Origin of the sequence: Streptomyces sp. NPDC012825, from assembly GCF_042900925.1 — a bacterium.
GTDB lineage: Bacteria > Actinomycetota > Actinomycetes > Streptomycetales > Streptomycetaceae > Streptomyces.
Genome location: NZ_JBIBBZ010000011.1, coordinates 113484 through 169584, shown reverse-complemented (window position 1 = coordinate 169584; position 56101 = coordinate 113484). Strand labels below are relative to the sequence as shown.

Sequence of the window (56101 nt, the reverse complement as noted above, 5' to 3'; positions counted from 1 at the left end):
TGGTCGGGATCAAGGAGGGGTACACCTACAAGGTCTCGGACCTGTGGAACGGCGTCTTCCTCAGCTCCGGGAACGACGCGGTGCACGTGCTCGCCGCGATGAACGGCGGGTGGGACGCGATGGCCGGGAAGATGCAGGAGAAGGCCCGCTCCCTGGGCGCGAACGACACCCACGTGGTCTCCCCGGACGGCTACGACGCCCCGGGGCAGGTGTCCTCCGCGTACGACCTGGCGGTCTTCGGCCGGGCCGGGCTCCAGGACCCCGCGTTCACCCGCTACTGCTCGACGCGGTACGCGGACTTCCCGGCGGGCTCGTGGTCGTACGGCATCGCGAACACCAACCGGCTCCTGACCGGGCAGAACGGGGTGGACCGCTACCCCGGGCTCATCGGCATCAAGAACGGCTACACGAGCAACGCGGGCAACACGCTGGTCTCCGCGGCCGAGCGGGACGGCCGGACCCTCGTCGTCTCGGTGATGAACCCGCAGCAGGGCGGCGGGTTCGCCGTGTACGAGGAGGCGCGGTCGCTGCTCGACTGGGGCTTCGAGGCGGCGGGGCACGTCCGGCCGGTGGGCTCGCTGCTGCCGGAGCGCGCGAAGACCGAGGCGGACGCGCGTGCCGTGGCGGCGGCCCGTGACGGACGGGACGGGGCCGGGGCGGAGAAGGCTACCCGGGCGGGGGCCGGGGCGGAAACCGGGACCGGGCCCGGCGAGAAGGTCCGGGCGGAGGACGCCCCGGCGTCGGGCGCCCCCGCGAAGAACGCCCCGGCGTCGGGCGCGCCGGGGAAGGGCGCCCCGGCCGGGGACGTTCCCGGCACGGCCGCCCTCGGGGAGGACGCGTCCGCCGTGGCGGCACCCTCGGGCGCGTCGGCCGGCCTTCCGCTGGGTCTGATCGGCGCGGCCTGCGCGGCGGCGCTGACGCTGTGGGGATGGCGGCGCCGGGCGGGCGCCGGGACCGACCGCTCCCCGCAGGAGTGAGAACCGCCGGGTGAGGGCCTCGCCCCCGGGGCCGCGTGGCGAGGGCCCCGGGGCCGCGCGGTAAGGACCTGGACGGTGGGAGCGGCGCCGCCCTGCCCCTCCCCGCCCTCGATCAGGCGCCGACGTACTCCGCGAGGTGTTCCCCGGTGAGGGTGGAGCGGGCGGCGACCAGGGCGGCGGGGGTGCCCTCGAAGACGATCCGGCCGCCGTCGTGACCGGCGCCGGGACCGAGGTCGATGATCCAGTCGGCGTGTGCCATGACCGCCTGGTGGTGCTCCACGACGATGACGGACTTGCCGGAGTCCACGAGCCGGTCGAGCAGGCCGAGGAGCTGCTCGACGTCGGCGAGGTGGAGCCCGGTGGTCGGCTCGTCGAGGACGTAGATCCCGCCCTTCTCGCCCATGTGGGTGGCCAGCTTGAGCCGTTGCCGCTCGCCGCCGGAGAGCGTGGTGAGCGGCTGGCCGAGGGTCAGGTAGCCGAGGCCGACGTCGGCGAGCCGACCGAGGATCCGCCGCGCGGCCGGGGTGGCGGCCTCGCCGGAGCCGAAGAACTCCTCGGCCTCGGTCACGGACATCGCGAGGACCTCGCTGATGTCCCGGCCGCCGAGGAGGTGTTCGAGCACCGAGGCCTGGAACCGCTTGCCCTCGCAGTCCTCGCAGGTGGAGGCGGTGCCGGCCATCATCCCGAGGTCGGTGTAGAGGACGCCGGCGCCGTTGCAGGTGGGGCAGGCGCCCTCGGAGTTGGCGCTGAAGAGGGCGGGCTTGACGCCGTTGGCCTTGGCGAAGGCCTTGCGGATCGGGTCGAGCAGGCCGGTGTACGTGGCGGGGTTGCTGCGCCGGGAGCCGCGGATCGGGCTCTGGTCGACGGAGATCACGTCCGCGCCTGCGGGGAGCGAGCCGTGCACGAGGGAGCTCTTGCCGGAGCCCGCGACGCCGGTGACGACGGTGAGGACCCCGAGGGGGACGTCGACGTCGACGTCGCGCAGGTTGTGCGCGGACGCGCCGCGGATCTCCAGGACTCCGGCGGGCTCGCGCACCGCGTCCTTGAGGGAGGCGCGGTCGTCGAGGTGGCGGCCGGTGACGGTGCCGGAGGCCCGCAGGTCCTCGACGGTCCCCTCGAAGCAGATGGTGCCGCCGGCCGTGCCGGCGCCGGGGCCGAGGTCCACGACGTGGTCGGCGATGGCGATCGCCTCCGGCTTGTGCTCGACCACGAGGACCGTGTTGCCCTTGTCGCGCAGCTGGAGCAGGAGGTCGTTCATCCGCCGGATGTCGTGGGGGTGCAGGCCGACGGTGGGCTCGTCGAAGACGTAGGTGACGTCGGTGAGCGAGGAGCCGAGGTGGCGGATCATCTTGACGCGCTGGGCCTCGCCGCCCGAGAGGGTGCCCGCCGGGCGGTCGAGGGAGAGGTAGCCGAGGCCGATCTCCACGAACGAGTCGAGGGTCAGCTGGAGCGCGGTGAGCAGCGGGGCCACGGAGGGTTCGTCGAGGCCGCGGACCCAGGCGGCCAGGTCGCTGATCTGCATCGCGCAGGCGTCGGCGATGCTGGTCCTCCCGATCTTCGAGGCGCGGGCGCCCTCGGCGAGCCGGGTGCCGTCGCACTCGGGGCAGGTGGTGAAGGTGACGGCGCGCTCCACGAAGGCGCGGATGTGGGGCTGCATGCCCTCCTTGTCCTTGGCCAGGAAGGACTTCTGGATGCGGGGGATCAGACCCTCGTAGGTCATGTTGATGCCCGCGATCTTCATCCGGGTCGGCTCGTGGTGGAGGAAGGCGTCCAGCTCCTTCTTCGTGTACGAGCGGATGGGCTTGGCCGGGTCGACGAGGCCGGACTCGGTGTAGAGGCGGTGGTTCCAGCCGCCGGTGGTGTAGCCGGGGACGGTGAGCGCGCCCTCGTCCAGGGACTTGGAGTCGTCGTAGAGCTGGGTGAGGTCGATGTCGGAGACCGTGCCCCGGCCCTCGCAGCGCGTGCACATGCCGCCGGTGCGCTCGAAGGTCGCCTTGACGGCCTTCTTGGCGCCCTTCTCGACGGTGATCGCGCCGCTCGCCCGCACGGAGGGGACGTTGAAGGAGTACGCGCTCGGCGGGCCGATGCGGGGCTCGCCGAGCCGGCTGAAGAGGATGCGCAGCATCGCGTTGGCGTCGGTGGCGGTGCCGACCGTGGAGCGGGGATCGGCACCGAGACGCTGCTGGTCGACGATGATCGCGGTGGTGAGGCCTTCGAGGACGTCGACCTCGGGCCGGGCGAGGGTCGGCATGAAGCCCTGGACGAAGGAGCTGTAGGTCTCGTTGATCAGCCGCTTCGACTCGGCGGCGACCGTGTCGAAGACGAGCGAGCTCTTGCCCGAGCCCGAGACGCCGGTGAACACCGTGAGGCGGCGCTTCGGGATCTCGACGCTGACGTCCTTGAGGTTGTTCTCGCGCGCGCCGTGCACACGGATCAGGTCGTGGCGGTCGGCGGCGTGCGGCACGGACGTCTGCTCGTCCGACCCGGGGGCCTTGCTCATCGTGTCTCCAGCTGTCGCGCGGGGCCGAAAGGGTGGTCCATCGCGTCCGGTCCTCGGATCCGGTTCTCGGGTCCGGTCCTCGGAGGGGGGCGCGATGCCCATGGCTGTCACGCTAATGGCGGCACGGTGACGGCGCTTCTCGATTCCTGATCTCTTCCGGGGAACACGGCGGCGCGTGCGGAGAGGACCGGGCCCGGCGGGTCAGGCTCCCGGCAGTCCCTCCAGGGCCGGCCGGGCCGGGGCGCGGTTCCCGGTCACGTACCGTTCGGCGGCGCGGACCGCCGCGCGGGCGCTGCGCTCCCCCATCAGGACGCAGAGGGTGTACGCCGTGTCCTCGAAGCGCCGTCGTGCCGACAGGTCGCACGGCCCGGCGAGCACGGTCCGCTCCTGGGCGCGGTAGTGCCGGAGCAACCGGTCGACCGTGTTCCTGTCGGGAAGCAGCATGGCGTCCTCCTGTTCCTGCGTCGCTCCATACTGGCGGCCGTCGGCCGCACCCGCGACCCGCGCGGACACGGTGGGTGACGGGAGGGGAGGACGCGCGGTCGCCGGGGTCCGGGGAGGGTGGTCCCCGGACCCCTCTCCCGGGCCGTCAGCGCGGGGCGGCCGACCAGTCGACGATGCGGATCCCCGCGCCCGCCGCCTCGCGTCCCCGGCAGTGGGCGCGGTGGCGGCGCAGGACGGCGTCGATGTCGAGGTGTCGGGCGAACTCGGCGCGTGCGGCAAGGCGTTGGGCGTACGCCCAGAGGGCCGGGTGGTCGGCGACCCGGTCCATGGCGGCGGCGTCCAGGTGCCAGCGGTGGACGGTGTCGAGCTGGACGAGGGTGCCCCAGACGTGGACGTCGGCGAGGGTCGGTCCGTCGCCGAGGACGTACGGCCGGTGGGCGAGGCGGTCCTCCAGGGAGCCGAGCGCGGCGAAGAGGACGCCGAGGGGTTCGCGGTGGGCGGCCCCGTCGTCGAGTCCGAGTTCGCCGGCCCGCTGGGCGGCCCGGTTGACGCTCCGCTCGCACAGGTCGGCCACGGCGTCGATCTCGGCGCGGTGCTCCTCCGGCAGCAGGTCGGGGCCGTCGCCGCGGAAGCGCAGGGCGAGGTCCCGGAGGATGTCGGGGACGTGGGTGGTGACGATGCGGCCGGTCCAGCCGTCGCTGAGGACGGGCGCGGAGGCGGGGCCGTCGTAGAGGTGGGCGCTGGCCTCGTAGAGCGGGCGGAGCGCCGCGTACCCGCCGCCGGGCGCGTCGGGGGTGTCGGGCAGGACCGTGAGCGGGAGGGTGTCGTCGAGTCCGAGCAGGCCGTGGGTGAGGGCGATGCCCAGACAGCCGGGACTGGACGGTGCGACGTGGAGGCGGTAGCGGTGCGGTACGGCGTAGTGGCCGCTGTGCACGTCGCGGCCGATGCGTCCGCGGAAGGCGGGCACGGCGGAGGCGGGCAGCAGCGAGGACGGGACGACGGACATGCTTCTCCCTCGAATGGTGCTCGTGCCGGGCCGGGGCGGCGCACGGCGGCGCCGGTCGCGGCGGCTCGGCGACGGCGCGGGCCGAACGGGGCCCGGGGACGGCGGAGATACGTGCAGGAGGAGGCGGGCGGACCGCGAACGGGGAGGGCCCGGCGGGCGGGGTGCGGCACGGGCCGCCCGGGAGGCGACGGCGCCTACGCGGCGCTGCAGACCCGCAGCAGATCGATGTGGCGGCGGGACGTCAGGGGGAGGGAGCGCGGGAGGAGCGCGGCGGATGCGGTGTCCCTCCGGCCGGTGCGCCCCATGGTTTCCTACCCGTTCGCTCGGTTTTCCCGTCCACGAGTGTCCGGCCGGTCACGGACGGCGTCAAGGGTGCGGTACGACCCGTCTCACAGCGCGGTACGGCGAGGCGGTACGGCGAGCGGCGCGACGTGCCCCGAAGGAGCGGGGCGGCGCGTCCCACGGGCGCGTGGATCCGTCCCGACCGTACGGAATAATGCGCCCATGCGCATTTCAGCCAGGGCCGACTACGCGGTGCGTGCCGCCCTCCAGCTCGCCGCCGCCCGGGACGCGGGCCCGCTGAAGGCCGAGGCCATCGCGGAGGACCAGGGCATCTCGCACAAGTTCCTGGAGGGCATCCTCGGGGACATGCGCAAGGGCGGTCTGGTGCAGAGCCAGCGCGGCGGCAACGGCGGGTACTGGCTGGCCAGACCCGCCGAGACGATCTCGGTCGCGGAGGTCATCCGCTGCGTGGACGGCCCGCTGGTCTCGGTGCGCGGGGAGCGGCCGCCGGAGCTTTCGTACACGGGCCCCGCCGAGTCGCTCCTGACGCTGTGGATCGCGCTGCGGGCCGGGGTCCGCGAGGTGCTCGGCGTCTCGCTCGCGGAGGTGGCGGCGGCGAAGCTGCCGGCCGGGATCGTCGCGCTCGCCGACGACCCGGAGGCCTGGACCAACCCCTGATCACCCCCTGACCGACCCCTGCCCCCACCCCCGTCCGCCCTCCGCCCCGCCCCCACCGACCCCCGGCCGGCCGGGCCAACCCCGCGCAACCTGCGCCGACTTGACCCTGTCTCACCGCTCAAGACGCCCTTGTCCAGCCTGCGGACGCCCCTTGGGGAGCGGCAGCCACCTCTGCCACTATCCCTACTATTCCAGTGGGGATACTAGGGATCATGTGAGGTGACGTGAGTACGCCGAGGAAATCGCCGAAGAGACCAGCTGTACGCACCGCCTCCGCACCGGCCGGCCGGGCCGCCGACCGGTCGGCCGACGACGAGATCTGGCCCCGCGTCACCCGGGAACTCGCCGACGACCTGGCCGTGGACGCCCTGACCAGGGACCGGGCGGGCAAAGCCCCCTTCGACGAGGTCGCCCGGCTCCAGGAGGCGGGCCTGCCCGCCCTCCTCACCGCGCCGGGACCGTCCCGGCGGGGCGCCGACTGGCGGGCCGCGTGCGCGGTCGTACGGGAGATCTCCGCCGCCGACAGCTCCGTCGGCGAACTCCTCGCCCACCACTACGCGCTCTCCTGGAGCAGCCGCTTCTTCGGCCCCGCCCACGAGGCGCACGCCGCCCGCGCCGCGTCCGCGACGGAGCACCGGGACCCCGCGGCGGAGACGGACGGCGCACGCGGACCGGGCGCCGCCCACCGGCGCCCGCTCGCCCTCGACGTGTGTACGGCGGAGGAGCGCTGGCTGCTCGCCGGAGACGTCGAGCCGCCGCGCGCCACGACCGACCCCGGCCTCGTGCTCACCCCCGCCGAGGGCAACGGCGGCGGCTGGATCCTCGACGGACGGCGCGCCTTCGCCTCCGGCGTCACGGTGGCCGACCGGCTCGTCGTCGGCGCGCGCCCCGGCGGCACCGGCGACCTCCTGGTCGTCCTGGTCGACCCGGCCCACCCGGGGGTGTTCACCGACGCGGGCACGGACCGGGTCGGGCAGCGCCTGGCCGGCGCGGGCACCGTCACCTTCGACCACGTCCCCGTACCGCCCGAGCACGTCCTCGGCGTCCTGCCGCACGACGAGCACGCCGTCGCCCCGTTCACCACCCTCGCCCCGCTCGCCCTGCGGCTGCTCCTCACCCAGGTGGCCCTCGGCATCGCCGAGGGGGCGCTGGCCGAGGCCCGGGACATCAGCCGCGCCGACCAGGCCGGGCCCTCCCCGGCCGGCGGCGCGGGCGGTCCGGCGGCCGGGGACGGCACCGGCCCCGCCGGGTCGGGGGACGACCCGTACCTCCTCCTCGCCTACGGGGAGCTGGCGACCGCCGCGCACGCCGCCGCCGCGGTGGTGGAGCGGGCGACGGACGCCCTCGCCCGCGGACTGCACGCCGAGTGGTCGCTGACCCCGGAGGAGCGCGCCGACCTCTCCGTCCTCGTCGCGGCGGCCGAGACCGTCACCGGCCGGGCGGCCGTCCACATCACCACCCGCATCCTCGAACTCGTGGACGGCACGGCGGGCGCCGACTCCCGGGGCGGCGGGCCGGGGTTCGACCGCTTCTGGCGCAACGCCCGCGCGCTCACCGCCCCGACACGGGCGGACCACCGGCTCCGGGACATCGGGGACCACTACCTCAACGGCACCCACGCCCGGCTCACCCTGCTGGCCTGAGCCCCCCGCCGTGCCTCCGCGACGGAGGAGAACGGCATGTCGGGACGTACGGCCCTGCCGTCGGGCGGCCGTTGGGCCCAAGCTGGAGGGGAGAGAGTCCGCCGCCGGCGGACCCGCACCGCACCGACGGAGGCAGCCTGATGAGTCGTGAGATCGTCGCAGGAGTGGACGGTTCCCCGGAGAGTCTCGCCGCGGCGGGCTGGGCCGCCCGCGAGGCGCTCCACCGGGGCCTCCCGCTACGGCTCGCGCACGCCTGGCGCTGGGAGCCCCTGGACCTCCCCCTGGCCCAGGACCCCGAGGCCCAGGGGCGGGCCGCGTGGGCGGTCCTGCGCGAGGCCGAGACGGAGATCGCCCGCCGGCACCCGGACCTGGAGCTGTCGGCCGAGGTGCTGCCCGACACCCCGGTCGCCGCGCTGCTCGGCATCGGGGAGCGGGCCGAGATGCTCGTCATCGGCTCGCGCGGACACGGCCCCGTGGCCGGGTTCCTGCTCGGCTCGTACGGACAGCAGATCATCGCCGGCGCCACCCGTCCCGTGGTGGCCGTCCGGTCCCGCGACGGCGAGCGCGCCGAACCGCCCGCGGGGCACGTGCTCGTCGGCCAGCTCGGCAGCCCGGAGGACAGCGCCGCCGCGCTCGGCTTCGCCTTCGAGACCGCCGCCGCGCGCGGGGCGTCCGTGCGGGCCGTGCGCGCGTGGAGCCTGCCGGCCCTCTACGCGTACAGCCCGGCCTCGATGCGGCTCGCCGACGAGGCCGGCGGGCTCGTCCCGTACGAGGAGAAGGCGCTGCGCGAGGCGCTGGCCCCCTGGCGGGAGAAGTACCCGGACGTCCGGGTCGAGGAGCACGTCGAGCTGGGCAGCGCGGGCCAGGTGCTGCTCTCCGGGTCGGGGGCCGCGCAGCTCCTCGTGGTCGGCCGGCGGGCCAAGCGGGGTGCCGTCGGTCCGCGGATCGGCTCCGTGGCGCACGCGGCACTCCATCTGGCTCCCTGTCCGGTGGCGGTCGTTCCGCAGGGCTGAAAGGCTTCGGCGTGAGCTGACGCGCCGAGTTGACGAGGGGTGTCGGGACGGCCGGGGCCGGAAAGTGTTGCCACCGTCGTCCCGGCGGCTCCCCGGCGCCGGTCGTGCGGCGACCCCGGCGAGAGAGCGGAGCCCCATGCGGTACCACACCCGTCCCCGACCCTCCGACCGGCCCGCACGGGTGAGCGGCCGACACCGCGGAAAGGGCGGAACACGGCGCCGCCCGGGCTTCCGCACGGTCGTCGCCGTCGCGGGAACGGCGGCCGTCGCGCTCACGGTGGCGGCGGGGACCCACCTGGTCTCGACGGCGGGCGACCCGGCGGCCGGTGGCACGACGGCCGCCGTCTCCGCCGCACCCGTGACCGCGCCCGTGCCCGTACGGGGGGAAGGCGAGCCGGAGCAGGCGCGGGCACAACTGGCGGAGCGGTGGCCCGTCCTGGTCCCCGGAGCCGGGACGGCCGCCACCCGGAAGAGCGAGCGGTTCGTCAAGGAGGTCGTCGCCCTGACCAACGCCGAACGCACGAGGGCCGGTTGCCGGCCGCTCAGGACCGACAAGAAGCTGCGGGCGGCGGCCCAGGCGCACGCCGCCGACATGGCCGCCCGCGGCTACTACGAGCACGTGAGCCCCGAGGGACGGGACGCGGGCGACCGGATGAAGGGCGCCGGTTACGCGTGGTCGACCTGGGCGGAGAACATCCACCGCGGGCCGAAGACCCCGGCCCGTGCCGTGGCGGACTGGATGGGGAGCTCCGGCCACCGGGCGAACATCCTCGACTGCTCCCTCAAGGACATCGGCGTCGGGGTGGCCGTGACCTCCAACGGCCCCTGGTGGGTGCAGGACTTCGGCGTCAAGCGCTGATCCGGCGGTCATCCCCGCCCGGGGGCGGGCGCGGCCAGCTTCTGCACCCAGACCGTGCCCCCGGGGCCGGGCACCGACGCCACGCCGGTGTCCCGGTAGCGGCAGTCGAGCATGTTCTCCTCGTGCATCGAGCCGTCCCGCCAGTCCTCGACGACGGCCTCCGGGCCGGCCGCGCCCCTGGCCAGGTTCTCGGCCCAGGCGCTCCAGTCGTAGCCCGCGGCGGTGATCCGCGCGTCCGCGAAGTCGCCCTCGGGGCTGCTGTGCCCGTAGTAGCCCCGCGCGACCATGTCGCGGGCGTAGGCGCGGGCCGCCGCGACGAGCCGGGGGTCGGTGTGCAGGGGGGCGCAACCCGCCCGTGTCCGGAGCCGGTTGACGAGGGCGGTCACCCGCTCCCCGGGAGTGGGCGGCGGCGGGGTGGTGCGGCGGGGCGCCGGGGTGGTGGTCGTCGGCGCGGGGACGGCGGTGGTGGCCTCCGGGGTCGGGGACGCGGTGGTCGGGGCGGGGATCGTCGTGGGGGTCGTCGTGGGTGCGGCGACGGGCCGCTCGGGCCGCACGCGCGCCTCCGGCGCCGAGGGTACGAGGAGGGCGACGGCACCGAGCACGGCGACGGCGGCGGCCCCGGCGACGACCGCCCCGCGCCCCGGGGTCCACCGGCCGGCGGTCCCTCCCGCGTCACCGGACGGCACGCCGGAGCCGTCGCCGGACGACGCACCGGAACGGTCCCCGGGCCCGGGCGCAGCGGGCTCCCCGGGCGCGGTGGGCTCCCCGGCCCCGGCGGGCTCCGTGCCCGTCCCGGTTCCGTGTCCGGCGAGCTCCGGATCCGGTCCGTCCGCCGTGACGGCGGCGATCCCGAGCGGTGGCACGAGCCCGATCCCGACCAGCAGGCCCTCGACGGGGGCGAGCCCGCTGCGGCCCGTCGCCCGGGCCGTGCAGGTGTCGCAGCCGCGCAGATGGCGGGCGACCCGCTTGCGCCAGAGCGGGGAGGGGCGCCCGTCCCAGGGGCCGAGGATCTCCGTCAGCTCCGGGCACGGCGGCAGGGCGTCGAGGGCGCGGACCACCGCCCGGCCGGTCTCCAGGCGCTCCTTCATCCGCTGGACCCGTACGGCGGCGTGCTGCGGGGGGACGCCGAGGCCCTCGGCGAGTTCGGCGCGGGTCAGCTCGCCGGCGGCCTCCAGCCACCACAGGGCGAGGAGTTCGCGGTCGTCCTCGTCGAGCCAGCGGGTGGCGCGGGCCACGTCGCGGCGCTGCCCGGAGAGGCCGAGGCGGAGGATGGTGAGCTCGGTGAAGTCGCCGGCCGGGTCGGCGAGACCGGCGGCGTGGTCGAGGCCGGGGACGGGGGCCTGCTGGCGTTCGCGCCAGCGGCGCCGTATCCCGTTCATCGCGATGGCGACGAGCCACGAGCGGAACCTGGCGGGGTCGCGGAGGCCGGCCAGGCCGCCGAGGGCGCGGACCATCGTCTCCTGGACGATGTCGTCCGTGTCGGCGTGACCGTCGAGGGCGCGGCCCACGACGTTGTGGACGAGCGGCAGGTAGGCGCGGACCAGTTCGTCCCTGGCGTGGACGTCACCGGCCCTGGCCGCCTCCACAAGGGCGGTGGTGCGGCGCTCGTCGCTGTGCATGGATCTGCTCCCTCGTCCCGGGTCCGTGTCCCCCGTCGTTCGGAGACCCGTGGGCGCGGGAGGGATAACACTTCTCGCGGTACCGGATACGTGTCGTACTCAGGTGTTCACGGTGTGCGGGGTGTCCGGGCGCGGGGCCCTACACCAGGGGTCCGGGGAGCTTCGGGACCGTGGCCCCGTTCCCCTCCCGGACGGCTTCCACGACGGCGTCGTGGAGGTCGCGGCTCTCCTCCTCCGTTGCGCAGGGGACGGGACTGCCCGACATGGTGAACCAGTCGGACGCGCCGCTGTACTGCACGGCCACACGCGCTTCGCGCTCGGTCCAGGTGGTGTGCACGGTCAGATCGCCCGTGACGGTCCCGGCCTCGTCGGTCAGCACACCGCCTCGCCCGGTGTAGACACCGGTGGTCGTCCAAGATGCCCAACTCATCCATCCAGGTTCACACCCGGATGCCGTATGCGCCACCGACGGGACCGCCCCGGCCGGAGGAGTTTCCGGCCGGGGCGGTACGGGGCCGTGCGCCGGATCAGGCGAGGGACGCGAGGGCCTCGTTGAGGGTGGCGGACGGGCGCATCACGGCCGCGGCCCTGGCCGGGTCGGGCTGGTAGTAACCGCCGATCTCGGCCGGGGAGCCCTGGACGGCGATCAGCTCGTCGACGATCTTCCGCTCGTTGGCCGCGAGGTTCTCGGCGAACGGGGCGAAGGCCTTGGCGAGGTCGGCGTCCTCGGTCTGGGCGGCCAGCTCCTGCGCCCAGTAGAGGGCCAGGTAGAAGTGGCTGCCGCGGTTGTCGATGCCGCCGAGGCGGCGGGTCGGCGACTTGTCCTCGTTGAGGAAGGTGCCGGTGGCGCGGTCGAGGGTGTCGGCGAGGACCTGGGCGCGGGTGTTGCCCGTGGTGGTCGCGAGGTGCTCGAAGGAGGCGGCCAGGGCGAAGAACTCGCCGAGGCTGTCCCAGCGGAGGTAGTTCTCCTTGACGAGCTGCTGGACGTGCTTCGGGGCGGAGCCGCCGGCGCCGGTCTCGAAGAGGCCGCCGCCCGCCATCAGCGGGACGACCGACAGCATCTTGGCGCTGGTGCCCAGCTCCAGGATGGGGAAGAGGTCGGTCAGGTAGTCGCGCAGGACGTTGCCGGTGACCGAGATGGTGTTCTCGCCGCGGCGGATGCGCTCCAGGGAGAACTTGGTGGCCTCGACCGGGGACAGGACGCGGATGTCCAGGCCCTCGGTGTCGTGCTGCGGCAGGTACTGCTCGACCTTGGCGATGAGCCGCGCGTCGTGGGCGCGCTCGGCGTCCAGCCAGAAGACGGCCGGGTCGCCGGTGGCGCGGGCGCGGGTGACGGCGAGCTTGACCCAGTCCTGGATGGGCAGGTCCTTGGTCTGGCAGGCGCGGAAGATGTCGCCGGGGGCGACCTCCTGCTCCAGGACGACGTCGCCCGCGGAGTTCACCAGGCGGACGGTGCCGGCCTCGGCGATCTCGAAGGTCTTGTCGTGGGAGCCGTACTCCTCGGCCTTCTGCGCCATGAGGCCGACGTTCGGCACGGAGCCCATGGTCGACGGGTCGAAGGCGCCGTGGGCGCGGCAGTCCTCGATGACGGCCTGGTAGACGCCGGAGTAGCTGTGGTCCGGCAGGACGGCGAGGGTGTCGGCCTCCTGGCCGTCCGGGCCCCACATGTGGCCGGAGGTGCGGATCATGGCCGGCATCGAGGCGTCGACGATGACGTCGGACGGCACGTGGAGGTTGGTGATGCCCTTGTCGGAGTCGACCATCGCGAGGGCGGGGCCCTCGGCGAGCTCGGCCTCGAAGGAGGCCTTGATCTCCTCGCCCAGGTGCGGGACGCCGTCCAGGCCGTTGAGGATCGAGCCGAGGCCGTCGTTCGGGGAGAGGCCGGCGGCGACGAGGACCTCGCCGTACTTGGCGAAGGTGGCCGGGAAGAAGGCGCGCACGACGTGGCCGAAGACGATGGGGTCGGAGACCTTCATCATGGTGGCCTTGAGGTGCACGGAGAAGAGCACGCCCTCGGACTTGGCGCGGGCGACCTGCTCGCTCAGGAAGGTGCGCAGGGCGGCGGCGCGCATGACGGCGGCGTCGACGACCTCGCCGGCGACGACCTTGAGCGGCTCGCGGAGCTCGCTGACGGTGCCGTCGGCGGCGGTGAACTCGAAGCGGAGCGTGTCGTCCTCGGCGATGACGACGGACTTCTCCGTGGAGGCGAAGTCGTTCTCACCCATGGTGGCGACGTTGGTCCTGGACTCGGAGGTCCAGGCGCCCATGCGGTGCGGGTGGGCCTTGGCGTAGTTCTTCACCGAGGCGGGGGCACGGCGGTCGGAGTTGCCCTCGCGCAGGACCGGGTTGACGGCCGAGCCCTTGATCTTGTCGTAACGGGCGCGGATCTCGCGCTCCTCGTCGGTCTTCGGGTCGTCCGGGTAGGCCGGGAGGGCGTAGCCCTGGGCCTGGAGCTCGGCGACGGCCGCCTTGAGCTGCGGGATGGACGCCGAGACGTTCGGCAGCTTGATGATGTTGGCCTGGGGCGTCTTGGCCAGCTCACCCAGCTCGGAGAGGGCGTCGGCGATGCGCTGGCCCTCCTCCAGGTACTCCGGGAAGACGGCGATGATGCGGCCCGCGAGGGAGATGTCCCGCGTCTCGACCGTGACTCCGGCCTGCGAGGCGTACGCCTGGATCACGGGCAGGAACGAGTAGGTCGCCAGGGCAGGCGCCTCGTCGGTGTGGGTGTAGATGATGGTCGAGTCAGTCACCAGGGTGCTCCGCTCCACGTCTGCGTATGCGAGATTGCTCGACATCAAGATATCTCGTGATCGTGGTCCTCGGTAAAGGGCCCCACGAGCTCGGCCTCCTCCGGAGCCCCGGCGGCCTCGACGAAGGGGCCGGCGAGCCGGTACGGGGGCGGGGGGCCGCTCACGTCGACGTGGCGGAGCAGGGTGAGCAGGGCGATTCCGGCGGCGGCGGTCACCCCGGCGGCGAGGGCCTGTCCGCAGCGGTGGGCGAGCCGGAGCTCGGCCGGGTCGTAGGGGGCGGTGGCGGGCAGGGCGAGGGTGTCGCCGAGCAGCCAGATCCCGGTGCCGAGGCCGCCGGCCGCGACCAGGGCGAGCGGGAGGAACACCAGGAGGGACGCCGGGGCGGGCAGGCGCCTGGGGGCGGGGCGCACCTGGCCCCTGCGGGCGCGGAGGGCGAGCAGGCCGCAGAAGACGGCGAGGACGAGGAAGGCGGCGGCGACGACGTCACCGGGCCGGTGCCGGCCGTCGGCGAGGGTGTACGCGCCGACGGCGGCGGCCCAGAGGGTGGCGGCGCCGACGGCGGGGGTGCGCAGCCGGCGGGGGACGACGAGGGCCAGGCCGAGGGCGACGCCCAGGGCGAGGACGGTCTGGGCGCTGGGGAAGCCGCTGGGCAGGAGGGCTCCGGTGTCGGCGGCGCGGGGGCGCGGCGCGTACAGGCGGAGCAGTCCGGTGAGGGCGAGGGCGGTGACGACTCCGCCGGCGGCGAGGCCGGTGAGGGCGTACCGCCCGCGTATCAGGCCGACGGCGAGGAGGAGGACGCAGCCGAGGGCCAGGGAGAGGGTGATGAGCCCGGCGAGGGAGGGGTGGTCGCGGAGCAGTCCGGCGGCGGCGGTGTCGGCGTGCCGGCCGGTCGTGGCGGCGTCTCCCCAGCGGCGGCCGGTCGCGGTGAGGACGAGTCCCGCGTAGACGACCGTGAGCAGGAGGACGGCCCCGAGGCAGCCGCGCCGGGCCCGGATGCGGACGCGGGCGGTGAACGAGCCGGCGGTCTCGCCCGCGATGGCGGCGTACCACCAGGTGTCACCGGCCCTCAGCGGCCTCGGGGAGCCGCCGGTGCGGGGCCTGTCGTTGGAAGCCATGCCCCGATTCGAACCCACGCCCGGCCGCCCCGCCCGCTGGGCTCACCCGAACGACACGCCGGACGACGGGCCCGGCGACACGCCGGGGGCCGCCGCCCTGGCGGGAGCCGCCCCGGCGGAGCCGTTCAGGAGGAGGCGCGGACCACCAGTTCGGTGGGGAGGATCCGGCGGGGCTGCTCGTCGGGGTCGCCGGGCGAGGCGATCTCCTCCAGGAGCAGCCGGGCCATGGCGCGGCCCATCTCCTCGATGGGCTGGCGCACACTGGTGAGCGGCGGGTCCAGGTGCCGGGCGACGGCCGAGTCGTCGACGCCGACGAGGGCGACGTCCTCGGGGACCCGGCGGCCCGCCTCGCGCAGGACGGCCCGCGCGCCCGCCGCCATCACGTCGGAGGCGGCGAAGACGGCGTCCAGGCCGGGCCGGCGGTCCAGGAGTTCCCGCATGGCCCGGCGGCCGCCCTCCTCGGTGAAGTCGCCGGTCGCGACGAGTCCTTCGTCGGCCGCGAGCCCCGCCCCGGCGAGACCCTCGCGGTAGCCGTCGAGGCGGCAGCGGGCGACGTACATGTCGAGCGGTCCGGTGATGGTGGCGACGGCGCGACGGCCGCGTGCGGCGAGGTGGGCGACGGCGGTCCGGCCGGCGCCGGTGTTGTCGGAGTCGACGAAGGCGACGCTCTCGTCCCGCGAGCGGCGGCCGTTGAGGACGGCGGGCAGGCCGAGGGCGCGGACCCGGTCGGGCAGCGGGTCGTCGCCGTGCACGGAGACGAGGAGGACGCCGTCGACGCGCTGTGCGGCGAGGTACTGCTCGAAGCGCTGCCGCTCCTGCTCGCTGCGGATCAGGGTGAGGAGCAGCTGCTTGTCGGCGTCGGCGAGTTCGGCGCTGACGCCGCGGATGATGTCGAGGAAGTACGGCTCCGCGAAGAGCCGCGCCTCGGTCTCGGGGACGACCAGGGCGACGGCGTCGGTGCGGCTGCCGGCGAGGGCGCGGGCGGCCCGGTTGGGGACGTAGCCGAGTTCGGCGACGGCCCGCTCGACGGCGGTCCTGGTCTGTTCGCTCACCTTCGGGGAGCCGTTGACGACCCGGGAGACCGTGCCGCGGCCGACTCCGGCCCGCGCGGCGACCTCCTCCAGGGTGGGCCTGCCGGTCCGCCGCCCGCTCGCCGCCATGTGCCGCTCCTCCCCCTCGGGCCGCAGCCCCGCCCGCGTCGCCCGCGAACCTATCAGGCGGGGTGGGGTGTCACCCGGGCCCCGGGGAGGGCCTGCGGGTCTTTGGACGAAGGACCCAAGCAGTCCCGGACCGGTCCCGGACCGCTCCCGGGCGCCACCGTCCGTACCCCCCTCCGCACCCCTCCGTATCACCGCAGGTCAAACCACCTCTATATGCATAAGACACTCATTCGGCGTACCGTCGTGGGGTTACCTTCCTCCTCGACGCCCCGGGAGAGCGCGTGCCCCGCTCCAGGACCGACCATGACCCGACGCCCCGCGAGGGGCGCCGTCCGCGTCTGCGGACGGCCGCGATCGCGACCGGCGTGGTCGCGGTGGCCGCCGGGGGGCTGTACGGTGCGGGCCTGCTCGCCACCGGGGACGACATATCCGCCGGTACCCGGGTCGCCGGCGTGGACATCGGCGGCATGAGCCGCTCCCAGGCCGAGGCGAGACTCGCCGCCGAGGCCCCGGCCGCGTGGAAGGCGCCGATCCCGGTGCGGGTCGGCGACCTCTCGGCCACCGTGGACCCGGCCTCCGCCGGCCTCGGCGTCGACGTGGCGAAGACCGCCGAGCTGGCGGCCGATCCCTCCCGCGACCCCGTCACCGTCGTCCGGCGCCTCTTCTCCTCCGGCGAGCGCGAGATCCGGCCGGTCTTCGCGTACGACGAGGCCAAGGCGAAGGCCACCGTGGCCGATCTGGCGAAGCGGAACGACCGGGCGGTCCGCGAGGGCTCCGTCGCCTTCCGCGACGGGAAGGCCGTCGCCACCCAGCCGGTCACGGGCCGGAAGCTGGACACCGCCCGGTCCGTCGACTCCCTCCGCGCGGCCTACCCGGCCGCCACGGGCGCGGCGCCGGTCGCCCTCCCCGTCGCCCTGACCGAGCCGAAGCTGCCCGCCGCCGAGGTGAACCGCTTCCTCGACACGTACGCCGAGCCCGCCCTCTCCGGCCCCGTGACGCTGACGGCGGGGGGCCGGCGCGTGCGGATCTCCCCGGCCACGCTGAGCGACCACCTCACCGTGAAGAACGACGACGGGCACCTCAGCGGGAACCTCGACGCGGAGGCGCTGCTCCGCGACCCGGACGTGGCGCGGCCGCTCGCCTCCCTGACGAACGCGCCGACGCAGTCGACCCTCGGGGTGGAGAACGGCAAGGTCGTCGTGGAGTCGGAGGGCCGGCCCGGCCACGAGGTGACCGCGCAGGCCCTCGGCGACGCCGTCCGCCCGCTGCTCACGAAGACCGGCGACACGGCCCGTACGGCCCCGGTGGCCACCAAGGTCACCCAGCCCGACCTGACCTCCGACTCGCTGGCCCGCCTCGGCATCACCGAGCAGATGTCGTCCTTCACCGTGGACTTCCCCTCGGCCCCGTACCGGACGACGAACATCGGCCGGGCCGCCGAGCTGATCAACGGCTCGCTCGTGCAGCCCGGCGCGGTGTGGAGCTTCAACAGGACGGTGGGTGAGCGCACCCCGGACAACGGCTTCGTCGACGGCACGATGATCCTCGACGGCCAGTACCGGTCCGCGCCCGGCGGCGGCGTGTCCGCCATGGCCACCACCGTCTACAACGCCATGTTCTTCGCCGGGGTGAAGCCCGTCGAGCACGGCGCCCACTCCTTCTACATCGAGCGCTACCCGGCCGGCCGCGAGGCGACCGTCGCCTGGGGCAGCCTGGACCTGAAGTTCCGCAACGACACGGGCAAGCCGATCTACATCAAGGCGAGCGCGACGGACTCCTCGGTCACCGTGAGCTTCCTCGGGACGAAGAAGTACGACTCGGTGGAGGCGGTCGCCGGACCGCGCACCAACCTCACGCAGCCCACGAAGCGCGAGGGCACCGACAAGGCCTGCGTGCCGCAGCCGCCCCTGGAGGGCTTCGACATCTCGGTGGACCGGGTGTTCAAGAACGACGGCGTCGAGGTCAAGCGGGAGACCTACAAGACCCGTTACACCCCGCGCGACGAGGTGACCTGCACGGCGGACCCCGCGGAGAAGCCCAAGGACACCGGGGGTGCGGCGGACGTGCCCGAGGGGCGCTGACGGCTCCCGGGGGCGACTCTCGGGGGCGTGCCGCGGGCGATGGCGGGCCCGGGGCGGCGCACCGGAGCGCGCCACGGGCGGCGGCGGGTCCCGGCGGGTGACGACGTCCGCCGGAAGGGTGTCTTCCCCTTCGGTGCGGGCATGACTTCGGAGCGCGGTCCTTCGGTGTGCCGGACGGGCCGCCCCGATCCCGTCGGAGGCCCGCCTTGGCACAGCGCACCGACCCCTGCGAGCGACTGCTCGGCGACGCCGTGCGCGCGGGCGTCGCCCCCGGCGCGGCGTGGGCCGCGGGCGACGCCCGCGCCACCCTGTCGGCCGGGGCCGTCGGCGTCCTCGACCCGGCGGACCCCGCCGGACCGACGCGCCCCGACACCCTCTTCGACGTGGCGAGCCTCACCAAGGTCCTCGCCGTCTGGGCCGTGACCGGCACCCTCGTCGACGCCGGCAAGCTCGACCCGTCCGCCCCGCTCGGTTCGTACTGGCCGGAGGCGGCCGGCCGGCCGCTCGCCGGGGTCACGGCCCAGCACCTCCTCACGCACACGGCGGGCCTGCCGCTGCGCGCCAACCTGCGGCACCTGTACGGCTCCGATCCGCAGGACGTGCGGGACGGGGTCCTGTCCGAGCCGCTGCGGCACCGGCCCGGCGAGGCCGTCGCGTACACCGACCGGGCGGCCCTGGTCCTCGGCTACCTCGCCGAGCACCTCACCCGGCAGCCCCTCCCCCGGCTCGCCGGGGACCGGGTCTGGACGCCCCTCGGCATGACGGACACCCGGTACGGGCCGCTGCCCGCCGCCCTCCGCGAGCGGTGCGCGCCGACGGAGTACGACGAGGAGAGCGGCGTCCGGCTCAGGGGCACCGTCCACGACTTCTCGGCACGGCTCCTCGGCGGCGCCTGCGGCATCGCGGGCGTCTTCACCACCGCCGCCGACACCGGCCGCTTCCTGCGGCACCTGCTCGACCCGGTGCCGGGCACCTTCTCCGCCGAGTGGACCGCCGCCTCGCTGCGCGTGCGCACCGACCGCCTCGACCCGCCGCGCGGCCTCTTCTGGCATCCGGCGCCGCACACGGGCCCGGCGGACGACGTCTGGGCGCACTTCGGCTTCACCGGCACGGCCGTCTGGGTCTCCCCCGCCCGGGGACGCTGGGCCGTCCTGCTGACCAACCGGCTCTACCTCACCCGCGACCCCGGACCGCTGGCCCGGGTCAGGGACGCCTTCCGGTCCCTGGTCTTCTCCTGATCCCCCTCCCCCGGTCCTCATCCGGGCGCGGGGCGAGGGGGCGTCACGAAGGGGCCCGTCTCACATCCCGTACCCCTTGATCGATCGAACGGGCCGGGGGTTACCATATGAGCGCCGCCTAGCTCGAAAGATAATCCTGTGACTGTCAATGACGACTCGTTCACCAGCTGGAAGAACCGCGAGGAGATCGCGGAGTCGATGATCCCGATCATCGGGAAGCTGCACCGGGAGCAGGACGTCACCGTCCTCCTCCACAGCCGCTCCCTGGTGAACAAGTCGGTGGTCAGCATTCTCAAGACCCACCGCTTCGCCCGGCAGATAGCCGGCGAGGAGCTGTCGGTCACCGAGACGCTCCCCTTCCTCCAGACGCTCACCACCCTCGACCTGGGCCCGTCCCAGATCGACATCGGCATGCTGGCCGCCGACTACAGGACCGACGACCGCGGTCTGTCGGTGGCGGAGTTCACCGCCGAGGCCGTCGCCGGCGCCACCGGTGAGAACAAGATCGAGCGTCGCGACGGACGCGACGTCGTCCTCTACGGCTTCGGCCGCATCGGTCGCCTCGTCGCCCGCCTCCTCATCGAGAAGGCCGGCTCCGGCAACGGTCTGCGGCTGCGCGCGATCGTGGTCCGCGGCGGGGGCGAGCAGGACCTCGTGAAGCGCGCCTCGCTGCTGCGCCGCGACTCCATCCACGGCCAGTTCCAGGGCACGATCACCGTCGACGAGGCGAACAGCTCCATCGTCGCCAACGGCAACACGATCAAGGTGATCTACGCCAACGACCCCTCCGAGGTCGACTACACGGCGTACGGCATCGAGAACGCCATCCTGATCGACAACACCGGCAAGTGGCGCGACCGCGAGGGCCTCTCCACGCACCTGCGCCCCGGCATCGACAAGGTCGTCCTGACCGCGCCCGGCAAGGGCGACGTGCCGAACATCGTGCACGGCGTCAACCACGACACGGTCAAGCCGGACGAGCGGATCCTGTCCTGCGCCTCCTGCACCACCAACGCGATCGTCCCGCCGCTGAAGGCGATGGACGACGAGTACGGCGTGCTGCGCGGCCACGTGGAGACCGTCCACTCGTTCACCAACGACCAGAACCTCCTGGACAACTACCACAAGGCCGACCGCCGCGGCCGTTCCGCGCCGCTCAACATGGTGATCACCGAGACCGGTGCCGCCTCGGCCGTCGCCAAGGCGCTGCCGGAGCTGAAGGCCCCGATCACCGGCAGCTCGATCCGCGTCCCCGTCCCGGACGTATCGATCGCGATCCTGAGCCTGCGCCTGGGCCGCGAGACCACCCGCGACGAGGTCCTGGAGTACCTGCGCGACGTCTCGCTGCACTCGCCGCTGAAGCGCCAGATCGACTTCACCACGGCCCCCGACGCCGTCTCGATGGACTTCGTGGGCTCGCGCCACGCGTCGATCGTCGACGCCGGCGCGACCAAGGTCGACGGCGACAACGCGATCCTGTACCTGTGGTACGACAACGAGTTCGGCTACTCGTGCCAGGTCATCCGGGTCGTCCAGCACGTCTCCGGCGTGGAGTACCCGACCTTCCCGTCGCCGGCGGTCTGATCCCCCGGCGCCCGGCGGCCGTGCCGCACCCTCCCGGGGGTGCGGCGCGCTCCCGTGTCCGGGCGCCGTGAACCGAACACGCGTCCCCCGCGTCCCTCCCGCCATGGAGAGGCTCGTCCACGGAACACGCCAGCTGCTGCGCTTCGCGGTGCTCGAGGCGCGCTGCTGCGCCTTCGCCGTCGCGCTCGTCGGCGGGATCGCCGCCTCGACGCTGCTGCCGGAACTGCCGGTCGCCCGCTACGACCTGCTCCTCCTGTACGGGACCGGGCTCACGCTCCTCGCGTGGCGGGTCGGCCGGGACACCGGCCGGGACGTCGCCGTGATCGCCGGCTGCCACGCCATCGGCCTGCTCTTCGAGCTGGTCAAGGTGCGGATGGGCTCGTGGAGCTACCCGGAGGACGCCCTGACGAAGTTCGGCGGCGTGCCCTGTACGGCGGGTTCCTGTACGCGGCGGTGGGCAGTTACGTGTGCAGGGCCTGGCGGCTGTTCGACCTGCGGCTCACGGGCTACCGGCCCCGGGTGACGGCGGTCCTCGCCGGAGCCGTGTACGTGAACTTCTTCAGCCACCACTGGCTGCCCGACGCGCGCTGGGCGCTGGCCGCGCTGCTGCTCGTCGCGACGGCGGGCACGCGGGTGCGGTTCCGGGTCGGGGCCCGGGACCACCGGATGCCGCTGGCCCTGTCGTTCGTCCTGATCGGCTTCTTCCTGTGGGTCGCGGAGAACGCGGCCACGTACGTCGGGGCCTGGAGCTACCCGCACCAGCTGCACGGCTGGCAGCCCGTGCCCCTCTCCAAGTTCGGCGCGTGGGCGCTGCTCATCAGCGTCACCTTCGTCCTGGTGGCCGGCGGTGCGCGGGGCGGTGGACGGGAGGCCGGGCGGGGGGCCCGGCGGAAATTCGTTCCCGGCGGCTCCGGGTGAGAAATTCGAGGATTCCGCGCACGGGCGCCGACGACGTGCTACAGTCGATGTCAGTTGCAGTTGTGGTTCCCAAATACTTACAAGTGCCTTCGACGATTCGACGTCGTCAGGCACTTGATTTGTTTTCGGTGCAGTTTCCGGACGGGGCAATCATCACGGCGACTCCGGGTGTCGCACAGTGCGGCTCCCAGGGCTACGCCCCGAAGGAGACAAGACAATGGCCAATGGCACCGTGAAGTGGTTCAACTCGGAAAAGGGCTTCGGCTTCATCGAGCAGGAGGGTGGCGGCCCGGACGTGTTCGCCCACTACTCCAACATCGCCACCTCCGGCTTCCGTGAGCTCCAGGAAGGCCAGAAGGTGACCTTCGACGTCACGCAGGGCCAGAAGGGCCCGCAGGCGGAGAACATCCTCCCCGCCTGACGTTGACACGTCCGACGCGGCCGGTGTCCTCACCCGTGTGGTGAGGGCACCGGCCCGTCGCGTTTTCCGGTTTTCCCACGGCCCGGACGCCGTGCGCCGCTCCCGCGGCACGTCCGGTATCCGCACGCATACGGCATTCGGTACGTCGCGGCGTTCACGGGCCCGCCGCCCGTCGTGAATTCCTCGGAGCGCACCGTTTCGGCGCACCGTTTCCAGGAAGGTCACATGAACAGCACACCCCGTACGGACGACGCCCGGAAGGACGAGTTCGCCGCGTCCCCGACACCCGGCACCGGCTTCGCCGGGTTCGGCCTGCCGGCCGAGGTGCTCCGGGTGCTCGGCCGACTGGGTGTCGACGAGCCGTTCCCGATCCAGGCCGCCACCCTGCCCGACGCCCTCGCGGGCCGCGACGTCCTCGGGCGCGGGCGGACCGGCTCCGGCAAGACGCTCGCCTTCGGCCTTCCGCTGCTCGTCCGGACCGCCGGACGCCGGGCCGAGGCGCGCAGGCCGCTCGCCTTGGTCCTGGTGCCCACACGGGAGCTGGCCCAGCAGGTCACCAACGCGCTCGCCCCGTACGCCACCGCGCTGGGACTGCGGCTGGCGACCGTGGTCGGCGGCCTGTCGATCGGCCGGCAGGCGGGCGCGCTGCGCGACGGGGCCGAGGTCCTGGTCGCGACGCCGGGCCGCCTCATGGACCTCGTGGAGCGCAAGGACTGCCGTCTCGACCGGGTGGCGGTCACGGTCCTCGACGAGGCCGACCAGATGGCCGACCTGGGCTTCATGCCGCAGGTCACCGAACTCCTGGACCAGGTGCGCGCCGAGGGGCAGCGGCTGCTGTTCTCCGCCACGCTCGACCGGAACGTCGACCTGCTCGTCGAGCGCTACCTCACCGACCCGGTCGTCCACTCGGTCGACCCGTCGGCCGCCGCCGTCTCCACGATGGAGCACCACGTGCTCCACGTGCACGGCGCCGACAAGTTCGCCACCGCCACGGAGATCGCCGCCCGCGACGGGCGCGTGATCATGTTCCTGGACACCAAGCACGCCGTGGACCGCTTCACCAAGCACCTCCTCGGCAGCGGCGTACGGGCCGCGGCACTGCACGGCGGCAAGTCCCAGCCGCTGCGGACCCGCACCCTGGACCGCTTCAAGAGCGGTGAGGTGACGGTCCTGGTCGCCACCAACGTGGCGGCGCGCGGCATCCACGTCGACGCGCTCGACCTCGTCGTCAACGTCGACCCGCCGGCCGACGGCAAGGACTACCTCCACCGCGGCGGGCGCACCGCGCGCGCCGGCGAGTCCGGCGTCGTCGTCACCCTGGTCACCCCCGAGGAGAGCCGGGACGTGGCCCGCGTCATGGCGGACGCGGGCATCCGCCCCCGGGTCGCCCGGGTCCGTTCCGGCGAGGCCGAACTGACCCGCATCACCGGCGCCCGGAAGCCCTCGGGCGTCCCGATCGCCGGCAACGCGCCGACCCAGGAGGGCGCCAAGCGCGGCGGCGCGGCCTTCCGCGGCATCGGCACGGTCCCCGGCCGCCCGGGCCGCGCCAAGAACGAGTCCCGCCGCGCCGCCGAGGCCCGCAGGACGGCCGAGGCCCGCCGCGCGGCGAAGATCCGCAAGGGCGGCTGACCCCGCCGGGGGTACCGATATCGGGGCGCTGGTACCGGCGCGCCGATATCGGGACGTCTGTCAGGACGCGTGCCGCGTCACGTCCGTGATGCGGCACGCGATCCCGGACGTGACCCGGTTCGCCCCCTGGGCCCCCACCTTCGCCTCCTGCCCCGGCGCCACGGCACTGGCCGAGACGACCGCCCCGTCCAGCCGCCTGTTCGACGCGTCGACGAACTCGACGTTCACGAAGTAGGTGCCGGCCTTGCCGGAACGGTTGGTGATCAGCAGTTCCGCCCGGGGCCGCTCCGTGGACGGGTCCACCGCGCAGGCCGTGATCTTCACGTCCCCCCTGGGACCTTCCTCCCGCGGTTCCCCCGACCTCACCGGGGACGGCGTGGCCGTGCGCTCCGGCTCGTCGTCCCCGCCCCGGAAGCGAGCGTGACGGCGAGGATCACCACGATCAGGGCGACCACGCCCAGACACGAGAACCCGACGACCTTTCCCGTCCTGCCCCTGCGACGGGGCGGGAGCCCGCCCGGCACGCCGGGCTGTGGCTGCCCCCCAGTTGGATGGCGGTTCCTGATGCGACATGGCGTCAGCATCCGCCCGGCCCTGCGAACACGCATGCGGACTACTCCGTACGCGTGATCGGACAGATCCAGGGCCGGCTCGCGGCGTGTTCCGGCAGGAAAGTCCCCTGGGAAGCCGGGGCCTCCCCCGCGGGTTTCGTGGCGGGTGCCGGGATCTGCCGTACGCGGAAGAAACCTTCGGATCATGGTGTTCTCCCTCAGCGACGGGGGATGCGCGACGCCCGTCGGCACCGCCCCGGACGCGCCCGGGACCCGTTCCCGGGCCGCGCCGGATCCGCCCCCGACCGCGCTCACGGAGGACGTGTCATGAAGATCGGCATCATCGGCGCCGGCAACATCGGCGGCAACCTCACCCGTCGTCTCACGGCCCTCGGCCACGACGTGTCCGTGGCCAACTCCCGCGGGCCCGAGACGCTCACCGCGCTCGCCGAGGAGACCGGCGCCACCCCGGTGCACGCCACCGAGGCCGCCCGCGGCGCCGAACTGGTCGTCGTGACCATCCCGCTGAAGAACGTCCCCGACCTGCCCGACGACGTCCTCGCCGGTGCCGCCGAGGGGTTCGTCCTCCTCGACACCAACAACTACTACCCCCGGGAGCGCGACGGGCGGATCGACGCCATCGAGGACGGGGGCCTGACCGAAAGCCGCTGGACGGAGAAGCAGTTGGGCCACCCGGTGGTCAAGGCGTTCAACGGCACCTACGCCCAGGACATCCTCGACCGGCCGCGCCCGGCCGGCGACCCCGAGCGGATCGCCCTGCCGGTCGCCGGTGACGACGAGGCCGCCAAGGACACCGTCCGCGCCCTGATCGACGAGCTCGGCTTCGACACGGTCGACGCCGGCGGCATCGACGACTCCTGGCGGCAGCAGCCCGACACGCCCGTGTACGGGCTCCGTGCCGGTGTCGAGGCCGTGACCAAGGCCCTCGCCGAGGCCTCCCCCGAGCGCCCCGCCGCCTTCCGGGGCTGAGCGCGCGGCACCTCACCCGGCCCGGAGGACCCGTGTCCCCGGGCCGGGCGGTTCGCGATCCGGACCGCCACGGCGGCTCGACCCTCCGGCAGTTGCGGGGCGGCAGCCGACACCGCCGCCCCGCCCTCGTGCGTCGTCACCCGACACCTCCGCCCCACGTCGACGCGTGAGTGCCCGACACCTGCAACCTCGGGGCGATCCACCACCGGCGGGGGTGGTACGAGGAGGCGCTGGGACACTGCGCCACCGCCCTCTCGCTCGCCGAGAAGAGCGGCCGGCCCCGTCCGGTCGCCGGCAGCCTCTGCTTCGTCGCCGGGGCCCAACTGGCCCTGGGCCGGACGGCGGAGGCCGTCGACACCCACCACGAGGCCCTGTCGGCGCTGACCCTGCACACCAGTACGTGGCTGGAGATGCAGGTCCGCGTGCGGCTCGGCGGCACCTACGCGGCCGCGGGCCGGCACGCCGAGGCCCGGCGGGAGTTCGAGGCCGCCCTCGCCCTGCCCGGGGAACCATCCCCACGAGTACGGCCTGGCCCGCGGGGGCCTGTCGGGCGCGGTGCCGCCGTCCCCGGGGGAAGGCTCCTGACGGCCCGGGACCGTGCGGGCCCCTGCGCGCCGAACACCGCGCGCGGCGCACAGGGCCCGTCCGACCGGTCGATCCGGGGCGGCGAGAGCCACTCCTCCGTCCCGGGACCGGCACGAGCCAGTCAAGCAGCTCCCGGCCCACCGGGGCGATTGGATCCGGACACGGAAAACGGTCCTCCCGCCGGGCACGGGTACGGTGGATCGTCCAAGAGGCCATGGCCCGCTTCGGACTCGCATCTGCCAGGTGAAGGCCTGGAGGGGGCCAGCCGATGCGGTTGTCGGGCGGCGCCCTGCCCCGGGGCGGTCAGAGGGGGACGATCGTGGTCTCGGTGGCCTTGACTCCGGTCCAGACGGGTACGCCGTCGGCGAGGCCGAGTTCGGCGGCGGCCTGCGGGGTGATCTCGGCGACGAGGTCGGGGGTTTCGGCGGAGGTGACCAGGACGCGGAGGCGGCTGCCGCTGGCGGTGATCTCGCGTACGGTGCCGGGCCAGACGTTGCGGGGGCTTCCGGCGGGCTTCTCGCGGTGCAGGGACACCGCCTCGGGCGCGACGATCGCGAGGGCGGGGGTGCCCGGCGGCGGGGGTTCGGCGGCGATCAGGGTGCCGCCGCCGTCGAGGGCGAGGCCGTCGGGGACGGCGGTGCCGGGCCAGGCGTTGCGGCCGAGCATGCGGGCGACCCAGGGGGAACGGGGGTGGCGGGCGACCTCGGCGGGGGTGTCGTCCTGGAGGGCGCGGCCGTCCTGGAGGACCAGGACGCGGTCGGCGAGGGAGACGGCCTCGACCGGGTCGTGGGTGACGACGAGGCAGACGCCGCCGAAGCCGGCGAGGTGGGTGCGCAGGGTGTGGCGGACGTGGGCGCGGGTGGTCTGGTCGAGGGCGGCGAGGGGTTCGTCGAGGACGAGGAGGCGGGGGCGGGCGGCGAGCGCCCGGGCGAGGGCGACCCGCTGGGCCTGGCCGCCGGAGAGCTGCGCCGGTTTCCTGTGCGCCAGGTGGCCGACGCCGAGGCGGTCGAGCCAGGCCTGCGCCTCGCGGCGGGCCTCGGTCCGGGGGACGCCCTGGGCGCGCAGGCCGTAGGCGGTGTTGGCGAGGGCCGACAGGTGCGGGAAGAGCGCGCCGTCCTGCGGCACCCATGCGACGTGGCGGCGGTGCGGGGGCAGCGCGGTGACGTCCTCGTCGCCGAGCCGGAGGTCGGCGTGGGCGCGCGGGGTGAGGCCCAGGAGCGCGCGGAGCAGGGTGGTCTTGCCGGCGCCGTTGGGGCCGACGACGGCGATGGTGGTGCCGGGCCCGGCGTCCAGGACGAGCCGGGTGGAGCCGGTGACGTCGGCGTGCAGGGACCAGCGGTCGTCGGCCGGGGAAGCGGACGGGACGGCGTCGGCCGGTGGTTCCGGCGTGGCCGGTTTCGGCGTGGCCGCCGTCACGGCCGGTCCCTCCGTGACCGGTTCCTCCGTGACCGGCTCCTCCGTGGGGGCGGGGGGGCGCTTCCGGTCCTGCGGGGTGCCGGTCCAGCGTCCGCGCAGGGCGATGAGGACGCCCATGGCGATGGCGAGGAGCAGGAGGGAGACGGAGGTGGCGGCCTCGGGTTCGTCCTGGAGCAGGAGGTAGACCTGGAGCGGAAGGGTCTGGGTCGTCCCGGGCAGGTTTCCGGCGAAGGTGATCGTGGCACCGAACTCGCCGAGGGCCCGCGCCCAGGTGAGCGCCGCGCCCGCGAGGACCCCGGGCGCGACCATCGGCAGCGTGACGGTGAAGAAGACGCGGACCGGTGGGGCGCCGAGGGAGGCCGCCGTCTCCTCGTACCGGGGGCGGAGGCCGCCGAGCGCACCCTCCAGGCTGATGACGAGGAACGGCATGGCGACGAACGTCGCCGCGATCACCGCGCCGGAGGTGTGGAACGGCAGGGTGACGCCGAAGGTGTCCTCCAGCCACGGCCCGAGCAGTCCGCGCCGGCCGAAGGCCAGAAGCAGCGCGACGCCGCCGACGGTCGGCGGCAGCACCATCGGCAGCAGCACGAGGGAGCGGACGACCGCCTTGCCGGGGAACGAGACCCGCGCGAGGAGCCAGGCCAGGGGGACCCCGAGGAGCAGCGAGAGGCCGAGCGCCCAGAAGGAGACCAGGAGCGACAGCTTCAGCGCCTCGACGGTCCCCGGCGTGGTCAGGTGGCCGGTGAGCCCGCCCCACTCGGTCCGTACGAGGATGCCGATCAGGGGGAGCGCCAGGAAGGCCACGGCCGCCAGCGCGGGCAGCACGAGGGCGAGGGGCGGCCGGGAGCTCCCGGAACGCCTCCCGGAGACGCGTGTGCCTGCTCGTTTCATCGATGGTCCCGGAGAGGTGAGGGCGTGGAGCGGAGGGGCCGCCCGGTCCCCCGGCGCGGACGGCCCCTCCCGATCGTGGTCGATCCCGTACGTCACGGCTTCTGGAAGCCGGCGTCCTGGAGGATCTTCTGCCCCTCGGGCGAGGACAGCCAGGCGACGAACGCGGCGGCGGCCTCGGTGTTCTTCGAGTCCTTCAGGGTGGCGGCCGGGTACTGCGCGACGGCGTTCCGGTCGTCGGGGATCTCGACGGCGTCGACCTTGTCCCGCGCGCTCTCCGCGTCCGTCTTGTAGACCAGGCCGGCGTCGGCCTCGCCCAGCTCGACCTTGCTGAGCACGGCGCGCACGTTGGGCTCCTGGGAGACCGGCTCGACCGTGATCTTCTGCTTGTCGAGGATCTGCTTGCTGTACTTGCCCGCCGGGACCTCGGGGGCCGCGAGGACGACCTTGAGCTTGGTGTCCGCGAGGTCCTTCAGGTCGTCGACCTTGTGCGGGTTGCCCTCGCCGGTGGCGATGACGAGCCGGTTCTTCGCGATGACCGCCGGGGTGCCGGTGTCGGCCTTCACCTTGTCCATGCTCTTGGTGTCGGCGGTCACCAGGACGTCGGCGGGCGCCCCCTGCGAGACCTGGGCGACCAGCTCCTGCGAACCGGCGAACGAGAAGGTCAGCTTCGTACCCGGGTGGGACTTCTCGTACGCGGCGCCGGCCGTCTTGAACACGTCGGTCAGGGAGGCGGCGGCGAGCACGGTGAGGTTCGCCGCGGGGGCGCCACTCGCGGAGCCGGAACCGGAGCCGGAGGCGGAGGGAGTGGAGCCGCCGGTGTCCTTCTTGCCGTCGTCGCCCGACGAGCAGGCCGCGAGCGGCACGAGCAGGGCGGCGGTGAGTACGGCGGCGGCGGTGCGGCGTCCGGCGGGGGCGAGGCTCATGGGATCGGAACTCCTTGGAGAGGAACGGAGGATGTGCGGACGGGCCGGTCGCGCCGACGGCCGGGTGTCTCGGGTACTGCGCGGAAGCGTGGTCAGGAGCGGTCGGCGCGCACGCCGGCCGGCCTTGCCCCGTCGGCGTCCGCCCGGCGCCGTGCCGTGTCCGGGCCGGTGCCTGGCAGATGCGCGCCCCGCCCGAGGATGTGGTGTTGCATGTGCGACACCGTAGGGCGTGATCTCTCTCATCTGCAACAAGATCGTGGAACTCTCCATCGCGAATGGGAGGAGCGTGGTAGGAATCGCCGAGAAGTCCCCCCGGTGGTCTCACGCCTCGGACGGGAGGGTCCCGGCGAGCCGGAGCGGGCCGACCCAGATCCCCGTGACGGCGCTGACGTAGCGGGCTCCGCAGCGGTCGGACGGGACGACGAGCTGCGGGCCGTCCCCGTCGAGGTCCCGGTCGTCCATCCGGGTCGCGAGGAGGACGGGGGCGTCGCCGAAGTCGGCGTCGACCTCCGCCCACGCCAGGAGCGCGTGGTGGCCGTCGCCGCCGTCGACGGCGATCAGGAAGCGGGAGCGCTCCTTGCGGCGGGCGGGGTCGAAGCGGGGGTGCGCGACGGTGACGACCTCCCGGAGGAGGGGGCCGGTGAAGGTGTGGCGCTGGGGCCCCGCGGTGGCGCAGTCGAAGACGACCTCGACCCGGTGCTGCTCCCAGCCCCGGCGCAGGTCGGCGACGGTGAGCGTGGCGGGGCGGACCACGTCCCCCCGGAGCGCGAAGGATCCGGCGGGCGGAGGCGTGGGGGCGGGGGCGGGCGCGGGCGCGGGGGCGGCCCCCGGCACGGTCGCGGCTCCGGATTCGATCTCGATCACGATCGCGGGTGCGGTCGTGGCGGCGGGTGTCGGGTGGGGCGCGGTGTTCGGTCGGCTCATCGTCGGTCCCCTCGCGGCGGTCGGTACGGCGGCTGCGCGCAGTGATACCCGACCGAGAGAGTGGAGAATCGTGTCTGCCAAGGAAATTCGCCATATCGTCCCGCACATGTGAGCTTTCTACGAGACGATCCCTCGCCCTTGCCCGGTTCATCGGCCTACGTTCCGCGCCCTCCGGTCGAGGGCGAGCCAGACGCGGTCGCGGGTCACCGGCAGTTCGGTGAAGCGGATGCCCGTGGCGTCCCGCAGGGCGTTGGCGAAGGCGGGGGCGACCGGGTTGAAGGGGCTCTCGCTCATCGACTTGGCCCCGAGGGGCCCGATGGCGTCGGCCGTCTCGGTGAAGTGGACCTCGGTACGGGGCACGTCGGCGTACTGGGGAAGCCGGTAGCGGCGGAACGCGGCCGTGGTGACCTCGCCGCGCTCGTCGACGCGCACGGTCTCGAAGAGGGTGGCGCCGAGGGCCTGCGCGACCCCGCCCTCGACCTGGCCCCGGCACTGCATCGGGTTCACGACCCTGCCGGCGTCGGCCGCGTGGACGCTGCGCAGGACGCGGATCTCCCCGGATCCGGGATCGACGGCGATCCGGAACCACTGCGCGTTGAAGGCCACCGAGCGCGGCGAACCGCCCCAGTGCCCGTCCGCCGCCAGCTCCTCCGCCGCCCCGAGCGCGTGCCCCGCCTCGTACAGCTCCTTCAGCGTCACCGTGCGCCCCGCGCAGTCGACGGACTCGGCTCCGAGCACGCACAGGTGCCGGGCCGTGCCCGTGTGCCGGGCGGCGAGGGTGCGCAGCCGTTCCGCGAGGGAGGTCGCGGCGAGCAGGACGGCCTTGCCGGCGACGACGGTGCCGGCGGAGGCGAAGGCGCCGGTGTCGTGGCGCACGACGTCGGTGTCGGACTGGCGGACGGTGAGCCGGTCCTCGGTGGTGTTCAGGGCGCCCGCGGTGATCTGCTGGTGGACGGTGGTGGTGCCGTTGCCGAACTCGGCCGTGCCGACCGCGATGTCGTACGTGCCGTCCGCCAGGAGGGAGACCCGGGCGTCGGCGTAGTGGCCGCCGGGCGGCCCGGTCGCGATCATCGCCATGCCCGTGCCCTGCCCGACCAGCCAGCCCTCGGGCGCCTCCTCGGCGCTGCGGTCCTCCGCGATCGCCTTCCGCACGACCGAGAGGCACTGGTCGAGTCCGTAGGAGGCGATGTGGAGGTCCTCCTCCTCGCCGATCGGGCTGTGCAGGCCCTCCCCCGGGCCGATGACGTTCCTCTCCCGGAAGACCAGCGGGTCCATGGCGAGGCGGCGGGCGAGTTCGTCCATCACCGACTCGACGGCGAAGGTGACCTGGCCGAGGCCGTAGCCGCGGAAGGCGCCCGCCGGGACGGTGTTGGTGTAGACGGAGTAGGCCTCGACCTTCTTGTGCGGGGCGCGGTAGACGGCGAAGGACTCGCCGACGCTGTGGAACATGACGGCCGGACCGTGGTTGCCGTACGCGCCCGTGTTCGACACCACCCGCATCCGTACGGCGGTGAGGGTGCCGTCCCGGCGGGCGCCGGCCTTGACGCGGATGGTGAACGGGTGGCGGGTGGTGGCGCCGTAGAACTGCTCGGCACGGGTGTACTCCAGCTTCACCGGCCGCCGCAGTCTCAGCGCGGCGAGCGTCACGACGTCCTCGGTGAGCATCTCCTGCTTGCCGCCGAAGCCGCCGCCGACCCGGCCCGCGACCACCCGTACCTCGTCCTCCGGCAGGCCGTACAGCGCGCACAGGGCCCGCCGGGTCAGGAACGGGGTCTGGGTGGAGGAGCGGACGGTGAGCCGTTCGCCCGTGCCGTCCTCCTTCGGCTCGAAGTACGCGACGCAGCCGTGGGTTTCGAGGCTCGCGTGCTGCACCCGCTGGGTGCGGAAGGTCTCCTCGTACACGACGTCCGCCTCGGCGAAGCCGTCCTCGACGCGGCCGATCTCGCCGTGGACCTCGCCCGCGACGTTGTTCTCGACCCGGGCGATGCGCTCCCGCGGTCCCTTGCCCGCGTGGACGACGGGGGCGCCGGGGCGCATCGCCTCCTCGGGGTCGACGACGTAGGGGAGTTCCTCGTACGTCACCTCGATGCGGCGGCAGCCCTCCTCGGCGGCCCCCTCGCTGTCGGCGACGACGGCGGCGACCCGCTGGCCGACGTACCGGACGACGTCGTCCAGGACGCGGGTGTCGTCGGGGTCCTCGGTGGGGTGTTCGTGGCGGGCGCTGGAGTACAGGGTCGCGGGGGCGTCCTCGTGGGTGAGGACGGCGTGCACGCCGGGGACGCGGAGCGCGGCGGCGGTGTCGATCGCGACGATCCGGGCGTGCGGGTGCGGGGAGCGCAGCAGCTTCATGTGGAGCAGGCCGGGGACCTCGACGTCGAAGGTGTAGCGGGCGGTGCCGGTGACGACCCGCGGTCCGGCGGGGGCGCCGACGTTGCGGCCCACCGCCTGTCCCGCGCACGGGCGTTCGGTGTGCTTCACGCCCCGTACGGCGTCCTCGATCGCCCGGTAGCCGGTGCAGCGGCAGATGTTGCCCTTGAAGGCGCGGGGCAGGTCGTCGAGCTTGCCGTCGTCGTGCGGGGTGTCCCGCTCGGCCTCCAGGGCGGCGGTCGTCATGAGGAAGCCGGCCGTGCAGAAGCCGCACTGGTAGCCCTGCGCGTCGAGGAACCTCCGCTGTACGGGGTGGAGTTCGCCGTCCGGGGAGGCGAGCCCCTCGACGGTCGTGACGGTACGGCCCTCCGCGCGCACCGCCGGGTACAGGCAGCTGTGGACCGGCTGCCCGTCGACGTGGACGGTGCAGGCGCCGCAGTCGCCCGCGTCGCACCCCTTCTTCACCCCGAACCAGCCGCACTCGCGGAGGTAGGTGCGCAGGCACTGGCCGGCGCGCGGCTCGGTGTCGGACGGCCTTCCGTTGACGTGGACCTCGAAGCTCATCGGACGCCTTCCTCCGGTGCGGTCAGTTCGCGGCGGACCTCCTCGGCGAGGCGCAGGCCCATGTGCCGGCGCCACTCGGGCAGTCCGTGGATGTCGTCGAACCAGTCCTCGTCCCGTACGGCGGTGTCGATCGCGGTCCGGAGCCCCTCGCGGGTGGGCGGGAGCGGGAACCAGAACCGGAACGGGCGGACGGTGGCGGCGGTCACCGTGACCGTCAGCGAGCCGTCCACCGGGTCGAGCGTCCCGATGACCAGCGCCCCGGACCGGCCGAGCCCGTACAGCGAGGCCTGCCGGAAGGCCGTACGGCACTCCAGGGCCCGTCCGGGCAGCGTCACCGAGCGCAGCAGTTCGCCCTCCGCGAGGTCCTTGACGCCCGCGCCCCGAATGAATTCGGCCACCTTCACCTCGCGCGTGGAGCCGTCCTGCGCCCGGAGGAGACAGCTTCCGTCGAGGGCGGCGGTGAGCGAGATCACCGGTCCGGCCGGAAGGCCGTTGCACAGGTTCCCGCCGACGGTGGCCATGTTCCAGATCTTGAAGGAGGCGAGGAAGGCCCGGCAGCACTGTTCGAAGAGCGGCGCCGCGGGGGCGTCGAGGAAACGCCGTCCGAAACGGGACAGTTGGGTGATCGTGCAGGTCGCCGCGATCTCCAGCGAGCCGTCCGGCCGGCGCGTGAGCGGTTCCCAGCCCGTCCGGCTCAGGTCGACGAGGCGGCGCAGGTGCGGCTGGGGCTCGGAGAACAGATAGGTCCCGCCTCCCAGCCAGGCGTCCCCCGGGCGCCAGGGCTCGCGCAGGCGTGCGTCCCTCACGTCCGTGACCGTGTGCAGATCCATCCCGCCCCCGCCTTCCGACCGGTGTCCTCCGACCGATTCCTTCAGGCCAGTGAAGCCCGGCGGGGGCGTGCGGCACGACTGGACGCGCACCCGGAAAACGCCCCTCTCCCGTCCGCCGGCCCTGGAGGATCGACCAGGAGCTGTTCTCGGCCCGGACCCGGGCATCTACGATGCAGCGACTCGTATTCGCCTCGTGAATGCGAGGGCGGGGTTCTCCCGCGACCGCGCAAGGAGCCCCGTATGCACGTCGACCACCTCCTCCGACTCGACCGTCTCGACCTCTCCCTCGTCTGGGGCGACGAGGCGCTGCTCGGTCAGGAGATCGCCGGGGTGACCGCGACCGACCTGGAGGACCCGGAGCGCTTCCTCCAGCAGGGCGAGATCGTGCTGAGCGGACTCGTGTGGTGGAGCCGGGACGGCGCGCCGGCCAAGACGGACCGCTTCGTGTCGGCCCTGCGCCGGGCGGGGGCCGTGGCGCTGCTCGCCGGCGAGGAGACGCACGGGCACGTGCCGCGCGAGCTCGTCGACGCGTGCCGGCGGCACCGCGTCGCCCTCGTCGCCGTGCCGCCGCACACCAGCTTCCGGGCCGTCACCGAAGCCGTCTACCTGCGCCAGTGGGGCGAGCTCAGCCGGCACCCCGCCGCCGGCCACCACGCCCTGCCGGAGAACGTCCGTCTGGACCTCGACCGCGCCCTGGAGAGCGGCGCGACGACCGGCGAGCTGCTCGACCGGGCCTTCGCCCACCTCGGCACGCCCGCCTGCCACCTGCTCACCGCCGCCGGGCGGACCGTGGCCCGCACCGGCGGGGCGGCGGACCTGCCCGCCCGGGAGGCGGCGGAGGTCCTGCGCGGCGGGCGGGGCACGACGCTGCGCGTCGAGGCCGAGGGCACGGACTTCGACACCTGGCACCTGCACCTGCCGGAGGAGGGGCGGGTGCCGCCGCGGGTCCTCCAGGAGATATCCGAACTCCTCGGCCGGCACCGGCGCCGCCGGGACCGGCACCGGGCGGCGCGCGATGCCGCTTCCGCCCGGCTCGTGGAGGCCGTCGGCGCCCTGCGCGCCGACACCGACCGTCTGCGGAGCGCGCTGGCCTCCTGCGGCCTGGCGGACCGGGCCGCCCTCACGGTGGCCGTCGCGGTCCTGGAGCCGGACGGGAACGCCGGTGCCGACGGCGTCGCGGCGCTCGCCGAGGCGCTCGGTCACCTGCCGTCCGCCGCGTTCGCCGTCGCCCGGGGCGCCGACGGCGAGGCGGTGGCCGTCCTCGCCCACGGGGAGGACGCGGCGGACGAGGTGGCGAAGCGGCTGCGCGAGGTGTGGCCGCTGATCCGGGCCTGTCGGCCGGAGAGCACGTGGCGGGTCGGTCTGAGCATGCCCGTCACCGCTCCCACGTCGCTGAACACCGCGCTCGCGCAGGCCCGTTACGCCCTCGCGGCGGCCCCCGCCGTGCCACCGCCGTTCTCGCCGGTCGCCGGGCTCCGCGACCTCGGCGGGCTGGCCCTACTCCTCGCCGGCGTCCCCGCCGACGTGCGGGAGGTCTATCGCACGACGGTCCTCGGCCCCCTCCTCGGCGCCGGGCGGGGGTCGGGCGCCATGCTCCTGGAGACCCTGGAGGCCTTCCTGGCGCACGACTGCTCCTGGACGAGGACGGCCGAGGCCCTGCACATCCACGTCAACACGGTCCACTACCGCGTCGAGCGCATCGAGACCCTCACCGGCCGGGACCTGTCCCGGCTGGACGACCGGGCGGACCTGCGCGCCGCCCTCCTCTGCCGCTGACCCGGCCGGGACGATCCGGCGCCTCGCCGGACGGGTGCGGACCGGCGGTACGTCCGGGCGTGTGCCGACGGCTCTCAGCCCGCGGTGATCCGCAGGACGCCGGTGACCGTGCCCTGGAGGTAGGAGCCGTCCGGGGCGACGGTGCCGGCCATCTGGAGCGTGTCGTACAGGGATCCGACGCCGACCTGCTTGGAGCGGGTGACGCGGCCGGTCTCCGGGTCGATCTGGACGTAGCGGTACGGGTCGAGGACGCCCGTGCCCCTGGTGCCGGGGATCAGCGGGTCGCGCAGGACGGTGTGCAGGGTGTTCGTCGCGGTGGACAGCTTCGGGACGGCCGCCGAGCGCAGGGTGTTGTCCCAGACCGTGGCGCAGCCGGTGCCGTCGGGGCGGACGTCCACCCGGGTCAGGCCGCCGGCGAAGTCGGCGGAGGAGGGCACGGAGGGGCCCGCGCCGTCGGGGAGCGCCGGGTACGGGTAGCCGTAGGTGCCGGCGACGAAGACGCTGCTGCCCGCGCCGACGGGCGAGTTCTCGCTGCCGGGGCCGGCGGCGGCCTGGAGGACGGGGATCGAGCAGATCTCGCCGCCGTCGGCGGTGCGGTACACCTTGAGGCGGACGGTGGTGTCGGCGTTGTCCACGATCGCGACGTAGTCGGTGCCGGTCCTCGGGCCGAGGAAGGTCGGGGTGGAGCCGCTGCCCCAGCTCAGCAGGCCCGGTTTGCGGGCCCGGCCCCGGTCGTACGCCTGCCGCCAGACGATCCCCGGCGTGCCGTCGGCGCCCGCGGTGAGCAGGTAGGTGGCGTGGGTGCTGGTGACGGCGGTGCCCTCGGGGGCGGTGGAGATGCTGTTGGCGACGCGCTCGCCGGCCGGGAGCCGCAGGGTGCCGATCCGCCCGGTCCGGTCGTCGGCGAGGCCGACCACGCCGTTGCCGGTGGCGAACCAGACGCGCCCCTGCCAGTCCGGCGAGAGGCCGGTGACCGCGTCGTCGGCGGGGACGGCGGAGGCGAGGGAGAGGCTGCGGTCGACGGAGAGGCGCCAGGTGCCGGCGGCGTCCTTGCGGTGGGCGACGCGCAGGAGGCTGCGGCTGCCGTCCACGACGACGAGCCGGTCCTCGTTGTCGAGGTAGGCGTAGACGCCGCCGAGGAGCGAGCCCTTGGTGAGCTGGAGGGTGGCGAGGGAGGAGCCGTCGGCCGGGTTCAGCAGGTGGACGGTCGGGACCTGGCCGAAGATCGGGGTGCACAGCACGACCGGGTGGCCGTCGGAGCCGACGAGGACGGTGGGGCAGGCGGAGGCGAGCGCCACCCGCTTCGAGGCCAGGGCGCCCGCGCCGGGGCCCGCCAGCGGGGTGGTGTCCGAGGAGCCGGTGTCCCCGTGCATGGTGGCGGTCCCGTCGGGGCCCGCGTACGGGTTGTGCGGCGGCACGGGGGCGAAGCTCCCCGGAGTGGGCGCCGCTCCGGCGGGGACGGCGGTGGCCGCGAGGGCGAGGGCGGAGAACAGCGCGGCGGCCAGGGGCCTGCGGCGGGCGCGGGGGCGTGCGGACGGGACGGCCATGACGAGGACGGGATCCTTCCGGAAGGAAGCGGAGAACGGGGGCGGAGAACGGGAGCCGGGTGCCTGCGGGCGCGGGAAAGCCCGTACGTACGGGCTTGCGGGCGCCCGCGGGCACGGGGAAGCCCGTACGGGCGGAGTGGTGCGTACAGGCAGGTCGGCGGGCACGGCCGGGCGGCCCCCTCGGCCGGCGCTCCCGGGATCGCCGGGAGCGGGAGGAGGAAGGGACCGGTGGGGCAGGAGGGACGCCCGGGCGTCACGGGGCCGGGGCGCGGTCCCGGCGGGCGGCGGCGCGCTGGTGGTGGCGGGCGGCGGCCGGGACGGACACCCCGGCGGCTACGACCGGGACGGGTGCCCCGGGAACGGCGGCCCGGGCGGGCGCCCCGACGGGGGCCGGGGGCGGCGCCGGCGGTCGCGGAGAACCGCGGCCGGGGTCAGCGTCCGCTACAGAGGGCGCCGGACGTGCGCGCGAGGTCGACATGACGTCGTCGCGTGAGGGTCGTCCGGCGGCTCTTCATGTGCATGATCGAAGCAGGTGTCCGTCGGCGGGGTCAAGGCGCACCGGCCGGTGTTCCACGGAGTGGGACGGTGACGCGGGCGACCCCAACGCTCCTCCTGGGCAGGAGGGTTCGGGCCCGCGCCACCACAGGCCGCCGGAATCCCGCCCGTACCCCCGCCGGCGCCGCCGTTCCCGGTTGTCGAAGAGGTTCGTCGCGAGGGCCGCCATGACGAGGCCCGCCGCCGGACCCGCTCCGCGCACCGGTGCGGCGGCCCGGCCGCCGGGTGCTCCTCCGCCCCACCCCTCCCCCGGGACCCCACCCGTCCGCATCGGGACCGGCACCCGTTTTCGCCCGCCGAACGCCTTTCCGGCCGCCATCGGGAGAAGTGCCCGGCATGCCCGTTTCAAGGAGCGTGTTCGCGGCAAGTCGCCCGGCATGATGCAGATCGGGTACACGATGATGACCGAGCAGGCCGGGCCCCGTGAGCTGGTGGGGCACGTGGTCGAGGCGGAACGCGTCGGATTCGACTTCTCCGTGATCTCGGACCACTCCTTCCCGTGGCTGGACTCCCAGGGACACGCCCCGTACGCGTGGAGCGTCCTGGGCGCGGCGGCGCAGGCGACCTCCCGCATCCCGCTGATGACGTACGTGACCTGCCCGACCTTCCGCTACCACCCGGCGATCGTGGCGCAGAAGGCGGCGACCGTGCAGTTGCTGTCCGAGGGCCGCTTCCGGCTCGGCCTCGGCTCGGGCGAGATCCTGAACGAGCACGTCGTCGGCGCGGGCTGGCCCTCGGCCGGTGTCCGCCTGGAGATGCTGGACGAGGCCGCCGGGATCATCCGCGACCTGTTCTCCGGCGAGTACGTGACCCACCGCGGGACCCACTTCCAGGTCGAGAACGCCAAGCTGTGGGACGTCCCCGACACTGCCCCGCCCATCGGGATCGCCGCGTCGGGCCCGCACTCCTGCAAGGTCGCCGGGCGCCGGGCGGACCTGGTGATCGCCACGGAGCCGAAGGGCGAGCTGCTCGACGCCTTCGACGAGCACGGCGGCGCGGGCAAGCCGCGCGTCGGCCAGATGCCGGTCTGCTACGACCCCGACCGTGACGCGGCGGTGGCGCGCGCCCACGACCAGTTCCGCTGGGCGGTGGGCGGCTGGGGCGTCAACTCCGAGCTTCCGCTGCCCTCGGGGTTCGCCCAGGCCACCGAGACGGTCCGTCCCGAGGACGTGGCGGAGAGCATTCCCTGCGGCGACGACGTCGACGCGTTCGTGGAGGCCGCGCGCCCGTACGCCGAGGCCGGGTTCACCGAGCTGGCCCTCGTCCAGATCGGCGGCGAACACCAGGAGCCGTTCCTGCGCTGGGCGGAGAAGGAACTCCTCCCGGCCCTGCGCGACCTCTGAGCACGGGTGGAGACGGGGCACCGACCGTGAGCGAATGGATCTTCTCCGCGAGGGTAGCCGCCGTTCCGAACGAACTGCCCCGTCTCCGACAGGAAGGGCGATCATGCTTCTCTCCTCTCTCCCCGCCGCCGCACCGCCTTCCCTGCTGGCCGCCGGGGGTTCTTCCTCTCTTCTGCTGATCGTGGTCGGAGTGGTGGTGGCGGCCCTGCTCCTCGGCGCGTTCTGGTGGGGTTCCCGGCGGGTGGCCCGGCGTCGGCAGGCCCCCGGTGTCGTACAGCCCCCGGCGGCGGAGGCGAGGCGGGACTCCTGGCAGTCGCCGGAGCAGTCCGAGCGGGAACAGGGCCGTTGAGGAGCGGGACCATGAGGACTCCGGCGAGGACTTTCGAGAAGGCGCCCGCGCCGTCGGGCCGCGCGTTCGCGGCCCCCGGCGCCCCGTTCCGTACGAGAGGCCGATCTCTGTGACCCAGGTGACCCCTCCCCTCGGCGAGGACTTCGCCGCGCCGCTCGGCCCCCGGCCGGCGGACGCGCCGGCACCGCGCGTCTACCGGCTCCCCGGGGTGTACGCGCCCCAGGGGGACACCGCGCTGCTGCTCGCGAACCTGGCTCGCGAAGAGTTCCGGAGCGGCGCGCGGTCGCTCGACCTGTGCACCGGGACCGGTGTCGTCGCGGTCGCCTCCGCCCTGCGGGGCACGCGGGCCACCGCCGTGGACATCTCCCGCGCCGCCGTCACCACGGCCCGCCTCAACGCGCTCCGGCACCGCTGCCGGGTGCGGCTGTTCCGGGGCGACCTGGAGGCTCCGGTGGCGCACGAGCGCTTCGACCTGATCACCGTGAACCCGCCGTACGTGCCCTGCGAGGACCCCGCGCTGCCCGCCCGCGGCAGGAGGCGCGCCTGGGACGCGGGGACGGACGGGCGGATCCTGCTCGACCGGGTCTGCGAACGGGTGCCCCGGCTGCTCACCGCCTCCGGGACGCTGCTCGTCGTGCAGTCGTCGCTCTCCGGCGTCACCGCCACCCTGGACGGACTGCACCGGGCCGGGCTGCGCGCCCGGGTGACCGACCGCCGCGTCCAGCCCTTCGGCCCTGTCATGGCCTCCCGCGAGGAGTGGTTCGCCGCCCGGGGGCTCGTCCCGCCCGGGACGCGCACCGAGGACCTCGTCGTGATCCGCGCGTCCCGCGCGTGACCCCCGCCCCCTCCCCGCCGTACCGCCCGCGCATGGGCGCGGTACGGCGGGGCAGCCGCGCAGCAGAGGAAACGAGACAGCCGATGGGTGGTGTGTGATGTCCCCTTCCCCGGACGTACGGCCCGGGGCCGTGCCCCCGGCACGGGCGGAAGGCCCCGCGCGAAGCGCGCCGACCCTGGTCCGGCCCCTGGACGACGGGCCGATGCTCGTCGAGGGGCCGGTGGACGTCGTCATGCCCGACGGATCGGTACGGCACTGCGAGCGGCCGATGGTCGCCCTGTGCATGTGCCGGCGGAGCAAGCGGGCCCCGTTCTGCGACACCAGCCACCGCCACCGGCAGCGGCGTCCCCGCCCGGCGGCCGACTCCCCGGAGGACCCGACCCCATGACCGTCGCCCCGCAGATCGTCCGTACGGCCTCCGGCGCGCCCGAGGTCCCCGAGGCCCGCGGCGAGGTGTCGCGGGCGGTCCGGCAGCGGCTGCTCGGCGCCCCCGGGGCGCTGCCGGACGGCCCGGAGATCGCGCGCTGCGATCCGTACGGCGAGGACCTCCAGCTCGCCCTGCACCTCTGCTACGCCCTGCACTACCGGGGGTACGACGGGGTCCCCGACACCCTCGAATGGGACCCGCACCTGCTCAGGACCCGGGCGCTCCTGGAACACCGCTTCGAGAGCGCGCTGCGCCACGACTGCCGGCACCACGGGGACGTGGACGAGGAGCTGGGCGCCCTGCTCGTGGAGCCCGCCGAGTCCACCGGCGTCTCCGCGTTCCTCGCGTCGCGGGGAGAGCGGTGGCAGGTGCGGGAGTACGCGGCGCTCCGCTCCGTGTCGCAGCTCCGGGAGGCCGACCCGTACCTCTGGGTGATCCCCCGGCTGCGCGGCCGCGCCAAGGCGGCGATGGTCGCGATCGAGTACGACGAGTTCGGCTGCGGGCGCGCCGACCGCATGCACGAGCGGCTCTACGCCGACCTCATGGTGGACCTGGGGCTCGACGCGGGGTACGGGCGGTACGTGGACGCGGTGGGGGCCGAGACGCTGGCGGCCGTGAACCTGTCGACCCTGCTCGCCCTCCACCGGCGGCTGCGCGGCGCGCTCGTGGGGCACTTCGCCGTCGTGGAGGTGACCTCGCCGCCGGCCGCCGCCCGGCTCGCCGAGGCCATGCGGCGGACGGGCGCGGGACCGGCGGCGGAGCGGTACTACGACGAGCACGTGGAGGCCGACGCCGTCCACGAGCAGCTGGTGCGCCGGGAGGCCGTGGGCGGCCTCCTGGAGGACGAGCCGGACCTCGCGCCCGACGTCGCCCTCGGCATCGCGGCGACGGTGTTCCTGGAGGACCGGCTCGGGGCCCGCGTACTGGAGTCCTGGGAGCGGGGCCGGAGCGCGCTGCGGGCACCGCTCGACCCCGTGGACGCCTCCTAGGGCGTGTGTCGAAAGTAGCGCCGTCTGCCCGAAGGGCAGGCCCGGCGGTGTCCGGTGCGTGCGATCGCAAGGCGGAGGGTCGCCCCGATACTGGTTGTATCGGGGCGATCCCGACAACGCGGCGAGCGTGCGTGCCGGGCGCCGCCGGGCAGGCGGGACTTTCGACACACGCCCTAGGGGCGTCCTTCGTAGCGGGCGGCGAGGGTGCGCACCGTCTCGGCGACGCGGTCGCGCAGTTCGGCCGGGGCCACGACCTCGACGTCGGTGCCCAGGCGCAGGAACTCCCGGTGGGCGTGGTCGATCGACTCGATGGGCACGCGGGTCTCCGTCCATCCGTCGCCGGCGGGCGCGACGCCGAGGCGGCGGGCGCCCTCCGGGGTGAGTCGCACCAGGGCCTCCGCGGTGTGCAGCCGCGCCCGGAAACCGGCCAGGTGGTCCTTCCAGTACCCGGCCAGGCGGAATCCGTCCGGAGCGGCGAACTCGTCCTCCAGCGGCCGGATTCCGAGGATCTGGTCGACCCGGTAGGTGCGGACCCCGGACGGTCCGCCGGCGACCAGGTACCAGCGGCCTGCCTTGAGGACGAGCCCGTACGGCTCCACCCGGCGCTCGATCTCCTCCGGCGCCCGCCAGCGCCGGTAGCGCAGGACCACCGCCCGGCGCGCCCACACCGCGGCGGCGACCGCGGTCAGATGGGGCACCCGGTCGGCGCCGCCGTACCAGCCGGGGGCGTCGAGCAGGAAGCGCTCCTGGATCAGCTCGGCGTGTTCGCGCAGCTCCGCCGGGAGGGCGGCCCGCAGCTTGAGCCGGGCGGTGGCGAGCGCCTCGCCGAGGCCGAGCGCGGCGGCGGCGCCGGGGAGCGCGGCGAGGAACGCGGCCTGCGCCTCGTCCGCCGTCAGTCCCGTGAGCCGGGTCCGGTAGCCGTCGACCAGGCGGTAGCCGCCCGCGTGTCCGGCTTCGCCGTACAGGGGGATGCCCGCGGCACCGAGCGCCTCGACGTCCCGGTAGACCGTCCGGACGGAGACCCCCAGTTCCTCCGCCAGCTGCCGGGCCGTCGTCCGGCCCCGGTTCTGGAGCAGCAGAAGCAGGGCGACCAGCCGACTCGCGCGCATGCCGCCCAGTATCCACTGACAGGAGATGTCAGCGGACCGGCCCTAACCTGCGGCGCGTGGACGACAGAAGGACCACGGACCTCGCACGCCCCGGGAAGGCCACCGCATGAGCATCGTCGAACTCCGGCAGTACACCCTGCGTCCCGGCGCCCGGGAGACGCTGATCGAGCTGTTCGAGCGCGAGTTCGTGACCGGCCAGCGGGCGGCCGGCATCGACGTCGGCGGCCGGTTCCGCGACCTGGACGACCCGGACCGCTTCGTCTGGCTGCGCGCCTTCCCCGACATGACGCACCGCCGGCGCGCGCTGGAGGCGTTCTACACCGGCCCGGTCTGGCGGGAGCACCGTGACGCGGCCAACGCCACCATGGTCGACAGCGACGACGTACTGCTGCTGCGCGGGCCGGGCTTCACGCCGGAGCCGGGCGCGGACGAGGTGCTCGCGACCGTCTGCCACCCCGCCGACGCGGCCGCCTTCGACGCGTACGCGGCCCGGCACCTGGGCCCGGGCCACGCGCTGCACCGCACCGAGCACGCCGAGAACGACTTCCCCCGCCTGCCCGTCCGGACCGGCGAGGACGTCCGGGTGTGGTTCGGCCCGGCCGGACCGGCACCCTGGCCGACCCGGCTGCTGCGGCTGGAACCCGTGAAGCCCCTGGAGTGACCGGGCGGCGGCGTCGTCCGCCGGTCGGGAGCGGGCCCCCTCGTTCCCCGGACACGACGACTGGTCGATGTTCGGCGCCGGCGGCTGCGGCGCCACCGCGGTCCACGTGGACGCGACCCCCGTGCGCTTCGACACCCCGGTCCCCGGGGACCTGCTGCCGGAGCTCACCTGGCGCAACGCCCGGGGCAGGACCCGCACCCTGAAGCACGTGGTGGACGGCCGCCTGGAGCGCTCGGTCAGCCTCCAGGGCTTCTACCGGCTGGCTCCCGAGTCCGCCGGCGCGCTGGCCGGTCTCGCCGTCGGCGCCCCCTGAGGGAGACCGCCGTCGACCGGACGTGCGCGCTGTGCGGGGGTGCCACGCCGTCGGCCTCACCGTGCGCGTGCCGTACGCGCGCGGCGCTTTGCCGACCTCCACCCCCCGGACCTGGCGTTCCGGCGCGCCCGTCAGCCGTTCTCCCCGACCGCGGCGACGGCGTCCTCCGCGCCCTCCGTTCCGGTCTCCGGCTCCCAGCGGAGCAGGTCGCCCGGCTGGCAGTCGAGGACCTCGCAGAGGGCGCCGAGGGTGGTGAAGCGCACCGCCTTGGCGCGCCCGTTCTTGAGCACGGCGAGGTTGGCCGGGGTGATGCCCACGCGTTCCGCGAGCTCGCCCACGGACATCTTGCGCCGGGCCAGCATCACGTCGACGTCCACGACGATCGGCATCAGATCACCTCGGCGAGCTCGGCCCGCATCCGTGTCGCCTCGGCCTCGCGCTCGACGGCCTGGGCGAGCAGCATCCGCAGTACGAGCACGATCAGGGCCACGCCCAGGACCGCCAGGCTCGCCCCGCAGATCAGGAGCACGACGCCCGGGGCGACGGCCTCGCCGGGCGCCAGGAGCACGGCGAACGCGAACACCAGGACGGCGCCCGCGGCGAAGGCGCCGGTGACGACGTCCACGTACCGGAAGGCCCCGTGCGAAAACACCGTGCCGCGCCGCACCATCGTCACGAGCCGCCACACGCAGACCAGGACGGTCTGCGCCGTCAGCGCGCCCAGGACCAGGAGCACGAGCACCGGCGTGCGGAGGTGGGCGTACTCCGGCCGGAGCCCGTTCAGGTCGGCGGCCAGGAGCGGCACCATCACCGCCTCCACGAAGACCGAACCCGCGAACAGTCCCGCGAGCACGGCCCGCAGGGCGAGCACCGTCAGTTTCCCCATGACATCCCCTTCGATCGAAAACCGATAACAAGCTATCGATTTTCGATAGGTACGGCAAGGCGGGGGCGCGGAGAGGGCAAGAGGGCGGTGCTCAGGGTTCGCGGCGGACGAGCAGGAGGGCGACGTCGTCGGTGCGGTGGTCGGGGTCCTTCACGTGCCGGATCAGGACGTCCGCGAGGGCGTCGAGGTCCTCGGGCCGGGACCGCGCGAGACGGCCGGACAGCTCCGCCGTGGCCGTGCCGATGTCGACGCCGGGTGTCTCGACGAGGCCGTCGGTGTAGAGGGCGAGGACCGAGCCGGGCTCCCAGGGCACCTCGGTGGTGACGTACTCGACGTCCGGGGTGATCCCGAGGAGGAGGCCCGGCGGGGCCTCCAGGAGGCGGGTCCGGCCGTCGGGCCCGCGCAGGAGCGGGGGCGGATGCCCCGCCGTGGCGAGCCGCAGACGGTGGCGGGCCGGGTCGAGTTCGACGATCAGGCAGCTGGTGAAGCGGTCCGGGTCCAGGTCGTTCAGGAGCCGGTTGGTGCGGTCGAGGATGTCGCCGGGGGACGCGCCGGCCGTCGCGTGCGCGTGGACGGCGGTGCGCACCTGCCCCATGAGGGCGGCGGCGTTCGGATCGTGCCCCTGGACGTCGCCGATGACCGCGATGACGGTGCCGGGCGCGGCGCGGACGAGGTCGTAGAAGTCGCCGCCCACGTCCATGCCGTGACCCGCCGGCAGGTAGCGGGCGGCGACCCCGACCCCCGGGAGCGGGACCAGGCCGTGCGGGAGCAGACTGGTCTGGAGGCTGTGCGCGAGGGACTGCTTGGCGTCGTAGAGCCGGGCCCGGGCGAGGGCCTGGGCGATGAGGCCCGCCAGGGAGGTGAGCATGGCCCGCTCGGCTCCCGGGAAGGGACGCGGCCGGGCGTACGAGAGGATCAGGGAGCCCACCGGGCGGCCGGAGGCGATGAGCGGCAGGAACGCCCAGGCGGAGCGGTCCGCGTAGCGCGGGGCGTGGGGGTGGGCGCGGTACAGGTCCTCGGGGCTGGTGAAGAAGACGGGGACGCCGGTGGCGAGGACCTGGGCGTCGGCGACCGGCGCCGTCAGGGGCGTGCCGTCGTACCGGTCCACGAACTCCCGGCTGTAGCCGCGGTGTCCGATGATGCGCAGCCGTCCCTCGTCCGCGCTCATCAGGACGAGGCCCTGCGGTCCGAAGGCGGGCACGATCTGGTCGGCGACGAGCTCGACGACGTCGTGGACGCCGGCCGCCTCCGCCAGGGTCGCCGCCATGTGCATGAGGTGGTACACGGCCCCGGCGCCCACGGGCTCGGCGTGCCGGAGCGGCGGGGCCGGCCCCCCGGAGGGGACGGGCGCCTCGGAGGCCTTGGACGTCTCGAAGGCCCCGGAAGTCTCGAAGGCGCCGGAGGCCTCGGAGGCACCGGACGTCTCGGAGGCCCCGGGCATCTCGGAGGTGCCGGAGGCCTCTGGGACTCCGGGGGCTCCCGGTGGGGCGGCCGTCCCGGGCGGGGTCGCCGCGCCCGCCCCTGGTCTCCTACCGATCCCTCCGCCCTTCCTCTCCCCCTCCCCCGCGCCCACGCCCGTCGCGGACGGCCCCGCCACCGGGGTGATGTGGACGCTGATGCCGGTGGCGTCCGGGTACAGCTCGAACAGCAGCCAGGTCGCGGGCCGCCGCATGACGGTGAACGACACCGGCTGGCGGGCGACCACCGCCGCGCGGTAGCGGTCCTCGAAGAGGGGGTCGTTCAGCCAGAGCAGCACCTCCCACGGGCGCTTGCCGAGCAGCGCCGCCGCGCCCGCCTGGAGCAGTTCCGCGGCGGCGGTGTTGAGGAAGGTGAGGCGTCCTTCGAGATCCAGGGCGCAGCACCCGAGGGGCAGCCGTTCGGCGAAGTGGAGGGCGGACCTGGCCAGGACGGGATCGGCCTCCGGGGGCCGGGCCGGATGCACGACGCGCGGCTCGGAGGGATACGCCGCCGGCCCCCGCCCGGCCGCCCGCCGCAGCAGGCCGGCGGCCCGGCGGCCGCAGGCGTCGAGCGCCCCGCGCTCGCGTTCGTCGAGCCGGGGCGGGTGCCAGACCGGCCACAGCAGGACGATCCCGCCCCACACGTCGGTGTCGTCGGCGATCGGGGCGGCGGCGAGGAGGAAGTCGTACGGCAGCACGATCCCCAGGCGCGGATAGCGGCGGGCGATCTCCTCCTGGCCGCCCAGCCAGACGAGGCTCCGGTCGCGCATGGCGTCGACCACCGGGATCGGCGCGTCGGCCGGGATGCGGACCCAGGGGGCCGCGATCTCCTGGGAGACGCCCGACACCAGCGCCAGGCGCAGCATGCTCTCCCCCGGGACCCGGAGGTAGACGAGGCCGACCGAGGCCCCGGCGTCGCGCATCACGTCGCCGAGGACGGTGTCCAACCGCCCCGATCCGAAGACGTCCTCGGCGTCCGCGGGCTCTCCCATATCCGGACCCTACGCCGGGCCCGCCGGGGACGCTCGACAGGACCGGCCCGTCGGTGGACCCCGGCGGACGAGCTCCACGGAAGTTCGACTCGGGTGAGCCTCGGCCAAGTCCCGATCGAAGGCGGGGAGGTCCGGGCCCGTCCGCTTTTCGCGTTCCTTCCGAAGACCGCGAGCGATTCCACGGCGACGGTACGGAACGGTGGCGCGGGCAGGGCCGTGGACGGCGCCATGGTCGTGGGGCGGGATGGATCGGCGCCGGACACTGTTCGCCCGCATTCGATTTGGGCGGTAAACATCCGGGCGCGAGGGAGCCCGACCACCGCCTGCGATCCCCTTCGGCCATGGCGCACCACCCCCTCTTGCGCGGCCTTCACCTACGATCCGCCACGGGGGCACGGGGCTGCCGCGATGCGGCGGAACCGCCTTCCCCAACTGCGCTTCCCCGTCGGACGGGCCGTGTGGCCGCACCTCGTCATCCCCCCGCGACCACAGCCGCCGGAACCGTCACGACCTTCCTGAAAGGAACCTTCCGGCTGATTTCCGGGCCGAATCGATCACCGAGCGTGTCCGGAAAGGCACTTGGTGACACCTCTCACAAGCCGGAGGGCTCGTGTTTACCGGCGTAGGCGTGAGGTAGACGGCCCTTCGCGACGCCGACCGGTCATTACGGGATCAGGTCGATCATTTTCCTGAATGGGGAGAACATGCCGAACGGGATACTCCGGGTGGCCGGTCACGTGCCGTCCCGGGTGGTGGACAACCGCAGGATCAGCGACTGGGCGGGGACCGACGAGGACTGGATCGAGGAGCGCACCGGCATCCGCGAACGCCGTTACGCGGACCCGGAGACGGCGACGTCCGATCTCGCCGCGGCCGCGGCGTCCCGGTTATTGGGGACACGGTACGGACCCCACGACATCGACGCCCTGATCGTCGCGACCACCACCCCCGACCAGCCGCAGCCGGCCACCGCCGTCTTCGTCCTGGAACGGCTCGGCCTCGGCGCCGTGCCCGCCTTCGACCTGAACGCCGTCTGCTCCGGCTTCCTGTACGCCCTGGACGTGGCGGACTCGCTGCTGTGCGCCCACGGCGACTGGCGCAACGTCCTGGTGATCGGGGCCGACACCTACTCGACGATCATGGACCGGACGGACCGCAGGACCGTCAGCCTCTTCGGCGACGGCGCGGGGGCCGTGCTGGTGGGACGCGTTCCCGACGGCTACGGCATCCACGCCAGCTCCCTGCTCGCGGACGGGACGACCACCGACCACGTACGGGTCGAGGGCGGCGGCTCGCGGCGGCCGGCCGCCACCCTCCGGGACCCCGGCGCCCACCACTTCCGCATGAACGGACGGGCCGTCAAGGACTGGGCCGTCCAGCACGTGCCCAAGGCCGTGCACCAGGCGCTGGACGAGTCCGGCGTGGGCCTCGGCGACATCGACCGCGCCGTCTTCCACCAGGGCAACCTGCGGCTGGTGCAGACCCTCGCCGACACGCTGGGCATCGACTCCCGCAAGGTCGCGGTCACCGCCGACCGCTACGGCAACACCGCCGCCGCCTCCATCCCGCTCACCCTCAGCGAGAGCCACCGCGCCGCGCCCCTGCACCGGGGCGAGCGCGTCCTGATGGCCTCCGTGGGCGGCGGCATGACGGCCGCCGCGTCCGTCATGACCTGGTACTGAGCCCCGTCCGGCCGCACCGCCCCGCGCCGGCCCACGCGCCGGCCCCGCACGTCCACCCCGCACACAGTCAGGAGACACCCATGCTTCCCACCGTCAGCCACGGTGCCGGCGTCCACGTCTACGACACCGAGGGCCGGGAGTACCTCGACGGCTGCTCCGGAGCGATCAACACCAACCTCGGCCACGGACTCCCCGAGATCACCTCCCGCATGCACCGGCAGATCGACGCCATCAGCTTCGCCTACCGGACCCAGTTCACCTCCGAGCCGCTGGAACGGCTCTCCGCGCTGCTGACGGAGCTCGCCCCGGGCACCCTCGGCAACCCGGTGTACTGCAACTCGGGCTCCGAGGCCGTCGAGGCCGCCCTGCGCCTGGTGACCCTGTTCCACTCCCGGGCCCACCGGCCCTTCAAGTGCACGGTGCTGACCGAGGAGCCCAGCTACCACGGGATGACCGCCGGCGCGCTCGGCGCCTCCGGGCACCCGGCGCGCAAGCACGGTCTCACCCCCCTCCTCGCGAACCAGGCCACCGTCGCCAAGGTGCGCCCCCGCCAGGGCGACATGCGCGCGGACGTCGAGCAGTGGGAGCGGGCGATCGAGGAGGTGGGGCCGCAGAACCTGGCCGCGGTGATCGTCGAGCCCGTCGGCGGCGCGTCCTCCGGAGCCGTACCGTGCGACCACGCCGTCCTCAGGAGGCTGCGGGAGCTCGCCGACCGGCACGGCTTCCTGCTGGTCGCCGACGAGGTCATGACCGGCCTCGGCAGGACCGGCGCGTGGTTCGGCTGCGACCACGCCGGGGTCGTCCCCGACGTGATGGTCCTCGGAAAGGGCGTGACGGCCGGATACGCGCCGCTGTCCGCCGTCCTGGTCCGCGACGAGGTCGCCGTCGCCTTCGAACAGCCCCTGGGATCGGTGGTGTTCGGGCACACGATGGCCGGCGCGCCGCTCGCCGCCGCAGCGGGTCTGGCGACCGTGGAGTACCTGAAGGAGCACGACGTCCCCGCCCTCGCCGCCCGGTCCGGCCGTCACCTGCGCACCCTCCTGGAGGGGCTCGTCGACCGCCACGCCGTGGTGCGCGACGTCCGCGGGCGCGGTCTGCAGCTCGCCCTCGGCCTGCACGCCACCCCCGGCCGGTCCCCCGGGACCGCCCACGACCTGGTCCTGACGGCGCGCGACCACGGACTGCTGCTGTACCCCGCCGGGGTGAACGCCCTGACGGAGTCCGTGATGGTGGCGCCGCCGCTGAACAGCACGGAGGCCGAGCTGGAGGAGCTGGCGGTCCGTCTGGACCACAGTCTCACCGCCCTGACCCCGGCCCCCGCCGCCCGGGCCGACGAGCTCGTCGCCGCCCCCTGACCCGTCCCTTCGCACCGAAAGGCAGACCATGCTCCAGCACTTCACCGACCCGGCGCTGCGCACGCGCTACGCGGACCTCGCCGCCGCCACCGTCGCCAAGCGCGCCGACGACTGCAGGGCCGAGCGCGTCCTGGACCGGGAGTCCTGGCAGGAGGTGAGCGACGCCGGCATATGGCGGCTGGCCGTGGACCGGGAGTGGGGCGGCGACGGCGGCACCTGGTGGGACTTCACGGCGGCCTTCGAGGGCGTCGCGGCGGGCGGCCGCGACCTCGGCTTCTCCCTGTCCATGGTGGCGCAGGCGGGCCTGATCCGTTCCCTGCTCACCTACGGCAGCGACGACCAGAAGGGCCACTGGCTGCCCCGGCTGCTCTCCGGGGAGGTCGGGGCCACCGCGCTGACGGAGACCACCGGCGGTTCCGACGTCACCCGGATCAGGACGGCCGCCGTCCGCGACGGCGACGTCTACCGCCTGAACGGCCACAAGGACCACATCACCAACGGCCCCGTCGCCGACGTGGCACTGGTCCTGGGCCGCGTGCCCGAGCAGGGCGCCCGGGACATCACCCTCTTCATGGTCGACCTCCACGCCGAGGGCGTCAGCCAGGGCCCCGTGGAGCGGATGATCGGCAACCACACCAGCCCGACCGGGCCCATCGGCTTCGACAACGTGCGGGTCGACGCCCGGAACCTCGTCGGCGAGATCGGCGCGGGCATCGAGGCGATCTACAACACCATCGCCCTCGACCGGCTGCTGTACGGGGTCCTCGCCGCGGCCTACCTCGACCCCCACCTGGACGAGGTGCTCGCGTACGCGCGCCGCCGCCAAGCCTTCAAGCAGCCGATCGCGGACCACCAGTACGTGCAGGGCCGGATCACCGACGCCAAGTTCGCCATCGAGGCGGCCCGGTACGTCTCCTACGGCGCCCTGGACGCCCTGCTCAGCGGCGACCCGCAGGCGTCCCTGCTGTGCTCCACCGCCAAGTACCACGCCGGCGAGACGCTCCGGCTCGGCACCGAGACCGCCCTGCGCGTGTACGGCCACCTCGGCTACATGGACGGACCCGCCGCGCACGCCCTCCAGGACGCCCTGGGCACCCTCATCGCCGGCGGCACCGCGGAGATGCAGCGCAAGAACGTCTTCAACCAGATGCGGGCCCTCGCGCAGGCCTCCTGACCCCTTCGCCACCCGACCGAAAGGCAGTCATGTCCGACACCACCACGTCACCGCGTCCCGTCCTCGACTCCCTCGTCGGCTCCTCGGCCACCCGTCGCCACGTGGTCGGGCCCCGCGACTCCGCCACCGCGTGGGAGAACGACGTGGACGTCCTCGCGACCCCCGTGCTGCTGTGGCTCGGCGAGGTCACCGCCATGGACGTCCTGCGGGAGGAGATCACCGCACCGTGGATGACCCTGGGTCTCCACCACGACTCCGCGCACGTGGCGCCGACGCCCGTGGGCGAGGAGATCACCGTCACCGCCACGCTGACCGAGGTCGACGGCAAGCTCCTCACCTTCGCCGTGGAGGCGCGGGACAGCCGCGCCGTCATCCTGCGCGGCGTGCACGGACGGGCCGTCGTCAACCGCGACTCGTTCGAGAAGAAGCTCGCCGAACGCGCCTGACCCCGCCGTCCCGAGGGACCGCGCCGGACGCGGCCCACCGCGTGAGGGGGCCGCGTCCGGCGCGGTCCCCTCGCGCGGCAGAACCCGTGCGAAAGGACCTCCCGTGCCCCGACTCGTTCTCGGCAACGTCACGAGCGAGTACATGTTCGCCAGCCCGCTCACCTCGTTCGGGCCCAAGGAAACCCACAAGCAGCACGCCGTCTCCACCCGTACGGCCTGGCTGCTCGAGGACGGCGACGCGATGCTCGCGCACCGGCGGCCGACGCCCGGCTTCCGGAACTACCTCGTCTCGTCGCTCGGCCTCGACCCCACGACCCTGACCTTCTTCGTCCCGGACGGACCGGACGAGGGCACGTTCCTCGACGCGCGCACCGCCCTGGCCGAACCGCTGGTGGAGCGGCTGCGGGAGACCGTGCGTCCGGACTGGACGCTGACGCCCTACCTGTACGACCGGACCGTCGCCGAGCTCGCGGGCCGGCTCGGCCTGCGCGGGACGGACTCCGCGTTCTCCGCCCAGGGCGGCAGCGACTTCTTCAACAGCAAGTCCTTCTTCCGGGCCTGGTCGACCGGCACGGGCGTCCCGGTCGCCCGGGGGGAGGTCTGCCGCAGCCGGGGGGCCACCGCGCGGGCCGTGCGCGAGCTGCTGCACCACACCGGCAGCGTGATCGTGAAACAGGACTTCAGCGCCAGCGGGTACGGCAACGTGCTGTTCACCGTCGACGCCGAGGTGCCCTCCATCGGCGCCTCCGCGAAGCACGTCGTCGGCCCGCTCTCCGGCCTCCGCGAGATCGAGGCGGCGCTCGCCGGCTCCTTCCCCGTCGTGGCGGAGGTCCGCGACTTCCCCACCGGCCTGCGCCCGAGCGAGGCCGTCGTGGAGGTCTACCACCCGTACAGCCGTACCCTCTACAGCGAGCTGTTCCTCCCCGACCCGCCCGGCGAACCCGTCCTCCTGAACCACGGCGACATGCGCATGGAGCCGGTCTGGAACGGCTTCGCCATCCCTCCGGTGGCCCTGGACCCCGCGGCGGAGCGGCGGATGCTGGAAGCGTCGCTGGCCATGGCGCGGACGATCCGGAACCTCGGCTACCGCGGTTACCTGAACTGCGACTCCATCGTCACTCCCGAGGGCGGGGTCCTGTTCAACGAGGTGAACGCGCGCGTGGGCGGCTGCACCCACGTGCACGCGGCGGCCCGGCGGCTCCTCGGCGACGACTACTCGGACGGCTACACGCTGCTCACCCGCAACGACCTGCCGGTCCGGGACTTCGCCAAGCTCGCCCTGGCCGTCGGGCGCGACCCCCGGCTGAATCCGGACGGGGAGAGCGGCGCCGTGGTGCTCGTCGACGACAGCCCCTACACCCGCACGGTGGAGTACCTGGTCTACGACCGCGGTCCCGAGGCGGCCGGGGAGACGGAGCGCCTGCTGCGGCGCGTCGCCTCGACCCTCTGAACGGCCCTTCTCGGCCCCGGGGTGAGGAGCACCGGCCCGGCCGGCGTCCTCACCCCGCCTCCGCGGCGGTCGTCCGCCGCTTCTGCGTCTCGCGCATCCGCTTGACCTTGGCGATGCTGCCGCAGGCCCGGCCGCTGTCGCCCGCGTACATGCTGCACCAGGTCCGCGTGTTGTTCCGCGACTGGTCGTAGAAGACCCACCGGCAGTCCGGGCAGGCCCTGAGCCGGCGCCAGCGCTCGGCGAGCACCAGCCGGGCCGCCTGGCGCAGGACGGTGTCGACGGGGGCGGCCGGTCCTTCGAGCCGCAGTTCGCCCTCGCCGATGCGCACCGTCTGCGGTCGCCGGGCGAGCCACTCGTCCAGCCGTCGCGTGCCGCGCTCGTCCACGTCGGCCCGCAGGTCGTCACGGAGCCGGAGCAGGTCGGTCAGTTCGTCGGTGCGCGGACGCGGCAGGTGCGGCAGCACGCGCGCCCAGTCGTCCGGGGACGCGGCGAGGTCCGGGAGGTTCTCCGTCTCCTGCCGTGTGTCGTTGGGGATCACCCAGGTGTTGAGGAAGGACCTCATGTCCTCCACCTGCGGTCCGGCCACCGTCGTTCCCATCCGATTTCCCATACATAAAGAATAGCCGGTAAACAAGGTTTGACACTCCGGCGAGCGGTTACCGGTAAAAACCATGAGTGGTAACACAGCGCCGGTCGCGCGACCCGCCCCCACCTACCGCGACGTGCTGTGCCGCGAGGGCGGCACCGCCTGGTACGTCGCCATGGGACTGATCCGCACTCCCGTCGCCATGGCTCCACTGGCCCTGGTCTTCCTGGGCCACAGCACGGGATCGTTCTCTGCGGGCGGCGTCCTCGCCGCCTCGCACGCGCTCGGCGAGGCAGTCGGGGCCCCCTTCATGGGACGCGGCTTCGACCGGCGCCCCTTCCTCGGACAGCTCCGCTTCGCCCTGCTCGCCGAAGCACTCGTCTTCGCCGCCGTCGCCGTCCTGGCGGGTCACACGCCCATGGTCCTGCTGGTGGCGATGGCCTTCGCCGCCGGGGCGGTGGCCGCGGGCGTCCCCGGCGGCATGCGCGCGCAGCTGTCCGGCACCACTCCGGAACACCTCCGGCACACCGCGCTCGGGCTGGAGAGCGCGCTGAACCAGGCCGTCTGGGCCGCCGGCCCGGTGCTGGCCTCGCTGGTGTCCACCCAGGTGTCGCCACGGATCGCGCTCCTGCTCATGGCCGTGGTCTCGGCGGCTCCCCTGGCCTTCGCCGGGCGCATCCGGCACGCCGCTCCCGACGTGCGGGAGGACGCCCCGGAGCCCGTGGGGACGCTGAGCGTCGTCAGGATGGCCTGGCCCACCGTCCTGCTCGCCGCGGCCATCATGTTCCTGGTCGGCGCCATGGACGTGGCCCTGCCGGCCCGTCTCGAGTCGACGGGCCGGCAGCTGGCGCTGACCGGCGTCATCACGGGGGCGTTCGCCCTGGCGAGCATCGCCGCCGGACTGGTCTACGGACGACGCGCCTGGCCGGGCTCCCCCGGGACGCAGACCCTCTTCCTGCTGCCGGCCATGACCGCGGCGCTGACGCTGTGCGCCGTCACCGGCCGCCTCTGGGCGTTCTTCGCCGCGTTCCTGCTCGGTGGCCTCTTCTACAGCCCGCTCATGATCATCCGTAACCTGGCGCTGCAGAACCGCCTCCCGCAGAACGTGTGGGCCACGGGTTTCTCCCTCCTGTACGCCGCGGGCGGCCTCGGCTACGGAGCGGCCGCCCTGCTGACGGCCGGTCTCGTCAAGGCCACCACCCCGGTCGTCACCATCGTCGTCTGTACGGCGCTGACCACCGTGATCGGTCTGGTGGCGGGCATCGGGGAACGCCGGGGGGCCGCACCGGGCGGCGCTTCGAAGGAGGACCGCGCGCGGGACGAGGCAGTTCGGTAGGAGACGGGGGCGCGCGGAAGGTCGAGGACACCGGTCCGGCGCATGGCCGGCCGGGAGCGCGGACGGCCGCGCGCCCCTGACGCGGGGTGCGCGGCCGTCCGTCGTGCGGGGGGGTGTCCTCAGCGCCGGCTGCGGACGAGCAGGTGGAGGAAGTACGGCGTGCCGATGACGGCCGTCATCATGCCGGCGCCGAGCTGGGCCGGCGCGATCACCGCCCGTCCCACCAGGTCCGCGGTGCAGACGAGCGCCGCGCCGAGGAGCACCGCCACCGGCACCACGCGCGCGTGCCGGCGGCCCACCAGGGCGCGGGCGGCGTGCGGGGCGACGAGCCCGACGAAGCCGATCGTGCCGGCGGCGGCCACGGCGGTCGCGCTGAGCAGGACGCTCAGCACGAGGAAGCCCAGGCGGCCGCGGCCGAGGTCGAGCCCGAGGAGCCGGGGGGTGTCCTCGTCGAGCGAGACGAGGTCGAGCTCCGCGCGCCGCAGGACGGCCACGACCAGGCCCGCCGTCAGGACCACGGCGAGCGGCACCGCGTCGGGCAGGGTCCGCCCGTAGGTGGAGCCGGACAGCCAGGTGAGCGCCTTCGTCGCGTTGAACGGGTCGCTCAGGACGATGAGCAGGCTGATCAGGGCGGCGCTCGCGGTGGCGACGCCGAAGCCGACCAGGACGAGCCTGTTCTGCTGGAACCCGCCGCGCGCGGCGAGGCCGAAGACCAGGACGGCGCCGAGGACGGCGCCCGCGAACGCCGCGCCCGCCACGCTCCAGGAACCGGCCAGGGGGACCGTGGTGACGAGGAGGACGGCGCCGAGCGCGGCGCTGTGGGAGACGCCGAGGATGCCGGGCTCCGCGAGCGGGTTGCGGGTGACGGCCTGGAT

At 74.3% G+C, this 56101-nt stretch carries 48 protein-coding genes and 1 pseudogene (2 of these 49 only partly in view); 27 read left to right on the top strand and 22 right to left on the bottom strand.

The annotated features are described in order from the left end of the window. Positions 1-977: the 3' portion of a D-alanyl-D-alanine carboxypeptidase family protein gene (locus ACFY7E_RS22835; RefSeq protein WP_389487573.1), read on the top strand. The gene continues 436 nt to the left of window position 1, outside the view; only the last 977 of its 1413 coding nucleotides appear in the window; its start codon lies off the left edge, out of view; the stop codon is at positions 975-977. A gap of 112 nt (positions 978-1089) precedes the next feature. On the opposite strand, the gene ACFY7E_RS22830 is transcribed toward ACFY7E_RS22835, so the two are convergent. From ACFY7E_RS22830 to ACFY7E_RS22820, 3 genes are all read right to left on the bottom strand, one after another. Continuing rightward, positions 1090-3477, bottom strand: a complete 2388-nt coding sequence (locus ACFY7E_RS22830; protein WP_389487572.1) for an ATP-binding cassette domain-containing protein — start codon at positions 3475-3477, stop codon at positions 1090-1092. 201 nt (positions 3478-3678) lie between these two features. After that, complete coding sequence (locus ACFY7E_RS22825; RefSeq protein WP_389487570.1) at positions 3679-3921, bottom strand: DUF5133 domain-containing protein; 243 nt, start codon at positions 3919-3921, stop codon at positions 3679-3681. Between the two features lie 145 nt (positions 3922-4066). Beyond that, positions 4067-4927, bottom strand: coding sequence for a glutathione S-transferase C-terminal domain-containing protein (locus ACFY7E_RS22820; protein WP_389487569.1), 861 nt, complete (start codon positions 4925-4927; stop codon positions 4067-4069). A 504-nt stretch (positions 4928-5431) separates the two neighbouring features. Here ACFY7E_RS22820 and ACFY7E_RS22815 point away from each other — a divergent pair. The 4 genes from ACFY7E_RS22815 to ACFY7E_RS22800 all read left to right on the top strand — a co-directional run bounded on the left by ACFY7E_RS22815 (position 5432) and on the right by ACFY7E_RS22800 (position 9402). Then, entirely contained in the window at positions 5432-5887 is a 456-nt protein-coding gene (locus tag ACFY7E_RS22815) for an Rrf2 family transcriptional regulator (protein ID WP_121833568.1), read from the top strand. 224 nt (positions 5888-6111) lie between these two features. Further along, a complete protein-coding gene (locus ACFY7E_RS22810) occupies positions 6112-7530 on the top strand; it encodes an acyl-CoA dehydrogenase (RefSeq protein WP_389487567.1) in 1419 nt (472 codons plus the stop codon). Positions 7531-7670: 140 nt separating this feature from the next. Continuing rightward, entirely contained in the window at positions 7671-8543 is an 873-nt protein-coding gene (locus ACFY7E_RS22805; protein WP_383446811.1) for a universal stress protein, read from the top strand. Between the two features lie 181 nt (positions 8544-8724). Continuing rightward, on the top strand, positions 8725-9402 hold the full coding sequence (locus ACFY7E_RS22800) for a CAP domain-containing protein (RefSeq protein ID WP_389487565.1): 678 nt from the start codon (positions 8725-8727) through the stop codon (positions 9400-9402). A gap of 8 nt (positions 9403-9410) precedes the next feature. Here ACFY7E_RS22800 and ACFY7E_RS22795 read toward each other — a convergent pair whose 3' ends face one another. From ACFY7E_RS22795 to ACFY7E_RS22775, 5 genes are all read right to left on the bottom strand, one after another. Next, positions 9411-11021 (bottom strand): sigma-70 family RNA polymerase sigma factor, encoded by a 1611-nt coding sequence (locus tag ACFY7E_RS22795; RefSeq protein WP_389487563.1) that lies wholly within the window; start codon positions 11019-11021, stop codon positions 9411-9413. Positions 11022-11160: 139 nt separating this feature from the next. Then, complete coding sequence (locus ACFY7E_RS22790; protein WP_383446802.1) at positions 11161-11451, bottom strand: hypothetical protein; 291 nt, start codon at positions 11449-11451, stop codon at positions 11161-11163. 97 nt (positions 11452-11548) lie between these two features. Next, positions 11549-13771: an NADP-dependent isocitrate dehydrogenase gene (locus ACFY7E_RS22785; protein ID WP_389487561.1), complete on the bottom strand. Its 2223-nt coding sequence runs from the start codon at positions 13769-13771 to the stop codon at positions 11549-11551. Positions 13772-13815: 44 nt separating this feature from the next. Continuing rightward, entirely contained in the window at positions 13816-14886 is a 1071-nt protein-coding gene (locus ACFY7E_RS22780) for a phosphatase PAP2 family protein (protein WP_389487560.1), read from the bottom strand. A 125-nt stretch (positions 14887-15011) separates the two neighbouring features. Next, complete coding sequence (locus tag ACFY7E_RS22775; RefSeq protein WP_389487558.1) at positions 15012-16046, bottom strand: LacI family DNA-binding transcriptional regulator; 1035 nt, start codon at positions 16044-16046, stop codon at positions 15012-15014. Positions 16047-16327: 281 nt separating this feature from the next. Between ACFY7E_RS22775 and ACFY7E_RS22770 the strand changes: the two genes are divergently transcribed. The 6 genes and pseudogenes from ACFY7E_RS22770 (at position 16328) to ACFY7E_RS22745 (ending at position 23917) form a co-directional block, all read left to right on the top strand. Next, on the top strand, positions 16328-18127 hold the full coding sequence (locus ACFY7E_RS22770; RefSeq protein ID WP_389487556.1) for a VanW family protein: 1800 nt from the start codon (positions 16328-16330) through the stop codon (positions 18125-18127). A gap of 206 nt (positions 18128-18333) precedes the next feature. Beyond that, positions 18334-19365 (top strand): serine hydrolase domain-containing protein, encoded by a 1032-nt coding sequence (locus ACFY7E_RS22765; RefSeq protein ID WP_389487554.1) that lies wholly within the window; start codon positions 18334-18336, stop codon positions 19363-19365. Between the two features lie 138 nt (positions 19366-19503). Then, positions 19504-20949: a glyceraldehyde-3-phosphate dehydrogenase gene (locus ACFY7E_RS22760; RefSeq protein ID WP_389487552.1), complete on the top strand. Its 1446-nt coding sequence runs from the start codon at positions 19504-19506 to the stop codon at positions 20947-20949. Positions 20950-21052: 103 nt separating this feature from the next. Beyond that, positions 21053-21867 (top strand): annotated as a pseudogene (locus ACFY7E_RS22755) (DUF817 domain-containing protein). A 217-nt stretch (positions 21868-22084) separates the two neighbouring features. Next, complete coding sequence (locus ACFY7E_RS22750; RefSeq protein ID WP_015031667.1) at positions 22085-22288, top strand: cold-shock protein; 204 nt, start codon at positions 22085-22087, stop codon at positions 22286-22288. A gap of 225 nt (positions 22289-22513) precedes the next feature. Further along, complete coding sequence (locus tag ACFY7E_RS22745) at positions 22514-23917, top strand: DEAD/DEAH box helicase (RefSeq protein ID WP_389487549.1); 1404 nt, start codon at positions 22514-22516, stop codon at positions 23915-23917. A 60-nt stretch (positions 23918-23977) separates the two neighbouring features. Here the strand turns inward: ACFY7E_RS22745 and ACFY7E_RS22740 are convergent, their stop codons facing one another. Then, on the bottom strand, positions 23978-24241 hold the full coding sequence (locus tag ACFY7E_RS22740) for an FxLYD domain-containing protein (protein ID WP_389487547.1): 264 nt from the start codon (positions 24239-24241) through the stop codon (positions 23978-23980). A 554-nt stretch (positions 24242-24795) separates the two neighbouring features. On the opposite strand from ACFY7E_RS22740, the gene ACFY7E_RS22735 reads away from it, so the two are divergent. After that, complete coding sequence (locus ACFY7E_RS22735; RefSeq protein ID WP_389487545.1) at positions 24796-25458, top strand: NADPH-dependent F420 reductase; 663 nt, start codon at positions 24796-24798, stop codon at positions 25456-25458. A 170-nt stretch (positions 25459-25628) separates the two neighbouring features. Next, the gene (locus ACFY7E_RS22730; protein WP_389487543.1) at positions 25629-26381 is read left to right on the top strand and encodes a tetratricopeptide repeat protein; all 753 of its coding nucleotides are present in this window, start codon (positions 25629-25631) and stop codon (positions 26379-26381) included. Here the strand turns inward: ACFY7E_RS22730 and ACFY7E_RS22725 are convergent. The 5 genes from ACFY7E_RS22725 to ACFY7E_RS22705 form a co-directional block, all read right to left on the bottom strand. Beyond that, on the bottom strand, positions 26347-28350 hold the full coding sequence (locus ACFY7E_RS22725; RefSeq protein WP_389487541.1) for an ABC transporter permease: 2004 nt from the start codon (positions 28348-28350) through the stop codon (positions 26347-26349). The genes ACFY7E_RS22730 and ACFY7E_RS22725 overlap by 35 nt on opposite strands. Positions 28351-28442: 92 nt before the next feature. Beyond that, positions 28443-29273, bottom strand: coding sequence for a molybdate ABC transporter substrate-binding protein (gene modA / locus ACFY7E_RS22720; protein WP_389487539.1), 831 nt, complete (start codon positions 29271-29273; stop codon positions 28443-28445). Positions 29274-29594: 321 nt separating this feature from the next. After that, positions 29595-30197 carry a molybdopterin-dependent oxidoreductase gene (locus ACFY7E_RS22715; protein ID WP_389487538.1) on the bottom strand — a complete coding sequence of 201 codons (603 nt, stop codon included), beginning with the start codon at positions 30195-30197 and terminating at the stop codon, positions 29595-29597. A 147-nt stretch (positions 30198-30344) separates the two neighbouring features. Then, positions 30345-33128: a molybdopterin-dependent oxidoreductase gene (locus tag ACFY7E_RS22710; protein ID WP_389487536.1), complete on the bottom strand. Its 2784-nt coding sequence runs from the start codon at positions 33126-33128 to the stop codon at positions 30345-30347. Beyond that, positions 33125-33958, bottom strand: coding sequence for an FAD binding domain-containing protein (locus tag ACFY7E_RS22705; RefSeq protein WP_389487534.1), 834 nt, complete (start codon positions 33956-33958; stop codon positions 33125-33127). Before ACFY7E_RS22705 ends, ACFY7E_RS22710 begins: the two co-directional genes overlap by 4 nt. 240 nt (positions 33959-34198) lie before the next feature. On the opposite strand from ACFY7E_RS22705, the gene ACFY7E_RS22700 reads away from it, so the two are divergent. Next, entirely contained in the window at positions 34199-35734 is a 1536-nt protein-coding gene (locus tag ACFY7E_RS22700; protein ID WP_389487532.1) for a PucR family transcriptional regulator, read from the top strand. 74 nt (positions 35735-35808) lie between these two features. On the opposite strand, the gene ACFY7E_RS22695 is transcribed toward ACFY7E_RS22700, so the two are convergent. Both ACFY7E_RS22695 and ACFY7E_RS22690 read right to left on the bottom strand, forming a co-directional pair. After that, positions 35809-37281, bottom strand: a complete 1473-nt coding sequence (locus tag ACFY7E_RS22695) for a hypothetical protein (RefSeq protein ID WP_389487530.1) — start codon at positions 37279-37281, stop codon at positions 35809-35811. A 431-nt stretch (positions 37282-37712) separates the two neighbouring features. Beyond that, positions 37713-37796 (bottom strand): putative leader peptide, encoded by an 84-nt coding sequence (locus ACFY7E_RS22690; RefSeq protein WP_365540730.1) that lies wholly within the window; start codon positions 37794-37796, stop codon positions 37713-37715. A 417-nt stretch (positions 37797-38213) separates the two neighbouring features. On the opposite strand from ACFY7E_RS22690, the gene ACFY7E_RS22685 reads away from it, so the two are divergent. From ACFY7E_RS22685 to ACFY7E_RS22665, 5 genes are all read left to right on the top strand, one after another. After that, a complete protein-coding gene (locus tag ACFY7E_RS22685) occupies positions 38214-39179 on the top strand; it encodes an LLM class F420-dependent oxidoreductase (protein WP_389487528.1) in 966 nt (321 codons plus the stop codon). A gap of 103 nt (positions 39180-39282) precedes the next feature. Then, entirely contained in the window at positions 39283-39528 is a 246-nt protein-coding gene (locus tag ACFY7E_RS22680) for a DUF6479 family protein (RefSeq protein ID WP_389487526.1), read from the top strand. A gap of 118 nt (positions 39529-39646) precedes the next feature. Then, positions 39647-40363, top strand: coding sequence for a HemK2/MTQ2 family protein methyltransferase (locus ACFY7E_RS22675; RefSeq protein ID WP_389487524.1), 717 nt, complete (start codon positions 39647-39649; stop codon positions 40361-40363). Between the two features lie 97 nt (positions 40364-40460). Further along, entirely contained in the window at positions 40461-40751 is a 291-nt protein-coding gene (locus ACFY7E_RS22670; RefSeq protein WP_389487522.1) for a CDGSH iron-sulfur domain-containing protein, read from the top strand. Beyond that, complete coding sequence (locus tag ACFY7E_RS22665) at positions 40748-41779, top strand: iron-containing redox enzyme family protein (RefSeq protein ID WP_389487520.1); 1032 nt, start codon at positions 40748-40750, stop codon at positions 41777-41779. Before ACFY7E_RS22670 ends, ACFY7E_RS22665 begins: the two co-directional genes overlap by 4 nt. A 173-nt stretch (positions 41780-41952) precedes the next feature. On the opposite strand, the gene ACFY7E_RS22660 is transcribed toward ACFY7E_RS22665, so the two are convergent. Continuing rightward, a complete protein-coding gene (locus tag ACFY7E_RS22660) occupies positions 41953-42888 on the bottom strand; it encodes a helix-turn-helix transcriptional regulator (RefSeq protein WP_389487518.1) in 936 nt (311 codons plus the stop codon). 106 nt (positions 42889-42994) lie between these two features. Here ACFY7E_RS22660 and ACFY7E_RS22655 point away from each other — a divergent pair, with 106 nt between their 5' ends. Further along, positions 42995-43549, top strand: a complete 555-nt coding sequence (locus ACFY7E_RS22655) for an NIPSNAP family protein (protein ID WP_389487516.1) — start codon at positions 42995-42997, stop codon at positions 43547-43549. A gap of 67 nt (positions 43550-43616) precedes the next feature. Continuing rightward, positions 43617-43862, top strand: a complete 246-nt coding sequence (locus ACFY7E_RS22650) for a hypothetical protein (RefSeq protein ID WP_389487515.1) — start codon at positions 43617-43619, stop codon at positions 43860-43862. 131 nt (positions 43863-43993) lie between these two features. Here ACFY7E_RS22650 and ACFY7E_RS22645 read toward each other — a convergent pair whose 3' ends face one another. The 3 genes from ACFY7E_RS22645 to ACFY7E_RS22635 form a co-directional block, all read right to left on the bottom strand. After that, a complete protein-coding gene (locus ACFY7E_RS22645) occupies positions 43994-44251 on the bottom strand; it encodes a helix-turn-helix domain-containing protein (RefSeq protein WP_389487513.1) in 258 nt (85 codons plus the stop codon). Next, positions 44251-44748, bottom strand: a complete 498-nt coding sequence (locus tag ACFY7E_RS22640; RefSeq protein WP_389487511.1) for a DUF2975 domain-containing protein — start codon at positions 44746-44748, stop codon at positions 44251-44253. Before ACFY7E_RS22640 ends, ACFY7E_RS22645 begins: the two co-directional genes overlap by 1 nt. 91 nt (positions 44749-44839) lie before the next feature. Further along, a complete protein-coding gene (locus tag ACFY7E_RS22635; protein WP_389487509.1) occupies positions 44840-47197 on the bottom strand; it encodes a SpoIIE family protein phosphatase in 2358 nt (785 codons plus the stop codon). A gap of 704 nt (positions 47198-47901) precedes the next feature. Here ACFY7E_RS22635 and ACFY7E_RS22630 point away from each other — a divergent pair. The 5 genes from ACFY7E_RS22630 to ACFY7E_RS22610 all read left to right on the top strand — a co-directional run bounded on the left by ACFY7E_RS22630 (position 47902) and on the right by ACFY7E_RS22610 (position 53304). Further along, positions 47902-48879: a 3-oxoacyl-ACP synthase III family protein gene (locus ACFY7E_RS22630; protein ID WP_383437847.1), complete on the top strand. Its 978-nt coding sequence runs from the start codon at positions 47902-47904 to the stop codon at positions 48877-48879. 80 nt (positions 48880-48959) lie between these two features. Continuing rightward, a complete protein-coding gene (locus ACFY7E_RS22625; protein ID WP_389487507.1) occupies positions 48960-50234 on the top strand; it encodes an aminotransferase class III-fold pyridoxal phosphate-dependent enzyme in 1275 nt (424 codons plus the stop codon). A 28-nt stretch (positions 50235-50262) separates the two neighbouring features. After that, on the top strand, positions 50263-51408 hold the full coding sequence (locus tag ACFY7E_RS22620; RefSeq protein ID WP_389487505.1) for an acyl-CoA dehydrogenase family protein: 1146 nt from the start codon (positions 50263-50265) through the stop codon (positions 51406-51408). Positions 51409-51437: 29 nt separating this feature from the next. Beyond that, complete coding sequence (locus ACFY7E_RS22615) at positions 51438-51854, top strand: thioesterase family protein (RefSeq protein WP_383437854.1); 417 nt, start codon at positions 51438-51440, stop codon at positions 51852-51854. A 103-nt stretch (positions 51855-51957) separates the two neighbouring features. After that, the gene (locus ACFY7E_RS22610) at positions 51958-53304 is read left to right on the top strand and encodes a hypothetical protein (protein WP_389487503.1); all 1347 of its coding nucleotides are present in this window, start codon (positions 51958-51960) and stop codon (positions 53302-53304) included. A 49-nt stretch (positions 53305-53353) separates the two neighbouring features. On the opposite strand, the gene ACFY7E_RS22605 is transcribed toward ACFY7E_RS22610, so the two are convergent. After that, positions 53354-53914: a CGNR zinc finger domain-containing protein gene (locus ACFY7E_RS22605; protein ID WP_383439473.1), complete on the bottom strand. Its 561-nt coding sequence runs from the start codon at positions 53912-53914 to the stop codon at positions 53354-53356. Between the two features lie 61 nt (positions 53915-53975). Here ACFY7E_RS22605 and ACFY7E_RS22600 point away from each other — a divergent pair, with 61 nt between their 5' ends. Further along, positions 53976-55226 carry an MFS transporter gene (locus ACFY7E_RS22600; protein WP_389487501.1) on the top strand — a complete coding sequence of 417 codons (1251 nt, stop codon included), beginning with the start codon at positions 53976-53978 and terminating at the stop codon, positions 55224-55226. Positions 55227-55345: 119 nt separating this feature from the next. Here the strand turns inward: ACFY7E_RS22600 and ACFY7E_RS22595 are convergent, their stop codons facing one another. Continuing rightward, a protein-coding gene (locus ACFY7E_RS22595) for an iron ABC transporter permease (protein ID WP_389487499.1) crosses the window boundary here: on the bottom strand, positions 55346-56101 show its final stretch. The gene runs 1311 nt beyond the window's last position; the window shows 756 of its 2067 coding nt (coding positions 1312-2067); its start codon lies off the right edge, out of view; the stop codon is at positions 55346-55348.

What these genes read in the sequence shown, in the direction of transcription:
- ACFY7E_RS22645 (WP_389487513.1), bottom strand. Translation starts at nt 44,251, where the DNA reads ATGCCGATCGTCGTGGACGTCGACGTGATGCTGGCCCGGCGCAAGATG.
- ACFY7E_RS22775 (WP_389487558.1), bottom strand. Translation starts at nt 16,046, where the DNA reads ATGGCGGCGAGCGGGCGGCGGACCGGCAGGCCCACCCTGGAGGAGGTC.
- ACFY7E_RS22745 (WP_389487549.1), top strand. Translation starts at nt 22,514, where the DNA reads ATGAACAGCACACCCCGTACGGACGACGCCCGGAAGGACGAGTTCGCC.
- ACFY7E_RS22700 (WP_389487532.1), top strand. Translation starts at nt 34,199, where the DNA reads ATGCACGTCGACCACCTCCTCCGACTCGACCGTCTCGACCTCTCCCTC.
- ACFY7E_RS22725 (WP_389487541.1), bottom strand. Translation starts at nt 28,350, where the DNA reads ATGAAACGAGCAGGCACACGCGTCTCCGGGAGGCGTTCCGGGAGCTCC.
- modA (WP_389487539.1), bottom strand. Translation starts at nt 29,273, where the DNA reads ATGAGCCTCGCCCCCGCCGGACGCCGCACCGCCGCCGCCGTACTCACC.
- ACFY7E_RS22695 (WP_389487530.1), bottom strand. Translation starts at nt 37,281, where the DNA reads ATGGCCGTCCCGTCCGCACGCCCCCGCGCCCGCCGCAGGCCCCTGGCC.
- ACFY7E_RS22615 (WP_383437854.1), top strand. Translation starts at nt 51,438, where the DNA reads ATGTCCGACACCACCACGTCACCGCGTCCCGTCCTCGACTCCCTCGTC.
- ACFY7E_RS22750 (WP_015031667.1), top strand. Translation starts at nt 22,085, where the DNA reads ATGGCCAATGGCACCGTGAAGTGGTTCAACTCGGAAAAGGGCTTCGGC.
- ACFY7E_RS22805 (WP_383446811.1), top strand. Translation starts at nt 7,671, where the DNA reads ATGAGTCGTGAGATCGTCGCAGGAGTGGACGGTTCCCCGGAGAGTCTC.
- ACFY7E_RS22640 (WP_389487511.1), bottom strand. Translation starts at nt 44,748, where the DNA reads ATGGGGAAACTGACGGTGCTCGCCCTGCGGGCCGTGCTCGCGGGACTG.
- ACFY7E_RS22710 (WP_389487536.1), bottom strand. Translation starts at nt 33,128, where the DNA reads ATGAGCTTCGAGGTCCACGTCAACGGAAGGCCGTCCGACACCGAGCCG.
- ACFY7E_RS22825 (WP_389487570.1), bottom strand. Translation starts at nt 3,921, where the DNA reads ATGCTGCTTCCCGACAGGAACACGGTCGACCGGTTGCTCCGGCACTAC.
- ACFY7E_RS22780 (WP_389487560.1), bottom strand. Translation starts at nt 14,886, where the DNA reads ATGGCTTCCAACGACAGGCCCCGCACCGGCGGCTCCCCGAGGCCGCTG.
- ACFY7E_RS22815 (WP_121833568.1), top strand. Translation starts at nt 5,432, where the DNA reads ATGCGCATTTCAGCCAGGGCCGACTACGCGGTGCGTGCCGCCCTCCAG.
- ACFY7E_RS22655 (WP_389487516.1), top strand. Translation starts at nt 42,995, where the DNA reads ATGAGCATCGTCGAACTCCGGCAGTACACCCTGCGTCCCGGCGCCCGG.
- ACFY7E_RS22620 (WP_389487505.1), top strand. Translation starts at nt 50,263, where the DNA reads ATGCTCCAGCACTTCACCGACCCGGCGCTGCGCACGCGCTACGCGGAC.
- ACFY7E_RS22625 (WP_389487507.1), top strand. Translation starts at nt 48,960, where the DNA reads ATGCTTCCCACCGTCAGCCACGGTGCCGGCGTCCACGTCTACGACACC.
- ACFY7E_RS22690 (WP_365540730.1), bottom strand. Translation starts at nt 37,796, where the DNA reads ATGAAGAGCCGCCGGACGACCCTCACGCGACGACGTCATGTCGACCTC.
- ACFY7E_RS22600 (WP_389487501.1), top strand. Translation starts at nt 53,976, where the DNA reads ATGAGTGGTAACACAGCGCCGGTCGCGCGACCCGCCCCCACCTACCGC.
- ACFY7E_RS22685 (WP_389487528.1), top strand. Translation starts at nt 38,214, where the DNA reads ATGATGCAGATCGGGTACACGATGATGACCGAGCAGGCCGGGCCCCGT.
- ACFY7E_RS22830 (WP_389487572.1), bottom strand. Translation starts at nt 3,477, where the DNA reads ATGAGCAAGGCCCCCGGGTCGGACGAGCAGACGTCCGTGCCGCACGCC.
- ACFY7E_RS22650 (WP_389487515.1), top strand. Translation starts at nt 43,617, where the DNA reads ATGTTCGGCGCCGGCGGCTGCGGCGCCACCGCGGTCCACGTGGACGCG.
- ACFY7E_RS22630 (WP_383437847.1), top strand. Translation starts at nt 47,902, where the DNA reads ATGCCGAACGGGATACTCCGGGTGGCCGGTCACGTGCCGTCCCGGGTG.
- ACFY7E_RS22735 (WP_389487545.1), top strand. Translation starts at nt 24,796, where the DNA reads ATGAAGATCGGCATCATCGGCGCCGGCAACATCGGCGGCAACCTCACC.
- ACFY7E_RS22665 (WP_389487520.1), top strand. Translation starts at nt 40,748, where the DNA reads ATGACCGTCGCCCCGCAGATCGTCCGTACGGCCTCCGGCGCGCCCGAG.
- ACFY7E_RS22715 (WP_389487538.1), bottom strand. Translation starts at nt 30,197, where the DNA reads ATGAGCCGACCGAACACCGCGCCCCACCCGACACCCGCCGCCACGACC.
- ACFY7E_RS22660 (WP_389487518.1), bottom strand. Translation starts at nt 42,888, where the DNA reads ATGCGCGCGAGTCGGCTGGTCGCCCTGCTTCTGCTGCTCCAGAACCGG.
- ACFY7E_RS22705 (WP_389487534.1), bottom strand. Translation starts at nt 33,958, where the DNA reads ATGGATCTGCACACGGTCACGGACGTGAGGGACGCACGCCTGCGCGAG.
- ACFY7E_RS22820 (WP_389487569.1), bottom strand. Translation starts at nt 4,927, where the DNA reads ATGTCCGTCGTCCCGTCCTCGCTGCTGCCCGCCTCCGCCGTGCCCGCC.
- ACFY7E_RS22670 (WP_389487522.1), top strand. Translation starts at nt 40,461, where the DNA reads ATGTCCCCTTCCCCGGACGTACGGCCCGGGGCCGTGCCCCCGGCACGG.
- ACFY7E_RS22605 (WP_383439473.1), bottom strand. Translation starts at nt 53,914, where the DNA reads ATGGGAAATCGGATGGGAACGACGGTGGCCGGACCGCAGGTGGAGGAC.
- ACFY7E_RS22635 (WP_389487509.1), bottom strand. Translation starts at nt 47,197, where the DNA reads ATGGGAGAGCCCGCGGACGCCGAGGACGTCTTCGGATCGGGGCGGTTG.
- ACFY7E_RS22795 (WP_389487563.1), bottom strand. Translation starts at nt 11,021, where the DNA reads ATGCACAGCGACGAGCGCCGCACCACCGCCCTTGTGGAGGCGGCCAGG.
- ACFY7E_RS22790 (WP_383446802.1), bottom strand. Translation starts at nt 11,451, where the DNA reads ATGAGTTGGGCATCTTGGACGACCACCGGTGTCTACACCGGGCGAGGC.
- ACFY7E_RS22680 (WP_389487526.1), top strand. Translation starts at nt 39,283, where the DNA reads ATGCTTCTCTCCTCTCTCCCCGCCGCCGCACCGCCTTCCCTGCTGGCC.